The organism is Vibrio sp. (assembly GCF_984391705.1).
In genome coordinates, this window is record NZ_CFHWOM010000029.1 from 1 (window position 1) to 49,923 (window position 49,923).

The window sequence follows — 49,923 nt, forward strand, 5'->3', positions numbered from 1 at the left end:
GGGGTTAGAACAAGGCAACAAGCAAATTCATCCCCATGAGCATCTTCTCACTCCACCTTCAAAGCATTTGTTGTGAGAGCAAGGTGACAAGTAAACTCACTTTAAGCACGAAGATACTCAAAATAGTTGGAGCTGTAGCAAGGCAACGAATGAATCCGACCCCAGAAGCATATTCTCACTCCATCTTCAAAGCATTTGTTGTGAGAGCAAGGCGACAAATAAACTCAGCCTTGGGAGCGTAGTGCGCTACGTGACTAAGGTGAATTTACGCTGTCAACGCCGCTATCGCAGCAAAGGCACAGAAGATTAGTGTTCGCGAGTCGCGCGGAACTCCACCTCTGGAAAACGCTCTTTCGCTAGATTCAAGTTCACCATCGTTGGTGCAATGTACGATAGGTTATCGCCACCATCTAGTGCTAGGTTCGCTTGGTTCTTACGCTTAAACTCTTCTAGCTTCTTCGCATCACCACACTCTACCCAACGTGCTGTTGCAACGTTAACACCTTCGTAGATGGCTTCTACGTTGTATTCAGCTTTTAGACGCGCAACGACTACATCAAACTGAAGTACACCAACCGCACCTACGATTAGGTCGTTGTTTTGTAGAGGACGGAATACCTGTACCGCACCTTCTTCAGAAAGCTGAACCAGACCTTTTAGAAGCTGCTTCTGCTTCAATGGATCTTTTAGACGAATACGACGGAACAGTTCTGGTGCGAAGTTTGGAATACCAGAGAACTTCAATGCTTCACCTTGAGTGAAGGTATCACCAATCTGGATTGTGCCGTGGTTGTGCAGACCGATGATGTCCCCTGCGTATGCATTCTCAGCGCGAGAACGGTCGCCCGCCATAAAGGTAACGGCATCAGAGATGCTTACTTTCTTACCTGTGCGGACGTGGTTCATCTTCATGCCTTGCTTATAGGTACCTGATACGATACGCATGAAAGCAATACGGTCACGGTGTTTTGGATCCATGTTTGCTTGGATCTTGAATACGAAGCCAGAGAATTCTTCTTCTGTTGCTTCAACATCACGCTCAACCGCTTGACGGTTTTTAGGAGCTGGCGCCCACTCTGTTAGGCCATCTAACATATGGTCTACACCGAAGTTACCAAGTGCAGTACCGAAATAAACTGGCGTGAGTTCACCGGCTAGGAATAGCTCGTGATCAAATTCAGGACACGCGCCCATTACCAGTTCAAGCTCTTCACGAACACTTGAAGCTAAGTCTTCACCTACCTTCTCATCAAGCTCAGGATTATCTAGACCTTTGATGATGCGTACTTCTTGGATCTCGTGACCATGGCCTGATTCGTAAAGAATCGTTTCATCACGGTGGATGTGGTAAACACCTTTAAACTCTTTACCACAACCGATTGGCCAAGAGATTGGGGCACATGCCATGCCCAGTTCGCTTTCAACTTCATCTAGAACTTCCATTGGATCACGCACATCACGGTCCAATTTGTTCATAAAGGTTACGATTGGTGTATCACGAAGACGAGTAACTTCCATCAATTTACGCGTACGATCCTCGACACCTTTTGCAGCATCGATAACCATAAGACACGAGTCAACCGCTGTTAGTGTACGGTAGGTATCTTCCGAGAAGTCTTCGTGTCCTGGAGTATCGAGCAGGTTTACTAGGCAATCATTGTATGGGAACTGCATAACTGACGTTGTTACCGAGATACCACGCTCTTTTTCCATCTCCATCCAGTCAGATTTCGCATGCTGAGCGTTACCACGGCCTTTAACCGTACCTGCTTTTTGGATTGCGTTTCCGAATAACAGTACTTTTTCAGTAATGGTGGTTTTACCCGCATCCGGGTGCGAGATAATGGCGAAAGTTCTACGTTTAGACACTTCGCCAAGAAAAGCTGTATTTGACATCAAAAGATCTTCTTCTGTCTGGTTACCAGAGACTAAAAATCAGTTACCCTGACTCTTCTGGCTGTTCGATTCAATTTTGCGCGGTATTCTCTCTTATATTCTCTTGAGGGGCAACTTCAACAGCAAAAATGGCAAGATAACTCGACCATTTTGGGTACAAATTAAAATATCAATAAATATAGGCTATAACTAAAGGAGTAGAGGGAACTTGTTATAACTATGCCTAAAAGCCAAAAGATAAATTCATTAGCCTTCAGACAAGCGAAAACGGTCTTTTTAGTCTCTGTACTTCTAGGAGTCTGTTTCAGCTTTTATCATATTTTGGTGGATCTTCATCAGGAACAAAAACGCATTGAAGAACACTATCAGTTCAAGTTGCTGCAAAACTACTCCAACGCCAGTCAAGCCGCTTACCATTTAAATCAGCTACTTGCCGAACAGGTCGCTTCAAGTTTGATGATGGACAGTGCTATCTATAAGGTGGAGATTATCGATGACTTCGGTGATGTCTTAACTCTCAAGGAACACAGCATTTCGCTTCAAGGAGGCTTCACCGAAGCACTCTCTAACTTCCTGACTCCAAGAACACCGATTTACACCACGGAGCTCCATCAACCTAACTCCCATGTCGTTGTGGGTACTCTCGCGTTTTCAGTTAATGGTGCCAATATCGCCAAAGAGTTTATTGCCAAAACGAGCAAAATCTTACTCTTCGATTTATTCAGGAATATCTTACTCACCTCGATATTGCTTTTTTTCTTCTATCAAAAGCTGTCGAAGCCACTCGTCACGCTGATCGATTGGGTGCGTTCTCTACAAAACAACAAGAGTGACACGCCGCCACCCACACTCTATCGAGATGACGAGTTAGGCCATTTGGCGAATACCTTTCATACCCTTTGGAAAGATAGAGAAGCCGCTGAAGTAAAACTCAATCAACTCGCTTACTACGACTCTCTTACAGGCTTGGCCAATAGAAGTCTCTTGCTCCAATTACTTGGAAAGTCGATTGATCGCGCTAATGTGAAGAGCGAAACTGGTGCTCTGTTCTATTTAGACTTAGATCGCTTCAAAACGATAAATGATTCTCTGGGGCACACAATAGGGGATCATCTACTCAAAGCGATTTCTATGAGAATTGAAGCTTGGTTAAAAGATGACTTTACCGCAGCGCGGATCGGTGGTGATGAATTTGCCATCTTGCTACCCCGAACTTCTGCGGAAAAGGCACATGAGCTCGCGCAGCAATTGCTAGCTTTGATTTCGAATCCTTATTCTATAGATGATCATCAGCTTTACTGCTCTGTTAGTGTCGGTATAGCGGTATTCCCGTCGGTCGGAAATACGAATATTGACGTTTTACGTCAGGCAGATACCGCTCTCTATAGGGCTAAAGTCGGTGGACGAAATAAATACATGTTCTATGAGCCTGAAATGCAAGCTCAAGTCGAGTCTTTCCTAGAAATAGAGAAAGGTTTACACGAAGCTATCAACAAAGGACAGCTAGAGCTTTATTATCAACCACAGGTTAACCGCGAGCACCAGATTGTAGGGGTTGAAGCTCTGATCCGTTGGAACCACCCCGATAAAGGTGTCTTACCTCCAGGTGTGTTCATGCCGATCGCGGAAGAAACAGGACAAATACTGCAAATTGGTAACTGGATCATTGAAAAAGCGTGCTATCAGTATGCGACTTGGCAAAAAGCAGGTGTCCTACCAGATACTTTCCGTCGACTCGCAATCAACATAAGTCCGTTGCAGTTTTCTCAAGACTCATTCGTAGAGCACATTAACGATGCCCTGACTCAAGCGGGAATCAGTGGAGAACATATCGAGCTAGAGATTACGGAAAACTTGCTGCTAGAAAACGTGGAAAGTGCGATTCAGAAGATGGTGAAACTGAAAGAGTACAATCTAAAAACCTCAATTGACGACTTTGGCACTGGTTACTCTTCATTGAAGTACCTCAAACATCTCGCTGTTGACGTACTTAAAATTGATCGTTCGTTTGTCACTCAGCTTCACCTAGATGAAAGTGATCAAGCGATTGTTGACACCATTATTATGACAGCTAAACGCTTAAACCTTGAGGTCATTGCGGAAGGTGTAGAAGATTGTAATGAACTCAACACGTTAAAAGATATGGGATGTGATCAGTTCCAAGGCTATCTATTCGATAAGCCGCTACCTGCAAGCGAGCTAACTGAACGTTTTAATCGAAACCATTATGACGTCGATGACGAAGCGCCAATCAAAGCGGTTCAAAAGTAGCGCCTAAAACAGGATGTAGCTCATGATAATTGCGTCTTCTTTGCCATTATCTGTTGGGTAGTAATTAAGACGACGATCAACCTCGTTAAACCCTAGTGCTTCATACAATCCAAATGCACGTTGGTTGCTGGCGCGAACTTCAAGCCAAATACTCTCTGCGCTGCGCTCGTGAGCCAAATCGACTAGATGTTCTAGCAGCGCTTTACCATAACCTTTACCTTGTAAGCTTGGATCAACGGCAATATTTAGCAGCGTCAACTCACCTACAATGTTTTGCGCGTAGTAGTAACCGACCAGCTGTTCTCCATCGAACAAAACGTGGTGACAACCGCCACGACTATTGATGTCACGTATCAAGTTCTCAGACCAAGGGTGAGTATGTGCATGACGTTCGATGCGATAAACGTCAGAGAGGTGCTCAGGCTTCAGCGGGGTACAATGTAATGTCATGATGTTTATTTGTAGCTACAAATTTGCTGCCATAAGGCGCGACGCTGTTCATTATTACCGTCAATTTGACTCAGTAATGGACTAGATAAGACTTTACCACCAATCTTCTCTGGGTTCTCGCAACCAGAAAACCAAATCCAGTTCTGAAAAGGCTCAGCCAACTGAGAGACTTGTTCAGGGTAAATATGCAATGCTTGGTCGAGAGTTAAATCAATGCTTTTCAGTACACGCTCAAACAACAAAGCTGTCTCTTTTTTCGGACATTGCGGGGACACGAGTAACAATTGACAAGACTCTTGCAATACTAACTTTGGTGATTGATAGCCTTGCAATCTTTCCGGGTGAGCCAGCTCGTAGCACTGGATCCCCATTTCTTGTAAATATTCTGTCTCGTATTGTGGCATAAGGAGTCGTCACTGTTGATATCGGGGCAATCCTAACATAAAAGTCAGAGGCACTATGAAACATTTCATCACTATTTTAATGTCATCCTTAGTTCTATTTACGGCTCCATCCTGCTTCGCTAAACAGAGTGATGACTGGGTAATGATCAGTGATAAAATCGTTAACTACAAGTCTGAAACAGATACCGTCGAGCCACTAGCCTACATCAGCGAGCGCAACTTCAGCAAAATTAAGATTAAAGTTATTCAAGGTACTATCAACCTTAAAGATGTAACTGTGACAATGTCAGACGGCAGCACAAAAGAACTGAAATCAATGGGAACTCTCACAAAAGGAATGTCGACTCGTGCTTGGACATTACCAGGCAAACAAGACGCCAAATTCAAAAAATTAGAGATGACCTACGATAGCTGGGGAAGTAATACACTGAGTGCTGTGGGCTTAAGTAAAAAGGCAAAAATCGAAGTTTGGGGCAAAAAACGCACCAATAAAGAATCGCAATAATTAAAAAGCCGCCTGTACTTAGGCGGCTTTCTTCTATCCATTTCTAAGCTTAGAAGCTTTCTTTTACTGCATCTGCAATTTTCAAAGCTGAAGATTGCACAAGAGCTGCATCTTCACCCTCGACCATGACACGAATCAACGGCTCAGTGCCTGATTTGCGTAACAGTACGCGACCTTTATCACCTAGATCAGCTTCTACTTCTGCCGTCGCTTGTTTAACTGCGTCAGCTTCAAGTGGGTTTGAGTCACCTTCAAAGCGAACGTTTTCTAATACTTGCGGATATAACGTCATGCCTTGTGAAAGATCGTGTAGTGACATATCGCTACCAACCACCGAAGCGAGCACTTGAAGTGCTGCCACAATAGCATCACCCGTAGTAACTTTATCCAATAAGATCACATGCCCTGAGTTTTCAGCGCCAATCTTCCAGCCTTTAGCAAGAAGTTGCTCCATCACGTAGCGATCGCCTACCGCTGCACGAACAAAAGGAATACCTAGTTGCTTAAGACCGTTTTCCATACCAAGGTTAGTCATCAAGGTACCAACTACACCACCTTTTAGCTCACCACGGCGAAGCGCGTCGCGTGCAATGATGTAAGCGATTTGGTCGCCATCGACCTTATTACCTAAGTGATCGACCATAATAATACGGTCACCATCACCATCAAATGCTAATCCGAGTTCAGCACCCTCTTCTACGACACGCTGTTGCAATGCACGTACATCCGTCGCACCCACTTCATGGTTGATGTTAGTACCATTTGGCTCAACGCCCATCGCGATTACTTCAGCACCTAATTCGCTGAATACTGATGGAGCGATATGGTAAGTCGCACCATGCGCGCAATCTACAACGATCTTCTTACCCGCAAGGCTCAAGTCATGTGGGAAGGTGCTTTTACAAAATTCGATGTAACGACCAGCCGCATCATTCAATCGCGTTGCTTTACCCAGCATCGCTGACTCAACACACTCAATTTCTTTGTCCAGTTCTGCTTCAATAGCCAATTCGATATCGTCAGGTAGCTTTGTACCTTCAGATGAGAAGAATTTAATGCCATTGTCGTAATACGGGTTGTGGGAAGCTGAAATCACAATACCCGCTTCAGCACGGAACGTTTGTGTGAGGTAAGCAACACCCGGTGTTGGCATAGGCCCAGTGAAAGTTGCTTTTAGACCCGCAGCGGCAAGGCCGGCTTCCAATGCTGATTCAAGCATGTAGCCAGAGATACGTGTATCTTTACCGATGATCACTTTCTTTGTGCCTTGCTTAGCTAACACACGCCCAGCCGCCCAACCCAGTTTCAATACAAAGTCAGGGGTAATAGGGTATTGGCCTACTTTGCCACGTACACCATCAGTTCCAAAATAACGTCTTTGCTTAGACATGATGATTCCTTTTTCTTATTTCATGCTCAACGGTTAGCGTTAACCATTGAGACAATTTTTACAGCATCAAGCGTTTGTTCAAAATCATGAACACGAATAATTTGAGCCCCTTTCATGACAGCGATTGTAGCGCAACTCACGCTTGCAGCCACACACTCGGCAGGCGCTTTATCCAATAATTTGAAGAGCATGGATTTTCGAGACATTCCCGCAAGGATAGGTAGACCAAACTTATGAAATTGTTCAAGATTTGCAAGCATATGATAGTTATGCTCGATCGTTTTACCGAAACCAAAGCCAGGGTCAAGAATCAGCTTATCACGACTGATACCAGCCTTTTCACAGGCTGCCATTCTCTCTTCAAGAAATTCACCAACTTCTTTAAGAAGATCATTATAATGCGGATTCGCTTGCATAGTCCTAGGCTGACCTTGCATATGCATTAAACAGATTGGTAAACCGGTATCTGCCGCAACTTCTAAAGCTCCTGGTTCCTGCAATGCTCGCACATCATTAATGATATCAGCCCCCGCTTTTGCGGCTTGACGCATGACTTCAGCTTTACTTGTATCCACAGAGATCCAGACATCATACTGCTCGCGGATCGCCTTAATCACAGGAATAACACGATTCAGCTCTTCCTCTAGCGCTACATAAGGAGCTCCAGGGCGCGTGGACTCACCACCAATATCAATAATACTCACTCCGGCATCAATCATAAGTTGAGCTTGTTCGAGTGCATTATCTAGGGAGTTAAATTTTCCACCATCTGAGAAGGAATCAGGAGTGACGTTCAGTATACCCATGACTTGAGGTACGGATAAGTCTAGGGTTTTGTTGTTTGCAGTGATTATCATAATAAATACAAAAACCCCGAGTTTCCTCGGGGTTTATCTTATCTAACTCAGTTACTCAGAGTCTTTTTTCTCTGTCGCTTCTGCAGAAGTGCTTTCTTGAGAAGTTGTCTGCTCTTCCGCCTTCGGCTCAGCAACTTTCTCTTCTGGTTGGCTATCAGTCTTTTCTTCTACTTTCGCTTCCGGCTTATTGTTTTGGTTATCACCCCAACCCGCTGGTTCACGAATTTCAGACTTACGCTCCATTAGATCATCAATCTGACCAGCATCGATCGTTTCGTACTTCATCAACGCATCTTTCATTGCGTGCATAATATCCATGTTATCTTCAAGGATCTGTTTAGCACGAGCGTAGTTGCGGTCGATGATTTGACGAATCTCTGTATCGATTAGCTTCGCTGTGTCATCAGACATATGCTTAGTCTGAGTCACGCTACGACCTAGGAACACTTCACCTTCTTCTTCAGCGTAAAGAAGAGGACCAAGTTTTTCAGAGAAACCCCATTGAGTCACCATCTTACGCGCAATATCAGTCGCACGTTCGATATCGTTTGAAGCGCCCGTTGATACTTTGTCTGCACCGTAGATTAGCTCTTCAGCAAGACGACCACCGTAAAGGCTTGAAACCATAGACTCAAGGTGTTGACGAGACATGCTTACGCGATCTTGCTCTGGTAGATACATAGTCACACCTAGCGCTCGGCCACGTGGAATGATCGAAACCTTGTACACTGGATCGTGTTCTGGCACTAGACGACCAACAATTGCGTGACCTGCTTCGTGGTACGCCGTTGATTCTTTAGTCTCTTCAGACATCACCATAGAACGGCGCTCTGCACCCATCATGATCTTGTCTTTAGCCAGTTCGAACTCAACCATAGAAACGTTGCGCTTGTTACCGCGAGCCGCGAACAATGCCGCTTCGTTAACTAGGTTAGCTAGGTCTGCACCAGAGAAGCCTGGAGTACCACGTGCGATTAGAGATGGCTCTACGTCACCTGCTAGAGGCACTTTACGCATGTGTACTTTAAGAATCTGTTCACGACCACGTACATCTGGTAGACCAACCACAACTTGGCGGTCAAAACGGCCCGGACGCAGTAGCGCTGGGTCAAGTACGTCAGGACGGTTAGTCGCGGCGATAACGATAATACCTTCGTTACCTTCGAAACCATCCATTTCAACCAGCATTTGGTTTAGTGTTTGTTCACGTTCATCGTGACCACCACCAACACCAGCGCCACGCTGACGACCTACCGCATCGATCTCATCAATAAAGATGATACAAGGTGCTGCTTTCTTCGCTTGTTCGAACATGTCACGTACACGAGATGCACCAACACCAACAAACATTTCAACGAAGTCAGAACCAGAGATAGTAAAGAACGGCACTTTAGCTTCACCTGCAATCGCTTTTGCAAGTAGCGTTTTACCCGTACCCGGAGGACCAACCATCAGCACACCCGTTGGAATCTTACCACCCAGCTTCTGGAAGCGGCTTGGATCACGTAGGTAGTCCACTAGCTCTTTAACGTCTTCTTTTGCTTCATCACAACCTGCAACATCAGCAAAAGTCGTCTTAATTTGTTCTTCGCTCATCATACGAGCTTTGCTCTTACCGAAAGACATAGCGCCTTTGCCGCCACCGCCTTGCATTTGACGCATGAAGAAAATCCATACACCAATCAGTAAGATCATTGGGAACCAAGAAATGAAGATTGTACCTAACAGGCTTTGCTCTTCAGGAGGCGTGCCCTGTACTTTCACATTTTGGTTAATTAGGTCATCAAGTAGCTTCTGGTCGTAGACCGGCATGTAGGTAACATGACGCGCGCCGCCGCCACGACGAGTAAAGGTAATCTCACCGTCTTTAAAAGTTGCTTCCTGAATCTGGCCTTGGCCAACTTCCTGTACAAACGTGGTGTAGTCCACTGCTCTGCCATTACTTTCCCCAGGGCCAAAGCTCTGGAATACCGACATCAATACGACAGCGATAACAAGCCACAGAATTAAATTTTTTGCCATGTCACTCAAGGTGTCAGCCTCTCGATAACTAATTGTAATTAAAGGTAGGGTACTACAGTTTATAACCTGTAGCTATAGTGTTAACCATGCTCTAAACGAGCGAAATAGTTAACCTTTGTAACCAGTGGCTACAACAAAGACTTCTCGTGAGCGAGCTCTTGAAGAGTCAGGTTTTCTAATTTTTACGACTTTAAACATGTCTCGGACTTCTTTCACAAACTGATCGAAGCCTTCCCCCTGGAAAACCTTTACAACAAAGCTACCATTAGGGGCTAGAACTTGTCGACACATATCTAAAGCCAATTCAACTAAATACATAGCTCTAGGCTGGTCGACGGAGTTGTTTCCGGCGATGTTAGGTGCCATATCCGACATAACAACATCGACCATAGATGGCTGAATTCGATCCAATAATGCTTCCAACACTGCATCATCACGAAAGTCTCCCTGAAGGAAGCTAACTCCAGCAATCGGATCCATAGGTAACAAATCACAAGCAATGATTTGACCGCTATCACCTATAATCTTAGCAGCATATTGAGACCAACCACCTGGCGCCGCTCCCAAATCCACGACAGTCATACCTGGTTTTAGCAGCTTGTCTTTGGCTTGGATCTCTTCCATTTTGAAATAAGCACGTGAACGATAGCCTTTCTTACGAGCTTCATTTGCGTATTTATCATCAAAGTGTTCTTTTAACCAACGTCCAGAACTGGCCGAATGTTTTTGTTTACTCATTTTAATCCCAACAAGGCACAAATAGGAGCTATTGTTTTAATAGGCTAAGCCTATTGCTCAATAAATTATAGTCTTCAGCAATAGATGGCGTTAAAATAGCTTTTTTCAACCCTTATTTTAAAGAAAATTGGCCGCGAAATGAACTTAAGCACGAAACAAAAGCAGCATCTAAAAGGCCTAGCGCACAGTCTAAAACCTGTTGTGCTTATGGGCGCAAACGGACTAACTGAAGCTGTTCTAGCGGAAATTGAAATTGCTCTGAATCATCATGAGCTAATCAAAGTAAAAGTCGCATCGGAAGATCGCGAGACTAAGAACCTGATTATCGACGCTATTATTCGCGAAACTAAAGCGGAAAAAGTGCAAGTAATCGGTAAAACGCTAGTTCTATTCCGTCAAACGGAAGAGCGTAAAATCGAACTGCCACGTAAATAATCATATTACGTTCGCAATAAAAAAGGTCGCTTGTGCGACCTTTTTTAGTATCAGTAGAAATGCTAACGCTTAAACATACTCTACGCTATCAATTTCAAAGTCACGATCACCACCTGGAGTAGAAATCACAACTTCATCGCCTTCCATTTTACCGATAAGGCCACGAGCGATTGGAGAACTTACCGAGATACGACCAGATTTAATATCAGCCTCGTCATCACCTACGATTTGGTATGTCTTCTCTTCGTCAGTATCAACATCGATAAGTGTTACCGTTGAACCAAAAATAACTTTCCCTGAGTTATCCATTTTGGTTACATCGATAACTTGAGCCACTGACAACTTGTATTCGATATCTCGAATTTGAGCTTCACAAATGCCTTGCTCTTCACGTGCCGCATGATACTCAGCGTTCTCTTTAAGATCACCCAGTTCACGAGCTTCAGCAATTGCTTCAGAAATCTGTGGGCGAAGCTTTAATAGGCGGTCTAGTTCTTCACGCAGTTTTTGTTCACCGCGCACCGTCATTGGGACTTTTTCCATTGTTTACCTCATTCCAAAGCAGTCTTTGGACAAAACAAAACTACCCAACCCATAGGATTAGGTAGTGAGTTAACTAATCAATTTATTCTAGTGTAAACAAACTTCGCGACTAAATCACCATAAATCCCACACATCAAACGCCCGCTCACATTAGCGATGATTATTTTTTAAACTGCCAATAAAGAGTTGTATGAAAATGCCTATAATCGACTAAAAAAACGTAAAAAATCGCTCTGTCATAGCAATGTCAAAAGCAGATATAAACCCAATTAAATCATAACCTTGATATTTATTTAGTTAAAATAAAACACTGTTCAAAACTCAAATTTATATCATTTTACTAACTCATCAAGGAACTTCCACGTTAAAACATTGCTCACCGATTGCTCGCATTAGGTGAACAATTCTTTCATATTTCTAACATAAATCTTGAATATGAGTATTGATTCACAAGAGCAATAAATAGAGGATAACAGGTGAGAACTGTGTTATCGCTCGCATATAACTATTTATGGACAGTAAATTAGGACTTATAAGATGAACAAAACTCTGATTGCTCTTGCAGTTTCAGCTGCAGCAGTGGCTACTGGCGCAAACGCGGCAGAAATCTACAACCAAGATGGTACGTCTCTAGAAATGGGCGGCCGTGCTGAAGCACGTCTTTCTCTTAAAGATGGTAAAGCGCAAGACAACTCTCGCGTACGTCTAAACTTCCTAGGTACAACTCAAATCACTGACGGTCTATACGGCGTTGGTTTCTACGAAGGTGAATTCACTACAGCTGACAACGGTGACGGTTCTGATCTAGACAACCGTTACACATACGCTGGTTTAGGCGGCAAGTTTGGTGAAGTAACTTACGGTAAAAACGACGGTGCTCTAGGCGTTCTTACAGACTTCACTGATATCATGGCTTACCACGGTAACTCTGCAGCAGACAAGCTAGCTGTGGCTGACCGTGTAGACAACATGCTATCTTACAAAGGTCAATTCAACGACCTTAGCCTAAAAGCAAGCTACCGTTTCGCTGACCGTTCTGTTGAAAACGAAAATACTCAAGACGAGAAATACGTAGACAATGGTAAGTCTGGTTACTCTCTATCTGCTATCTATGCTGTAGCAGACACAGGCCTTAACCTAGGTGCAGGTTATGCTGACCAAGACAAAGCTAACGAGTACATGCTTGGTGCTAACTTCACAATTGAAAACCTATACGTTGCAGGTCTATACACTGATGGTGAGAAGCAACTAACTGGCTCAAGCGACACTGTTGATTACACTGGTTACGAATTCGCAGCAGCGTACACGCTAAACCAAACTGTATTCAGCACTACATACAACAACGCTGAAACAGATGGCGAAACATCTGCAGATAACGTTGCTATCGATGCGACTTACTACTTCAAGCCAAACTTCCGTGGCTACGTGTCGTACAACTTCAACCTACTAGATGCTAGCGTAAGCAAAGGTATCACTAAAGTTGACGCAGAAGACGAGCTAGCTGTTGGTCTACGCTACGACTTCTAATTTGTGACTTAGTGTCATGAATCTAAGACGCCCGCTCTATAGCGGGCGTTTTTTTTACTGGTTATACTGACATACGCCAAACCATTAGCCGATACCTTCACTATGAAAACCTTACGCTTTACTACTCTACTCGCTGGTCTTCTCTCATTCTCAAGCCTCGCCTATACGCCTTTAGACTCTTTACCTACCGGTAATCGAACCAGTTTATTAGTCGAGCGTCTAGATGACTCCCAAGTCTTATTAACAACAGATAACAACACCCAGTACTTTCCACCAGCCAGTACGTTAAAAGTAGTGACAGCATTAGCTGCAAAATTAGAGCTAGGGGATAACTTTCATTTCACAACCCAACTAGACTCTGCTGGTAACGATGTCATCATTCGGTTTTCAGGCGATCCGACACTCTCGACAAATAACTTAAAGCAGTTATTAAATTCTGCTCGCGTTAAGGGTCTTAAAAAAATTGAAGGTGACCTTTGGTTAGATAACACTGCATTTACTGGCTACGATCGTGCCGTCGGTTGGCCTTGGGATATTTTAGGTGTCTGCTACAGTGCACCAGCTAGCGCTATCACATTGGATGAGAACTGCGTTCAAGCTTCCATCTATACCGAGGCAAACCGTAAAACCCGTGTTTACGTTCCGGAGCATTTTCCTATTTATGCATCAACAAAAGTCACTAGCGTCTCTAAAGAAGAACAAGAAGCATCACAGTGCAATTTGGAACTGATTTCATCACCAGATAACCATTATCAGCTTCAAGGGTGTTTGGTAGAACGTAGTAAACCTTTACCCCTTAAATTTGCAGTGCAGAACCCAGAATTGTATACCCAACGAATGCTGCACAATTTACTCATTCAACTCGACATTGAGCTAAAGGGTAATATTCGAATTGGTAAACCATTCAGCAAAGTGGCGACTAAGAGGCTCGCATCTCATCAATCTGAATCTCTGATACCCATGCTAGAAGAGATGCTGAAAAAATCCGACAATTTAATTGCTGATAACCTTACTAAAGCCATTGGCAGTCAGTTCTTTATTCAGCCGGGCAGCTTTGCGAATGGCACCGAAGCAATTAAGCAAATCATTTTTGCCAACACCGGGGTAGATCTGTCCAGCACACCTCTGGCTGATGGCTCTGGTCTGTCACGAAACAACCGATTCAGCAGTAAAGATATGGCTAAAATACTGCGTTACATTTGGCAAAATGACGATCAACTCGGATTAATCGCATTACTACCAAAATCAGGGGAAAGCGGCACATTGAAATACCGCCTTAGTATGAGAAAAGAGCCAGTAAAAGGGTCGATCATCGGCAAAAGTGGCTCACTATATGGCAGCTACAATATGGCTGGTTTTGGTACCGACGCAAGTGGTAAACCAAGCTCCTTATTTGTCCAGTTTGTTACCGATTATCACCTTGCTAAAGCAAAGAGCGATGGAAAAACGACCATCGCTCCAATCACTCAATTCGAAACTTTGTTTTACCAGGATGTGATCAAATTTAGTCAGGCGATACCTAAAAAGTAATTCACAACGGTAAAGTAGATCCACATACCTGAAATATCGACGATTGACGCTAAAACTGGACTCACAAGTACTGCTGGATCCAGTTTGAATGCTCTAGCTAGAATCGGTAGTAAACCACCTAGCGTTGTTGACATCGTCACTTGAATAAACAGAGCGACAGCAATAGCTAGAGCAATCATATTGAGCTCAAAGCCTCCCGTTGAGGTGTCATCGCTAAACAACAAAATACGTGCGATGATCACCATTGAAATAGCAAAAGCTAAGCAGACCGCGACTCGGCTTTCTTTCCACAATACCTTTAACCATTCTCGCTTTTTCAAATCTCCAGTCGCGAGCGCCCGAATAACCAAAGTCGCGGCTTGTGTTCCCGTATTACCACCCGCTGCAGCAATTACCGGCATATAGATTGCCAATAATACGAGCTGACTAAGTGTGTCTTCATAGTGAGAGATGATCAGCCCAGATACAACCCCGAGTAACGCCAGCGCGATGATCCACCCGATACGTTGTTTGACATGAGCCAATACCGACGTACTTAAATAACCATTGGTACTATCCACCTCAGAGTGAAGAAACCCAAGTTGATGGGCGTAATGACGAGCTCGCTTATCATGCCCCTCTTTTTCTAGCATGGTAATTAATTGTTGGACATAGCCTACCGAACAGTGATGCAAGATCGCCACCGCCTCTTCTATAGGCATAACTGTTAATAAATGAATTTGTTGGGGTTGCTCATATTGCAGAAAGGCATTACGAGCAGCACCAATCTCCTCTTGAGAAAAGTGCGCGTTGTTTTCAATGTAAGTATTGCTCATTACCGTCATGGCGAATCTCCCGATTGGCAGTGGGTAACGACCATCAAATACAGGATAGTAAAAGATCTACGGCCTGTAACATCACATTACTAGTGCGACAAAGCCATTCAAAGGTCAAAGTTATTCTGTATTTAGTTTCTAGTTTTCGAGGAGAAAAACGTGAGGAATCAATAGAAAAGAGGATAACTCTACCAAACAGGTAGAGGCGGAAACGACAATACCAGTAAGGTTTATTTTTCTCCCTTGCTACTAGGAGGATGGTCGATATTGTTCATAAAAGTCTCCAGATAAACTGTCATTGTGACAGCGCAGGCATAGTAGCAAAACTTAGACAAGAAAACAGTCAATTTGAGGTAAAAATAGCGAACATTTGAAGTGGTTATAACTCTTCAGAAAAACATAAAAAAAGCGCCTAGAAGGCGCTTTAATTCAAAGTATTATCAATCAGCTGATGGTAATACGAGCAAACTTACGTTTACCTACCTGGAATACGTAAGTGCCTGCTTCTGGGGCAAACTTAGAGTCTGCTACCTTATCGCCATCAATCTTAGCCGCGCCTTGTTTCACCATGCGCATCGCTTCTGAAGTAGACGCACATAAACCAGCTTCTTTCAGAATGTTACTCACTGGAAGGCCTGCATCAAATGCGAACTCTGGCATCTCATCTGGGATCTGGTTCTTGGCAAAACGGTTTACGAACTCTTGCTCTGCTGCATCAGCATCAGCTTGACTGTGGAAACGTGCAATGATCTCTTTCGCAAGTGCTACTTTTATGTCACGTGGGTTTTGGCCCGCTTCAACGTCAGCTTTTAGCTGAGCAACTTCTTCAAGAGGACGGAAAGATAGCAAATCATAGTAGTTCCACATTAGGTCATCAGAGATCGACATGATCTTACCAAACATTTCGCTTGGCGCTTCACTGATACCAATGTAGTTGTTTGCTGACTTAGACATTTTCTTCTCGCCGTCTAGACCAACAAGAAGAGGCATCATTAGAACAGCTTGAGGTTTTTGACCATTTGCTTTTTGTAGTTCACGACCCATCAACAAGTTGAACTTCTGGTCTGTACCGCCAAGCTCAACGTCTGTTTCCATTGCTACTGAGTCATAACCTTGTAGGAGTGGATACATAAACTCATGAATAGCAATTGGTTGACCACCAGCATAACGCTTTTTAAAGTCATCGCGCTCAAGCATACGTGCAACAGTTTGGTTTGCCGCCAAACGGATCATACCTTCAGCACCCAGCTCAGATAGCCACTCAGAGTTAAACTGAATCTTAGTCTTAGCAGGATCTAGAATCTTAAATACTTGCTCTTTGTATGTTTCAGCGTTACGAAGAACATCTTCACGACTCAAAGGAGGACGAGTGTTGTTCTTACCTGTTGGGTCACCAACCATAGCGGTAAAATCACCAATCAGGAAAGTAACATCGTGGCCAAGCTCTTGGAACGCACGCAACTTGTTGAAAATAACAGTATGACCTAGGTGGATATCTGGTGCAGTTGGATCGGCACCCAGTTTAATGCGAAGAGGGCGTCCCTCTTTCAGCTTAGCAATCAGCTCTTCTTCTGGAATTAGCTCTTCAACACCGCGCTTAATCTCGGCTAGTGCAGCTTCAATGCTCGCCATTCTTGTTCACTCCCACAGATTTGGCAAAAATTTGTTAGTTTGCCATCTTACTTGAATAGCGATGCTTTTTGAAACCAGTTAGACTAAACAGCTAAGCTTTTTTACTTAAATTTTTAGAACGAACAATAAAATGTTGTCTATTTTAGCTCGGCTTCCATGGATGCACCGAGGTCTTATCGCCCTTTTTAGTGGCATTATCGTCGTTGCCTTGTTTCTACCCGAGCCTCAAGACTTACGCCAAGATGAGCGTCAGTATCAAGTTGGCAAAGCATACCCGCTGTCGATCAACCCAGCGGCACTCGAATTAGAGACGCGAACGTCTAATCTCGCAGTATTGCGCTGGGACAAACATACTGTAGGCTCAGGCGACAGTATGGCCTTGCTATTCCAGCGCGCAGGACTATCTTCACGCCTTCTTTATCAACTCACCTCAACAAGCAAAGAAATTGCTAACCAACTGACAAAGGTTCGTCCTGGAGACGCCTTTCAATTTGGCTTCGATGGTGATAACAACCTGGTTCAAATTAAGAGAAAGCTAAGTGCTTACGAAACCTTCTTGGTAACCAAATCTGATAACGGTTTTACAGCCAGTGTGGATAAAAAAGAAGTTCATTACCAATACAACTACGCCAGTAATATCATTACCTCTAACTTTTGGAATGCTGGTGTTGGTGCGGGCTTAACAGCCAACCAAATTATGGAATTAGCGGGAATTTTTGGTTGGGATATCGACTTTGCTTTAGACATTCGAAAAAATGATTCCTTTGAGATTCTTTATCAAGAAAAAGTGGTTGAAGGTGAAGTGGTTGGCCGAGGCAAGATCATGGCGGCCATTTTTACTAACCAAGGTGATACTTTTAAAGCGATACTAGATGATAAGACCGGTAACTATTACGATGAAAACGGTCGAGCGATGAAGAAAGCGTTCTTACGCTCCCCACTCGATTTCCGTCGTGTAACATCAAACTTTAACCCGACTCGTCGACACCCTGTTACAGGTAAAGTTCGTGCACACCGAGGCACAGACTACGCAGCTCCTGTTGGCACACCGATCTGGGCGGCGGGTGATGGTACCGTCTTAAAATCAAGCTACAACCAATTCAACGGTAACTATGTGTTTATCAAACACAGTAATACATATATTACGAAATACCTTCACTTAACCAAGCGCACAGTGAAAACAGGACAACGAGTAAAGCAAGGACAAACCATCGGGACGCTTGGTGGTACCGGCCGTGTCACAGGACCTCACCTTCACTATGAGTTTTTGGTGAATGGCGTTCATAAGAACCCGAGAACTGTGAAGCTTCCTCAGTCTAAATCGTTAACAGGTAAAGCGAAAACAACCTTTATCGCCAACGCAGAGCTGAGGCTACAAAAACTTGAACGTTACAGTAAGCTGCTCGCTACAAACTAACACAAAGCCCCGCTAATTTAGCGAGGCTTTTTCTCACCTAGAAACTACTTGGCCTCAATCACCTGATTCGCATTCTCTTCCACTTTATGCTCCCGCCCTAGCATCAATAGACATGGCGTTAACACCAAAGTTAGTACGGTCGCAAATGCCAAGCCCCCAGCGACCGCAGTCGCCAGTTGAGACCACCATTGTGTACTTGGTGCACCAAACTCAATCTTTTGATTAACCAAATCAATGTTCATCTCAAGCACCATAGGTAGCAAGCCAAGAATCGTGGTTACTGTCGTGAGCATAACAGGCCTTAAACGTTGCACACCAGTTCTGAGAATCGCATCTCGCTTATCCAACCCTCGGCGGCGCAATTGATTATAAGTATCAATCAAAACAATATTGTTGTTAACGACTATCCCAGCCAAAGCAATAACTCCGATCCCAGACATAATGATGCCAAATGGCTTCTGGAATACCAACAAGCCAACAAACACCCCAACCGTCGAGAACAAGACTGCAGACAGGATAAGAAACGCTTGGTAGAAACTATTAAACTGCGTAATCAGAATTAAAGCCATCACCACCAACGCGACCAAAAACGCATTCTGCAAAAATGCTGACGAGTTTTCCTGCTCTTCATTCTGACCTCGGATCTTAAATTCAACCCCGTTAGGAAGATCCAACTTAGCTAGCTCTTGCTCCACTTTCGGCAGTTCAAGCGCCAAGTTATACCCTTCTTTAATATCAGCAAAAATATTGATCACTCGATGACCATCAATACGACGAATCGTATCCTGCTTGTGATCAGGGACGATACTGGCAAAGTTTGTAATTGGCACCATACCCGCAGCGGTTTTGACTTTCAGTTGATCAAAGCGACCAATATCACGCTTATCCTCTGGGTAACGAACCAAAATATCAACTTCTTCTGTTGAATCATCAGGTAAGTAATCACCTAGCTTCAAACCGTTCGTTACAAACTGGACCGTGTTACCAACTAACGTCGCGTCTGCCGCAAAGCGAGCCGCATCATCACGGCGAATATCGATCTGCCAATCAATCCCGGCTTTACTCGAATTGTCGCTAATATTGGTAAACGCAGGATAGGAATCAGCCCAATGACGAACGATTTTGGCTGCTCTATCCAACTCGCCAGGCACTCGAGTCGACATTTCGATCACCAAATCATGCTCAACTGGAGGTCCCGCATCAGGAAACTTATACTCAATCTCCACACCAGCATATTGATCCGTCGTTTGCTTCAGCTCTTCAATAATAGTTTTCACTTTACGGCGGTATTGCCAATCCACTGGAGTGATCTGGATTTGACCAATTTGATCATCACCGCCAGTTCGAGTGTAAACGCTTTCAAATTCATCATGGTCAAGCATCACCGACTCAATATCACGCATGATGATATCTTTTTCATGAATCGATAGATCGCCATAGGAACGTACTTTGACCGTAAAAAATGGAGGATCAACCTCAGGAAAGAACTCTGCGCCTAACCCTGCTTTTGCATAGGTAAAACCAACGCCAATAGCAAGTAATATTGCACTAAGTAGGATCTTAAATGGGTGGCGAATCGCAATATCTAGCGTATGAAAATACAGCTTGGTAAGCCCTGTCGCTTTAGAGTAATCGCCGTCATGCAACGCCAGCATTTTCTCTCGCTGTAAACGGGTAACGTTTTGCGGTTTCCCGATCAAACTTCCCAATACTGGTACAAAAAGAAGTGCCATTGCTAGGGATGCAGCTAACGTCGCGATCAAGGTTAATGGTAAGTACTTCATGAACTCACCAGTAATATCTGGCCAGAAAAGCAACGGAGCAAAAGCAGCTAATGTCGTCGCGGTAGATGCCGTGATCGGCCATGCCATGCGTTTGGCGGCGTCACGATAAGCCTCCCGACGCGATGTCCCTTCCTGCATTCGTCGGTCTGCAAACTCTGTAACAACGATCGCCCCATCCACTAACATGCCAACTGCCATGATCAATGAAAAGAGAACAACGATGTTTACGGTTAAGCCAAATACCGAAAGGACTAACAATCCCGTTAAGAATGAGCCAGGTATTGAGATACCGACTAACAATGCGGTTCGGACACCTAAAATCGCAATGATGACAATAACAACCAAAATAATGGCTGATAAGATATTGTTTTGCAGATCGTTAAGCATCATCTTGACGTCATCAGACTGATCCCAAGTGTACTTAACCAATAGGTTGTTCGGCCATTCTTGTTGCGCCTGAGCACCTTCCAATACCGCTTTAATCAACTGAACCGTTTCAATGATATTCTCGCCTGCTCGTTTCTTGACGTCGAGTACAACTGCTGATTTTCCATCTAATCGGGCAAAGCTTTCAGGGTCACGAAACGCGCGTCTAACCGTAGCAACATCACCGAAAGTAATGACCTGTTTTCCATCCACTTTCACAGGTAGCTCAAGTACATCTTTCAACGAATCAAATACTGACGGGACTTTCACGGAAAAACGCCCGTAGCCGGTATCGACAAAACCAGCCGCTACAACACGATTGTTGAGCGCTATCAAATTATAAATATCGGCCTGATCCAACCCATAACTCTCCATAAGTAATGGGTCTACGATAATTTCAACGATGTCCTCTCTGTCGCCGGCAATGTCGACTTCGAGTACCTGACGGTAGCCTTCCAACTTGTCACGCAACTCACGAGCAATTTGAACGATCGTGCGCTCGGGTACCGTGCCATACAAAACGACCGTTAGTGCAGGCTCTTCCGATGCTAACGTGACTTCATTGACCGTCGGTTCATCACTGTCAGCGGGCAATTTTGGTTTCGCTAAATCTACAGCCTCGCGGACATCCGCCATGGCTTTATTTAAGTCTACGCCCACACTGAACTCAAGCATCACAGAAGCATGACCTTCCGATGCTGTCGAGGTCATCTCTTTTACCCCTTCAATTGACCTTAACTCTTGCTCAATAGGTCGGACCAAAAGACGTTCAGCATCAGTCGGCGAGATCCCCTGATGGCCAACTGAAACATAAATGATCGGTATGGTGATGTCAGGGCTCGATTCTTTGGGAATAGTGACATACGTTAAAACGCCTGCAACGAGGACAAATACGAGTAGCACTAGCATTGTTCTCGTGCGCGACAAGGCCGCATCAATCAATGCAAACATAACGACCTCCTTAAAGCGTATTCTGGACAGCTATAACGCTATCACCATCACGCACAAAGCCTTGTCCCGTGGTGATAATGTCAACCTTTTCACCTAACCCAGTTAGCCAAACTCCATCTTGCTCCGCTTTGACTAGCTGAATCGGGACAAAATGCACTGTTTCGCCGACCAAGGTTTTAACGCCGAGATTGCCAGCTTCATCGAGAGCTAACATGGCGGGAGTGAGTTTAATCGCCAATTTTTGTTTCAGGTTGAGTTCAACCTCAGCACTAATACCGGCAGGGACACGCTGTTCCGGATTGTCTAGTACAATCTCGATTGGAAAGGTATTCGTTGATGGAGATGATACCCGAGAGATATAGCGAACTTGACCCGTGAGTTTTTCACCTGCAATAAAATTAACCCTAGCACTTTGCCCTAGCGTTAAATCTTGTATATGACGCTCACTGACATCGGCTTCTATGATGATTTTACTCAGGTCAATGAGCGAGGCGACTGGATCACCTACGCCGACAAAGTCACCTTTTTCAATAAACAGATGATCAACAATGCCAGAAAATGGGGCTGAAACAGATGTGTTTCTAAGTGCTATTTTGGCGTTGCTCACCATAGCTTTAGCTTCAACTAGAGCAGCTTGAGCGTTGGTGTAAGCGACTTCACCTTGTAAACCTCTATCCTTTAAAGATTTGGCAGCGTTAAATTCTTTCTCTCGCACTTTCAAGACAGCTTTCGCTCGCTCCAATTGAATATCTAAATCACCTTTATCAATCAGTGCGATAACCTGCCCTTGCTGAACGCTTTGACCTTTTTTCACTTTCAACTGAGTAATTTTACCCGCGATCTCAGCACCTAACTTGGCTTCTTTGTTCGGTGCCGTTCGCCCGTAAAGATCTATCGACTTATAAGTATTTGCAGCGGTAAAAGTCTGAAATGCAACTTTCGCTAATGGGACTTCCTGATCCGTTTTTTCAGGCGTTGAATCTTCAGCCTTAAGTGAGCCTAATCCAAGCCATAATGACAACAATAGAACAATAATGAGGGATACGATATAGGGACGAGCAGCAATAAAGCGGGTCACTGAGAAACTAGCCATAACAATCCTTTGCTTTTCTTATCGCCTTAAGTAGGCGTCAAAGTCAGGATATAAAGTAACCAACAAAAAATAAAATACAGTTGGACAGTAATTTAGCTTAGGTCTCAGTTTCTAGAATAAATACGTAGATAAAACAAAGGCTGCAAATGCAGCCTTAATATAACCATGAAGATTAAACGCTGAATGATGCGCCACAACCACATGTTGTTGTCGCATTTGGGTTATTAACGAAGAAACGAGAACCTTCTAAACCTTCCGTGTAATCAACTTGACCACCGACCAAATATTGTAGACTCATAGGATCAACAACTAAGGTAACGCCACTGTTTACAATTGTGGTATCGCCTTCATTTACGCTTTCATCAAATGTAAAGCCGTATTGGAAACCACTGCAACCACCACCGGTGATGTAAACACGCAGTTTTAGGTTCGGGTTTTCTTCTTCAGCTATCAATGCCCCCACACGCTTAGCGGCAGCATCTGAAAATGTTAGTGGGATATTTACTTCGCTCACGATGACCTCTCTCAGTGGTGAACTTCCAGAGCGCATCTTCTGTCACTATCTGGAACATCATCTTTTATGTTTAATGTAGGGATTATCTAATACCTGAGTGAAGCGTTCAAGTATTCGCCACTTTTGAAGACACTTTTTATCTGTTTTACCCGCTATTTGATGTGAAAGTACTCAGAATGTGCAGCAAAGCGTTTTATTGAAAGGGAATCGGCAGGTACAATGCGAGCCAAATTGGTCCGAGCAATCAAAAGAGGATATCCCATGACCAAATCAGCAGACTTATTTGAGAAAGCGCAGCAAACAATTCCTGGCGGCGTAAACTCTCCAGTGCGTGCTTTTAACGGCGTAGGCGGCGCTCCAATCTTTGTAGAGCGAGCAGACGGCCCGTTAATTTTTGATGCTGATGGTAAGGCGTACATTGACTACGTTGGCTCTTGGGGCCCTATGATTCTTGGTCACAACCATGCAGTTATTCGTGAAGCGGTGATTGATGCTGCTCAGCGCGGCCTTAGCTTTGGTGCTCCGACTGAAATGGAAATTGCGATGGCTGAACTGGTGTCTGAGTTAGTACCATCAATGGAACAAATCCGCATGGTAAGTTCTGGTACAGAGGCCACCATGAGTGCTATCCGTCTTGCTCGTGGCTTTACTGGCCGTGACAAGATCATGAAGTTTGAAGGCTGTTACCACGGTCACGCAGACAGTTTGCTAGTAAAAGCAGGTTCTGGTGCACTAACGCTTGGTCAACCAAGCTCTCCTGGCGTTCCTGCTGACTTTGCTAAGCACACACTAACAGCGACATTCAACGATCTAGACTCTGTTCGTGAGTTGTTCGCTGCTAACAAAGGTGAGATCGCTTGTATCATCGTTGAACCTGTGGCTGGCAACATGAACTGTATTCCACCAGTAGAAGGCTTCCACGAAGGTCTACGCCAAATCTGTGATGAAGAAGGTGCGCTACTGATCTTTGATGAAGTAATGACTGGCTTCCGTGTTGCTCTTGGTGGTGCTCAAGGTTATTACGACATCAAACCCGACCTAACAACACTAGGTAAAGTGATTGGTGGCGGTATGCCAGTAGGTGCCTTTGGTGGTCGTAAAGAAGTGATGCAGTACATTGCCCCAACGGGCCCAGTTTACCAAGCAGGCACTTTATCAGGTAACCCTGTCGCTATGGCAGCTGGTTTTGCTTGTTTGAATCTTCTAAAAGAAGAAGGCAACGAGAAACGCCTAGCGTCGAAAACGAAACAGCTGGCAGATGGCTTTAAAACACTTGCCGACAACCACGGTATCCCACTGGTAGTTAACCAAGTTGGCGGCATGTTTGGCTTTTTCTTCACTGAGCAAGAAAACATTACTAGCTACGAAGATGTGACTAAGTGTGATATTGAACGCTTTAAGCGTTTCTTCCACCTAATGCTTGAGCACGGTGTTTACCTAGCTCCTTCAGCATTTGAAGCAAGCTTCACGTCTCTTGCTCACGGCAGCAAAGAGATCGAAGCAACTTTAGAAGCTGCGGATCGTTGTTTTGCTATCTTGGCGAAAGAAGCGTAAACGCTGTATTCGATAAAAAGGCTGCATCATGCGGCCTTTTTTATTGCCAGTTAAACACCACCAGCAACAATAACCCAACCATCACTATGCTAAACCAAGGAATAGAACGTTTGGTTTTGCGACTCTTTTGACAACCTTTGTCATTATTACAGCACCCCATAGTTTTGACTCACCTCTGATACTCGCTTGATTCTTCGTTGATAACTCACTGTTTTACAGCCATTATACTGATACAACGTCAAACCATTGGACAGAATCGTGTCAGATAAAGTTAAAATCACCTCAAGTCATTGGGTTTTAGTCACGGCCCTACTGGCTGCTGGATTTGCCTGCTTTTTGCTGGTCGAACCTTATATCAACTCAATAGTAATGGCTTTCATTATTTCGCTCCTAATGTTTCCTATCCATGAATGGATCGAAAAGAAACTTCCCAAGCACCCAAACATTTCGTCACTACTGTCTTGTGTGGTTTTAACCTTTATTATCGTTGTCCCGCTACTGTTCGTGTTTGCCGCAATCGTGCAACAAGGCTCGGCCTTTTCTCAGAACGTCTACCAGTGGGTAACGCATGGCGGCATTCAAACAATATTTGAACACCCTTGGGTAGTTAAAGGGCTATCACTAGTTAATACTTACCTCCCCTTCGACACGATAGAGCCGCAAGAGATCGCGCAAAAAGTAGCACAATTTGCAACCACCTTTGGCAGTAACTTAGTCGGTATTAGCGCCAAAATTCTTGGTGATGCGACTAATTTCCTGATGGACTTCTTCTTGATGCTGTTTGTCTTGTTTTTCTTGCTGCGCGATCACGACAAAATCATTGGTGCAATTCGTCATATTTTGCCGCTCTCACGTAGCCAAGAAGACAAATTGCTTGATGAAGTCGAACAAGTATCGAAATCTGCGGTGATGGGGTCATTTTTAACCGCCATTGCACAAGGAATTGCTGGCGGTATAGGAATGTGGCTTGCGGGCTTCCCAGGTCTATTTTGGGGTACTATGATGGGCTTTGCATCCTTCATTCCTGTTGTCGGAACCGCGCTTATATGGATTCCAGCGACTATTTACCTCTACCTAACTGGCGATAGTACTTGGGCAATCTTCCTTGCGATTTGGAGTATCGCTGTCGTAGGCTCAATTGACAACCTTCTACGTCCACTCTTGATGCAAGGCAGTGGCAGTGCAGGCATGAGCACACTAATGATCTTCTTCTCACTCTTAGGCGGATTACACCTATTTGGCTTAATCGGCCTAATCTACGGCCCTCTGATCTTCGCTATCACTATGGTGCTATTCAACATCTACGAAGAGGAATTCCAAGACTTCCTCGATCGACAAGATCAAAACTAACCACAACCAGTTGGTATCGACGGGGGATTATGCGAAAATCCCCCGTCTTTTATATCTGATAGAGCTAATCTATGTCTGCTTACATCGCCCCTAGTCAAATCGCAGAGCGACAACTTGCTTATTTTGCAGGAAAGCATGTTCTTGTTGCTGGTGAAGCTGAGGACCTTTTCCCTGTTGAACTAGTAAAGCATTGTGAATCAGTGACCGTGTTCACCACTAATTACGGCTACTATCGCCAAATAGAACCTTACGATCAGGTAGTCAGTGTTTTTGGCGCGGAATTCGAGCGAGATACTCAAGCAGATATGGTGCTGCTATATTGGCCAAAAGCCAAAGCGGAAGCAGAATATTTATTAGCCATGCTGATGGCCAAACTTGGCCCAGAAACAGAAATCGTTGTCGTAGGTGAAAACCGCTCTGGCGTAAAGAGCATTGAGAAAATGTTCAAGTCATATGGCCCTATTACTAAGTTCGACTCCGCGCGTCGTTGCTCTTTCTACTGGGGAAAATGTACACAAAAAGTAAAGCCATTTGTCATTGGCGACTGGTTCAAAACCTATCAAGTTACCTACAAGCAACACGATCTAACCATTAAAAGCTTACCTGGTGTATTTAGCCATGGTCAGTTTGATATCGGTAGTAAACTGCTGCTTGATACTTTGTCAGAGCTATCCGGTAAAGTTCTCGATTTCGGCTGTGGGGCTGGCGTTATTGGCTCCGTAATGGCGACGCTCAACCCGGATATTGAACTAGAGATGTGTGACATCAGCGCACTTGCAGTTGAATCGAGTAAAGCAACACTCGAAGCCAACCAACTATCGGGTAACGTCTTTGCCTCCGACGTTTATTCCGATACAAGCAAAGATTACCGCTTTATCATCAGTAACCCTCCCTTCCATGCTGGTCTAGATACTAGCTATAGTGCGACCGAAACCCTGCTTGCGAAGGCCCCTCAGTATCAAACAAAGCAAGGTGAGCTTCTCATCGTAGCTAACAGCTTCTTAAAGTACCCACCTATCATCGAGAAGGCATTTGGTAATTGCGAGACGCTAAATAAGACCAACAAATTTGCTATTTACCACGCAAAAAAATAATCTTTCAGCCCAGTAAAGCAACGATTACTGGGCTTTCTATAGACAACAACTAATAAATTTGCGCCTTTCTCCACGCTTTGCTTGCAACTTACTTGTCAAAGTAAAAAAACTCGTTAATTTTGTCAGATTAGGAAATAACGTTTTTTACTTTGCTCTGTAAGCAGCATGGTCCCCACACCAATAGACCCTTCCTTGCTTCAGAGCCGCATTGTCACGGAAAGTCTATTTTCATCATGTTTAAGTTGTATCGTAAACAAAGATTCAAGCGTCTTCAGAACACCTTGATGTTCGCATTTCTCGCGCTCAGCATTACACCGCTGACCATCACGGCAATCTTTTTCTTACAATCTCACACAACGGATCTGCAGGAGCAGAGTACCTCTCACTTGGTTTCTGTACGTGATAGCAAGCAGCAACAAGTGGTTGACTACCTTTACGCTAAGGAATCCGAGGTAATGGGCTTTGTCCGCTCAGAACTCGCCTACGCAAGTGGGGGGCGTTTTTATGGTTTGGTTAACGCATTTCAAAGCCTAGGACTGGATATTGAAAGCGCTCGAACCTATGCACAAAAACGTTATATTCAAGGATCTGGGGATCAGATCAAAACATCGATCCTTCCTCAATCAAGTATTTTTAACGGAACTGAACGCTACCGTCTCCTCCATAAGCGTTACCATTGGGCTTACCTAGAGCTACTTAAACGTTCCGACTTTGACGACATTTTATTGGTTGACCGAGATGGTAACGTCGCCTACTCCATTTTCAAATATGACAACTACGGAACTAACCTACTTACGGGTAAATATACAGATAGTAACCTAGGTCAATCGTTTAAAAAGTTACGCGATCTAGTGACGGAAAAGCGCAAGACCAATGAAGATTTCACTCCTGTATTGATTTCTGACTTCACAGAAGAACAAGGAAAATCTGTGGCTTGGTTAGGAGCTCCAATCATTCAACAAGGTTACCTTCATAGCTATGCCATGTTCCGCCTACCGAACAACGGCATTACTAAGCTAATCGCTGACACCAATAACATTGCTTCAATGAAAACCCTGCTTGTAGGCCCAGACCACCGCTCAAGAACACTCGCATACCAACAAGAAGACATCGACTTGAGTAAAGAAGTGGTGACCTTGGCTTTGGATGGCCTTACCAACGTAGGCACTTATACCAACACCGCAGGTGAAGACACTATCGCCGCTTACAGTCCTGTTTCAGTGAAAGGAATTGATTGGGCTCTGGTAGTTGAAGTTCCTGAAAGTGTTGCTTTTGCTCGTGTACAGCAGTTGGAGAAACTGTTTGTCGCCGCAATGCTCATCGCTATTGTTTTAGTTGTGATGGCCTCTCATTACCTGTCTAACTTCATTACCTCTCCTTTGCTCAAACTTACTTGGGCTGCTGAAAAAGTGTCTGCTGGCGATATGGATGCAGACATGATCAACACGGAGCGAAAAGATGAAATTGGTCGTCTCGCGGTCAGCTTTGAACGGATGCAGCGCTCTATTCGTGAGAAAATGCAGCTGATCAAACAGCAAAATGAAGAGTTGGAAAGCAACCTCCAGTTAATTCAAAAGCAAAACGACGAACTGCAATTAGCAAACAAACTCAAAGATGAGTTCTTAGCAACCACATCTCATGAACTTCGCACTCCACTACATGGCATGGTAGGCATTGCAGAAGCATTGATTTCGGGAGCAAACGGACCAATTACCGCAGACCACAAGTACCAGCTCGACATCATAATTAGTAGTGGTCAGCGCTTAGCAACTCTGGTTGATGATTTACTCGATTATCACAAGATGCGTTATGGCAACTTAGATATCGAAACCAGTGCAGTTGACTTGTCAGGTTCAACAAGGCTTGTTCTTGAACTTTCTTCACATCTATTGGGGAATAAACCATTACGTATCATCAACCAAGTTCCAGACGAGCCTGTGTGGGTGAGCGCAGACCCACAACGACTTGAGCAAGTTCTATACAACCTGATTGGCAATGCCATCAAATATACGAGTGAAGGAAAGATCGTTATATCAGCGACCGTTGTCGACAATAATATTCGTGTACAAGTTGTCGATACTGGCCAAGGTATTCCAGCCGATCAACTCGATCATATTTTTGAACCGCTAATTCAAGCAGGTAATGACGCAAGCCGCTATCGCCAAGGTGCAGGACTTGGGCTTTCAATTAGCCGACAGTTAATAGAACTGATGAAAGGTTCTTTGTACGTGAGCAGTCAACCGATGGTAGGAACAACGTTTAGTTTTACCTTACCGATTGCGACTGCTGAACAAATATCTTCTGCAAACCAGTACGACAGTCCTCATTTCCGAGCGCCAGACAACAATGAAATCGAGCTTGCAGACGTGACGAACTTACCTTCTAACCCAGAAGGTCCGCTACTTCTCGTTGTTGATGATGAACCCGTTAACTTACGTGTTCTAGATAGTTTCTTGAGATTAGAGGGATATCGTGTTCATACCGCTAAAGATGGACTCGAAGCATTTGAAAAGATAGAACTCGAGAAGCCCGAACTTGTCCTACTCGATATCATGATGCCAGGAATGAGTGGTTATCAGGTGTGTGAAAAACTTCGCCAGGAGTACGATCACGCCCAGCTCCCTGTCATTATGTTAACTGCGCTTAATCAAGCAGATGACAGAGTTCGTGGCTTTAATGCGGGTGCAAATGACTACTTATCTAAGCCATTTAACAAGCAAGAGTTAGCTGCGCGTATCATGGCGCATTTAACGGCAAGTAAAGCGGAACAGCGACGCGTCGAAAACCAACAACTTCAGTTGGAGCTAAAACAAAGAGCCCTCGTTGAAGCAAGTTTACTAGAAACTCAGGGCAGGCTGTTAGAACAGTTGGAAACAGCGCCAGAGGCCATCATCTGCGTTCGTGAAGATAATAAAATCCGCTTCGCCAATGAGGCTGCGTCTAAATTATTCAAGCGTTCAACTGAACAGCTGAAACGCTCATCGGCAGAAGAGCTAATTGCACCTAAGTTCCTTAATATCGCTCAAGAACATTATTGCGGCACTATCGACGTTTATGTAGAAGATGTACGCCAGCACCTTTCAACTGATATCCTAAAACTTCCTGAGGGCTCAGGGCTGCGCTCTATCTATATATTCAATGTAGGTGGCAGCATTAATGCAAGCCGTATCAACAACCTAGAGACAGCGATTGAAGCACTCTCTAGCTATGCCTTTGATGGCGATAGAGCCAAGTTACAAGAGCTGAAAGAATTAGGTGGTGAGTTTACAAGATTGGCAGACAAAGTATCGTCTGACAGTAAACCTAAACAAGAGGTCATGCGTGAAATCCTAGTTGATGCCATGACCAACGCTTTAGATTACTGGGAAAGTGTCACAGGAGAAACCAAGTTCGCCTTTGCTGAGAAGAGCGGATTATGGCGTGTCTACCTTGACAGAAGTACGTTGCAGACACGTACGCTAGATAAATACTTACGTATAGAAACCTTGCCTAAGACACCACGCTGGAGAACGGTACTAAGCTCTCTAGACTATATTCTTGAACACTGTAACGAGCAGAGTCCTCAACGGACTCATATTGAAGGTTTACGTAACAAACTACAGCATTTACTCACTAGCTAACTCAACACAGATCAAGTCTTTAAAAAGCCTGCTCTTGCAGGCTTTTTTCTTTTCACTTATTCAAGCAAATACTACCGACAACATGGCTTTTTACGCCTCGTAAAACAAGCTTCAATTCACCTAAATCGCTTCGTCGTAAACCCCTCAAAAAAGCCCAAATCTAAGCCTACAATAGCTAATTGACGTAAAAACAATCTATATTGCGAAGCCAGTCACAACAATACGGCAGATTTTATTTAGCCCAATTAATTAACACTACAAATCACAAGTGATTAAGATCTCACATAGTTATAATAAGAAAAACAACCATACACAAAAAAGCCCATCAAGTAAGTAACCACTAACCCAACTACTACAAGCGTCAGAAGCATGCGAGTCAGATCACTTAACAAAAATTGCACAAGATGCTCTAAGAATAAGCACTATTAACGTTATTAACGTGAATTGACGAGGTTTTTACGTTTTTAACGGGAATTCCAATTGCGAAAATTAACGTTAAAGTGTTTTCTTACTGTGCCTAAGGCCTACAGGCCACTCTGAAAGGCATCAATCTCCTCCGGATTGTGACCCAAAGTAGAGGTAGGCCTTAGAGAGTGTTTATCAATTGATGACATTCCATTCCATAAGTGAAATGAAAGCAAATAGTAAGGAACAGCTATGCTTGCCAACATTAAAAAAACAGCACTAGCAACAGCAATTATTGCTACAGCAACAACTGGATTCGCTTCAGTAGCGACAGCAGCTGAGCGCAGTGAACTAACTGTACACCCTAAAGAGTTTACGACTTTCGTTCGTAACTTTAACCCATTCTTGGGCGCAACTAACCTACACACTACAACTGACTTCATCTACGAGCCACTTGTTGTTTTCAATGAAATGCACGGTAACACTCCAGTGTTCCGTCTAGCTGAAAACTACAAGATGTCTGATGACCTAATGAGCGTTACTTTCGATATTCGTAAAGGCGTAAAATGGTCTGACGGTCAAACGTTTGATGCCAATGACGTAGTGTTCTCTTTCAACCTAGTTAAAGAGAAGCCAGAACTTGACCAAAGTGGCATCAACTCTTGGGTTGCTGGCGTTGAAAAAGTTAACGATTACCAAGTTAAATTCCGTCTGACTGAAGCGAACTCTAACGTTCCTTACGAAATTGCACGCGTACCTGTAGTACCTGAGCACGTATGGAAAGACATCAAAGATCCAGCTTCGTTCACTAACGAAAACCCTGTAGGTTCAGGTCCTTTCACAGAGATCGATACTTTCACAGCACAACTTTACGTTCAATGTGAAAACCCGAATTACTGGGATGCAGCTAACCTAGACGTTGACTGTCTACGTGTTCCACAAATTGCGAACAACGATCAATTCCTAGGCAAAGTTGTAAATGGTGAAATGGACTGGACTTCATCATTCATTCCTGACATCGACCGTACTTACGCGGCTGCTAGCCCGAACCACCAGTACTGGTACCCGCCATCAGGTACTCAAGCATTCGTTGTTAACTTCAAGCACCCAGATGCTGCGAAGAACGAAGCGCTAACTAACGTAGATTTCCGTCGCGCGTTCTCTATGGCTCTTGACCGTCAAACTATTATCGACATCGCATTCTACGGTGGTGGTACAGTGAATGACTTCGCATCTGGTCTAGGCTACGCGTTTGAAGCTTGGTCTGACGAGAAAACTCACGACAAGTACAAAGGTTACAACACGTACAACGTTGAAGGCGCTAAAGAGCTACTTAAGAAAGCTGGCTTTAAAGACGTAAACAAAGACGGCTTTGTTGACACTCCATCAGGCAAGTCTTTCGAACTTCTAATCCAATCTCCTAACGGTTGGACTGACTTCAACAACACAGTTCAACTTGCAGTTGAGCAGCTTGCAGAAGTAGGCATCAAAGCGAAGGCTCGTACTCCAGATTTCTCTGTGTACAACCAAGCGATGCTAGAAGCAACATATGACGTTGCTTACACAAACTACTTCCACGGTGCAGATCCACACACTTACTGGAACAGTGCTTACAACTCAGCACTTCAGTCTGGTGATGGTATGCCTCGTTTCGCAATGCACTTCTACAAGAATGACAAGCTAGATGGCCTACTAAACAGCTTCTACAAGACAGCTGACAAGCAAGAGCAGCTAGATATTGCTCACGGCATCCAGCAAATCATTGCTGCTGACCAAGTAACGGTTCCTGTTATGTCTGGTGCTTACATGTACCAATACAACACGACTCGCTTCACTGGTTGGTGGAACGAAGAAAATCCGAAAGGCCGTCCAAACATTTGGGCTGGTATCCCAGAGCGTCTACTACACGTACTGGACCTAAAACCAGTTAAATAAGTAGTTGTTCTAACTATGCGGCATACATTCCGTATGCCGCAAAAATCCCCCACTCTTTGATTAGTTTGTTAAATGGCGCCAGTCGTCAGGGGATTTTTCGCTCTAAATTTTGTTTTCGCTAGAGCGACCTGAAACCAGAAACAGGGAAAATCTGGGTGAGTAAGGTGTGAGTTATGGGTTATTTTTTAAGACGTTTGTCGTTCTATTTGGTCGCATTATTAGTTGCTGCGACATTAAACTTTATTATTCCGCGTGCAATGCCGGGTGACCCAGTCACCATGATGTTTGCTAACGCTTCGGTTCAAGTAACGCCGGAACGTATTGCGGCAATGAAAGAGCTTTTAGGTTTCGTTGATGGCGGCCTTTTCGTTCAATACATTGCCTACATGAAAAATGTACTTAGCTGGGAGCTCGGTACGTCGATTCAGTTCTACCCTCTATCTGTAAATAAACTGCTTGGTGGCGCCTTTGGTTGGTCACTGTTCCTAGCAGGTACAGCGGTAATTCTTTCATTCTCGCTAGGTTCTATTCTAGGCATCTTCGCTGCATGGAAACGTGGTAGCAAATACGATGCCTTTGTAACGCCAGGAATGTTGATTATTCAAGCGGTTCCACAAGTTGTTATTGCAATGCTAGCGCTATTTACTTTCGCAATTGGCTTGAAATGGTTCCCTACAGGTTACGCATATACAGCGGGCACTGTGCCAGATTGGACAAGCTGGGCATTCATTAAAGATGTCGCTTACCACGCTATTCTTCCTCTATTTTGTGCTTCTGTGGTTCAGATTGGTGGCTTCTTGATTAACATGCGTAACAACATGATCAACCTGCTTGCCGAAGACTACATCACGATGGCTAAGGGTAAGGGTTTAAGTGAAAACCGCGTTGTATTCCATTACGCAGCACGAAACGCGCTACTTCCAAGTGTAACTGCGCTTTCTATGTCTCTAGGTATGGCAATCGGTGGTCAGTTAATCGTAGAAATCATCTTCAACTACCCAGGTCTTGGTACGGTTCTTCTAAACGCTATTCACGCACGTGACTACCAAGTTCTTCAAGGTCAATTAATCATTATGACGCTATTTATGCTGTCATTTAACTTAATTGCTGATATGGCATATGTCGTTCTAGACCCTCGCCTGCGCAAGGGAGGTAAATAATTATGAAACAACTATTTACGCTAATTTTAGGCAATGCCTACGCTCGTGTCGGTCTTGCAATCGTTTCAATCTTTCTACTTGTCGCGATTTTTGCGCCTCTACTTGCAAAACACGCTCCTGACAAGAGAACTGGTAATCCACATGAGTATCCAGGGTTTGTAGTTACATCGGCTAAAGCGAATCCAGATGGCTGGATCGCACAAAACCTAGCTACTGACCGTCGTACCATGATCATGTCTAAGAAAGCGGACCACGTTCTAGGTACGAGCCGAATGGGTCGTGACATTTGGTCACAACTGGTTCACGGCGCACGTATTTCTCTAGGTGTCGGCTTTGGTGCTGGTATTACTGTATGTTTCCTAGCAACCGTTATTGGTATTTCAGCTGGTTACTTTGGCGGACGAGTAGATGATGTACTTACTGCCGCGATGAACATCATGCTGGTAATCCCTCAATACCCACTACTGTTCGTACTGGCTGCATTTATCGGTGAGGCAGGGCCATTAACTATTGCCATTATTATCGGCTGTACCTCCTGGGCATGGGGTGCAAGGGTAATACGTTCTCAGACTCTAGCCCTTCGTGAAAAAGAGTTTGTTAAAGCAGCTGAAGTACTAGGTGAATCTTCTTCACGTATTATTTTCGTTGAGATTCTTCCAAACCTTATTCCTATCGTAGGTGCGAGCTTCATCGGTTCGGTTATGTACGCGATTGGTATGGAATCTATCATCTCATTCTTAGGTCTGGGTGATCCGAATACCATTAGCTGGGGCATCATGCTTTACAACGTAAACCAATCTTCAGCAATGCTAATCGGCGCTTGGTGGGAAGTACTGGCTCCATGTCTAGCATTAACAGTATTAGTTACAGGTCTAGCCCTACTTAACTTCGCGGTTGATGAAATTGCTAACCCGCAACTTCGTTCACACAAAGGTATGAAGCGTTGGAAGAAACTTGCTGAACAAGACAAGAAAGAACGTACACCAGACATGCCACCTCAAAATGCACTTTGGAGCGGAGATAAATAATTATGACTGCACCACTTATTTCTATCCGCAATCTTTGCGTAGATTACATCACAGATGCTGGCGACGTTCGCGCTTGTAATAACGTAAGCTTCGACATCGCGCCTGGTGAAGTATTTGGCCTGGCTGGTGAGTCCGGCTGTGGTAAATCAACAGTAGCATTCTCGCTAATGCGTCTTCACAAGCCACCAGCATTTATTACCGGCGGTGAGGTTATCTTCAACGGCGAAGATATCCTGAAATACAGCGATGAACGCATGCAAGCGTTCCGCTGGAGCGAGATGTCGATGGTTTTCCAAAGTGCTATGAACGCACTGAACCCTGTACTAACAATGGCTGACCAGTTCTGTGACGTAATTATGCGTCACACAAACATGACGCGTGAGCAGGCACTTAAACGTGCAGAAGGGTTACTGGAAATCGTCGACATCCACCCTAGCCGCTTGAATGACTATCCTCACCAATTTTCTGGTGGTATGCGTCAGCGCTTGGTTATCGCGATTGCTCTCGCTCTTAACCCGAAAATGATCATCATGGATGAACCTACGACAGCTCTTGATGTAGTAGTCCAACGTGAAATCCTACAAAAGATCTATGCACTGAAAGAAGAGTTTGGTTTCTCTATTCTGTTCATTACTCACGATATTTCATTAATGGTCGAGTTCTCTGACCGCATTGGCATCATGTACTCGGGTGAACTAATAGAAGTCGCACCATCAAAACAGATCTTGGAAAGTCCATACCACCCTTACACCAAAGGTTTAGGTAGTTCATTCCCTCCATTAACTGGGCCAAAAACTAAGTTGACGGGCATCCCTGGTAACCCATTGAACTTACTAGAAGTTCCGCAAGGTTGTCGCTTCCAAGCTCGTTGTGACCGCGTTCATGAAGCTTGTACTCGAGTCCCAACTCAACTTAGACAAATTGAGCCAAATCGTTTCTCTAACTGTCACCTATATGGTGATCCAATTGCTCAGACCAAGCTCTAGCAACACACTGAGAAATAATAAAAGATTACTGGAGACAATTATGAGCAAAGATTTTGGCCAATTACTGATTGAAGGAAAAAACTTAGTAAAGGATTTTCCTATTAACAGTAACGCCCTAAACCAACCTATGATGCGTGCAATCAATGACGTGTCGTTCAAAATGTACAAAAGCCGCGGCTTATCGGTAGTTGGTGAGTCAGGTTCAGGTAAATCGACCACTGCGAAAATGATCGCAAAAATGTACGCACCGAATGGTGGAGTTATTGAGTACAAAGGTCGAGATATTCAAACCATCGACTCTCGCTCTGACTTGATGGCATATCGCGAAGGTGTGCAGATGGTATGGCAAGACCCGTTTGGTTCACTGAACCCGACACATAATATCTTCCACCATATTCTTCGTCCTTTGCTAATCCATAAAAAAGTGGATCCTCGCAATAAGAAAGAGCAAGAAGAACGTGTTTACGATCTACTTGAACAAGTAGGCCTTATCCCGCCAAAAGAGACTGCACAGAAGTTCCCTCATCAGTTATCTGGTGGTCAGCGTCAGCGTGTCAACTTAGCACGTAACATCGCGGTAGGAGCTGAGGTGGTACTCGCGGATGAGCCAACATCTATGCTAGACGTTTCGATTCGCGCAGGTGTTCTTAACCTAATGGAAGAGATGAAGTTTGAGAAAGAAATGTCTCTGCTTTACATCACGCACGACATCGCGACAGCGCGTTACATCGCCGAAGATCTGGCCGTTATGTATGTAGGCCATATGGTTGAGTGGGGTGATACTGAAGAAATCATCCACGACCCACAACACCCGTATACACAGCTTCTAGTCTCTGCGGTACCGGATCCAAGCAAGTCGATTCATGAAAAGCTGAAAGGCAATAAAGGTGAAATTCCACTATGGACACCAGAGTCTCTAGGCTGCCCGTTCGCAGGTCGATGCCAGCATGCAACAGATAAGTGTCGAGAGAAACTTCCTGAAGTGACTCAACTTTCTGACAACCACTTTGTTCGCTGTTACCTATACGAAAATTAACGACCACGAGCCAAGCCCGAAAGGTCTTGGCTCAATTACATCATAATAACGATTACACCATCCGGAGATTTTAATGCTGCTACTTACTAACCACATTGGTTATGAAGCCCTTGGTCCAAAGCAAGCTGTGCTGATGACAAGAAAGCCGCGCCTATCCACTACCACTGCGCTATTGGTGTGCGCTGACAGTCATCAAACTGTTGCTAATTTTAGCATTGAGAAAGGGACGCAGGTTGCACATTGGCACCAAGGGAATTTTTTTCGCATTGATTTCTCCGAATTTAATCAAGCAGGTAGTTACTATCTGCGCGTAGACAATCTACGCTCTGAAATATTTAAGGTTGAGACAGGTCTGCTGTTTGATACGACGTTGTCTGATGTTCTGCACTATTTCAAATCTCAGCGCAGCGGTGGTCGTTTTGATAAACAAGACCATTCAATCTCGCTTCTAGGCACCGAGACTCGAGTTGACGTTCACGGTGGTTGGTACGATGCATCGGGCGATGTAAGTAAGTACCTTAGCCATCTATCTTACGCAAACTACCTTAACCCTCAGCAAACACCTATCGTTGTATGGAACATGCTGAAAGGCCTTGAACTCATCAGTCAAGATGAACAAGTCGCCCTGTTTACTAAAGTTCGTATGGCAGAAGAAGCCCTCTATGGCGCTGATTTCCTAGTTCGAATGCAAAATGAGCAAGGCTTTTTCTACATGACTGTTTTTGATAAATGGTCAAAAGATATCAACCAACGTGAGATTTGTGCCTACGCGACACAAGATGGCCACAAATCTGAAGATTTCCAAGCTGGATTTAGACAAGGAGGCGGTGCGACAATTGCTGCGTTAGCGGCAGCAGCACGCCTGGATGAAAGCGGTGAGTTCACTAACCAAGATTACCTAGATGCTGCAGAAAAAGGCTACTGGCACCTGCGAGAGTTTAATCTTCAATATCTCAATGATGGTGAAGAGAACATTATCGATGAATACTGCGCTCTGTTAGCTTGCGTAGAGTTATACAAAACCACCCAAAAAAGCGAATATCTCACTGAAAGTCGTGACTGGGCGATCAAGCTTCAGCAACGCCAACAGTCAGATGACCACTTTGACCATTTCTGGTCAGCAAACCAAGATGGATCTCGTCCTTATTATCATGCCGCTGAAGCTGGTCTTCCTGTTATTGCCTTATGCGCATATCTAGAGATTGAAAGTGATGACAAACTCAAGCAAAAAGCTCAAACCGTTATCACACAAAGCGTTCAATTTGAACTCAACATTACTTGTTCTGCTTCCAACCCATTCGGTTACCCGCGCCAATATGTGAAAGGTGTTGATGAAGCAAAACGTGATGCGTTTTTCGTCGCTCACAACAATGAATCAGGTTATTGGTGGCAAGGTGAAAACGCCCGTTTAGGGTCACTATGTGCAATGGCCTTTGCGGCTCTGCCTCATATTGAACAAGAGCCCACCAAGCTCCAACTACTGAAGTTTTCTCAAGACACCCTCAATTGGGTTCTCGGTCTCAACCCTTACCATATGTGTATGCTCGATGGTCATGGCCACAATAACCCTGACTACCTACCCCACTTAGGTTTTTATAACGCTAAGGGTGGGGTGTGTAATGGCATTACTGGCGGCTTTGACGACGAAGAAGACATCGCTTTCAACCCACCAGGGCAAAAAGACGACATGCTACAGAACTGGCGCTGGGGTGAACAATGGATACCACATGGTGCTTGGTACTTACTAGCGATTATTGCTCAGTTCAACCACTACGGCCTACAGGAGAGCAAATAGATGACGTTTTACTATGTGGGTATTGATGGTGGCGGCACCTCTTGCCGCGCTCGCATCCGCAATTCTCAAGGAGAGCTGATTGGTGAGGCTAAAAGTGGCAGCGCTAACATCCTACTGGGTATTGATGTTGCAATGGCGTCGATCATTGATGCTATCAGTCAGGCAGCCGAACAAGGCAATTTAAATGAGGCGGACTTTGCGAACATGCATGTCGGCTTAGCATTAGCTGGGGCTGAACAAAAATCGGCTTGGCTAGAATTCATGTCTCTCAGTCACCCATTTGCTTCCATAGTGTTGAATACTGACGCCTATGGAGCCTGTGTAGGTGCACATAACGGTGATGAGGGCGCGATTATGATAGGTGGTACTGGATCATGTGGCATTTACCTCGCACAGGGCAAACAACATGTCGTTGGTGGCCGAGAGTTTCCTATTTCCGATCAAGGTGGTGGTGCCGTCATGGGGCTGCACCTGATTCAGCAAGTCCTGCTTGCAGAAGATGGCATCGTTGAGAAAACGCCATTGGCAGAGCATGTTCTAAGTCACTTTAACCAAGATGTCGACCAAATTGTCGAATGGTCAAAAGGGGCACTACCAAGAGATTATGGCCAGTTCTCCCCTGCTATTTTCCAATACGCTTCCCAAGGCGATAGCTTGGCTATCAATATGTTGAAACAAACCGCTGCGGATATAGAGATGTTCCTCGTTGCTCTTAACCGCAAAGGCGCAACAAGAATTTGTTTGATGGGAAGTATCGCTGAACGAATCAAAGCTTGGCTTTCACCTCCAGTTCAAAACTGGATTGTCGAACCTCAATTCGATGCAATTGAAGGTGCTCTCATGTTTGCGGGGAAACCCGAGCATAATCTTTACTAAGGATCCGACTATGAGCTTTCGTGTCGAATTAGCCGTTTTATCTGAGCAAAAGCAGTTCTGTCGCTTTGGCTTAACGGTGCATAATCTAACGGATCAAGATCTGAAAAACTGGCAGCTTCAGTTTATCATCGACCGCTACATTCAACCCGACAGTTTTACTCACGGTACCATTAAGCAAATTGGCAGCTTCTGCACGATCACTCCCGAAAGCCATGTTCTCGAAGCCAATGAGCACTTCTACTGTGAGTTCAGCATAGGTACTGCTCCGCTACGTTTTTATACTGATGGCCTTAAAGATGCCCTCATTATTACTGATGACGGAGCGACAACGTACCCAGCGACTCTAACGCCCATCGTACTCGCCTCTCCATATAGGGAGCGTAGCGAGCTACCTCAAACAGACGCCAGTCAGCTCGCACTTATACCTAAACCTAATCACCTAGAACACTATGAGGGCCAGTTTAAGTTATCTGCTTCAAGCCAAATAACATTACAGGCAGCTTTAGCAGAAAAGGCAGCAACTTGGTTGCAACAAGAGTTAGGCCAGCTGTTCGGTTTTCAGGCTCAAACTATTGGCCAAAGTGATATTTTATATCGTAATAACCCAACACTAGATGAAGGCGAATACCACCTTAACATTTCGGGTTCGGGAGTGCGTTTAGAAGCGGGATCCAGTGTTGGCTTTGTCCATGCGAGCGCAACATTACTTCAACTCATCCAAGTCAACAACGATCATTCGCTTTCAGTACCTTACGTCAGAATTGCTGATACACCGCGCTTTAAATATCGAGGTATGATGCTGGACTGCGCTCGCCATTACCATCCAATCGAACGTGTTAAACGACTGATTAATCACCTAGCCCACTACAAGTTCAATACTTTTCATTGGCACCTAACCGATGATGAGGGCTGGCGCCTTGAAATTAAAGCTTTTCCGCAACTAACTCAAGTTGGTGCTTATAGAGGTACTGGTACACCTATCGAACCACAGTACAGTAATTTAAGTAGCGTCTATGGTGGGTATTATTCCCAAGACCAAGTACGAGAAGTAATTGCTTACGCGAGTGAACGAGGCATTACGGTTATCCCTGAAATTGATATACCAGGCCACTGCCGAGCTGCCATCAAATCACTACCTCATTTACTGCAAGACCATGAAGATCAATCGCAGTTCCGTAGTATCCAACATTACACCGACAACGTACTCAATCCAGCACTGCCTGGTACCTACCAGTTCTTGGACAAAGTTCTTGAAGAAGTGTCTGAACTATTCCCATCGCCATGGATTCACATTGGGGCAGATGAAGTCCCAGATGGAGTTTGGCTTGAAAGCCCTGCATGCCAAAAGCTCATGGCTGACAACGAGTACCAAAGTGCGAAAGAGTTGCAAGGCCATTTACTCCGCTATGCAGAGAAAAAACTGCGCACTTTAGGTAAGCGCATGGTGGGTTGGGAAGAAGCTCAACACGGCAATAAAGTCAGCAAAGACACCGTGATTTACTCATGGCTGAGCGAAGAAGCGGCACTTAACTGCGCAAAACAAGGCTTCGATGTCATTTTGCAACCAGGTCAATCAACCTATCTAGATATGACCCAAGATTACGCACCAGAAGAGCCAGGCGTTGATTGGGCTGCAGTCATTCCACTAGAAAATGCTTACCGCTATGAACCTCTTGCAGAAATACCTGAGAGTGACCCGGTTCGAAAACGCATTCTTGGCATTCAGTGTGCCCTTTGGTGTGAAATTATAAACACACAAGAACGTATGGATTACATGGTTTTCCCACGCTTAACTGCGATGGCGGAAGCCTGTTGGACAGATAAGCCTCAGCGAGACTGGGACGACTATCTGTCGCGGTTGAAAGGACATTTATCACTGCTAGACAGACAAAATGTTCTCTATCGACAACCTTGGAAATAACAACTGAGCTAATGAGCCATCATTAGCAGTTTTCACTAGCTTTAAAGTTTTGGCTGCCAAAGTGGTAGCTTGGTAAAAAGGAAATTAACATGAAATACGGCTATTTCGATAACGACAATCGTGAATACGTCATTACAAGACCAGACGTACCTGCGCCATGGACAAACTATTTAGGCACAGAGAAGTTCTGTACTGTTATCTCTCATAACGCAGGGGGATATTCTTTCTACAATTCACCTGAATATAACCGTGTTACTAAATTCCGTCCTAATGCGACATTTGATCGTCCAGGACACTACGTGTACTTACGTGACGATGAAACCGGTGACTACTGGTCAATTTCATGGCAACCAGTAGCAAAAAGTCTTGATGAGGCTAACTATGAAGTTCGTCACGGTCTGTCTTACTCAAAATTCAAATGTGAATACAGCGGTATTACAGCAACCAAAACACTATTTGTACCAAAAGGTGAAGATGCAGAAGTATGGGATGTAGTTATCAAGAATACATCTGACAAACCTCGTACGATCAGCGCATTCTCTTTTGTAGAGTTCTCTTTCAGCCATATTCAATCAGATAATCAAAACCACCAGATGTCTCTGTACTCTGCAGGTACTGAGTATCGTGAAGGCGTGATCGAATACGATCTTTACTACAACACCAACGATTTCGAAGGTTTCTACTACCTAGCATCGACGTTTGACCCAGATTCATACGATGGCCAGCGCGATAGCTTCCTAGGTCTATACCGTGACGAAGCAAACCCAATTGCAGTAGAGCAAGGTAAGTGTTCAAACACAGCGCAAACTTGTTACAACCACTGTGGTTCTCTACACAAGCAATTTACTATCCAGCCGGGTGAAGAAGTACGTTTTGCTTACATTCTAGGTATCGGTAAAGGCAATGGTGAGCGTCTACGCGAGAAGTACCAAGATCTTGCTAATGTTGATGCTGCATTTGCTGGTATTAAGCAGCACTGGAACGAACGTTGTGACAAATTCCAAGTAAAATCTCCAAACGAAGGTCTAGACACAATGATCAACGCTTGGACTCTCTACCAAGCAGAAACCTGTGTGGTATGGTCTCGTTTCGCTTCATTTATTGAAGTAGGTGGACGTACCGGTCTTGGCTACCGCGATACTGCTCAAGATGCGATTTCGGTTCCACATGCCAACCCGGCAATGACGCGTAAGCGTATCGTTGACCTACTACGCGGTCAGGTGAAAGCGGGTTACGGTCTTCACCTATTTGATCCAGACTGGTTCGATCCAGAGAAGGCCGATGTTGCTCCTTCAAAATCTCCAACCGTTGTTCCTACACCATCGGATGACGATAAAATCCATGGCATTGAAGACACATGTTCTGACGACCACCTATGGCTAGTACCAACTATCTGTAAGTACGTTATGGAAACAGGTGAGCACAGCTTCTTTGATGAAGTGATTCCATACGCAGACGGCGGCGATGCGTCTGTCTATGAACATATGAAAGCAGCTCTAGATTTCTCTGCTGAGTACGTAGGCCAAACAGGTATCTGTAAAGGTCTTCGCGCAGACTGGAATGACTGTCTAAACCTAGGTGGTGGTGAATCATCAATGGTTTCGTTCCTGCATTTCTGGGCTCTACAAGAGTTTATCGACCTCGCTAAGTTCCTTGGTAAAGAGGAAGATGTAGAGAAATATACTGAAATGGCGGCGAACGTACGCGAAGCGTGTGAAACTCACCTTTGGGACGATGAAGGCGGCTGGTACATCCGTGGCCTAACTAAAGATGGTGACAAGATCGGTACAGCGCAACAAGCAGAAGGCCGTGTACACCTAGAGTCAAACACTCTAGCAGTACTGTCTGGTGCGGTTTCTCAAGAGCGTGGCGAGAAAGCGATGGACGCTGTAGACGAGAATCTATTCTCGGAATACGGTCTACACCTAAACTCACCTTCATTCGCAACACCAAACGATGACATTGGTTTCGTGACTCGCGTATACCAAGGTGTAAAAGAGAACGGCGCTATCTTCTCTCACCCTAACCCATGGGCATGGGTTGCTGAGGCAAAATTGGGGCGTGGTGACCGTGCGATGAAGTTCTACGACGCACTAAACCCATACAACCAAAACGACATCATCGAAAAACGTATTGCAGAACCTTACTCATACGTTCAGTTCATCATGGGTCGTGATCACCAAGATCACGGTCGTGCAAACCACCCTTGGTTAACGGGTACATCTGGTTGGGCATACTTTGCCGTAACCAACTTTATTCTAGGTGTACGCACTGGCTTCGATGGTCTAACGATTGATCCATGTATCCCAACAAACTGGCCTGGTTTTGAAGTAACTCGCCAGTGGTTGGGCGCGACATACAACATCAAAGTTGAAAACCCTAGCTCAGTAAGCAAAGGCATTAAATCAATCACAGTAAATGGTGAAGCTGTACAAGGTACTGCGGTTCCAGTTCAAGCTGAAGGCAGTGTAAACGACGTAGTCGTGGTACTAGGTTAGACGCTAGCAAGAGCCTCTACATAGAGGCTCTTTACTTAATTAAAGGATTATCCATATGATCAAATTTGGTACTGGTGGCTGGCGTGCCTTTATCGGTGAGGAATTCACCAAAGATAATGTTCGTTTGGTTGCTCAAGCGTTAGCAAACATCATCAACCATGAAGATGTTGCTGAGCGTGGCTTCGTGGTTGGTTACGACCGTCGATTCCTATCAGATAAAGCCGGACGTTGGTTTGCTGAAGTTCTTGCTGCAAACGGCGTCGTTGTTAGCTTTATTGATAAGTTCGTCCCAACACCGATTGTGATGTTCAAAGCTAAAGAGATGGACTGTGCTTATTCAGCATGTATCACTGCGTCACACAACCCAGCCGATTACAACGGCATCAAGGTGTTTATTGAAGGTGGACGCGACGCGGATGAGATCATCACTGAAAAGATCGAATCACAGATCGCAAACCTAAGCTTAGACCAGGTGAAATCCGTTGAGTTTGAGCAAGCCGTCGAAGATAAGTTGATTCAAGTGATCAACCCAATGAACGAGTTTGTCGATTCGATCATCGACTTTATCGACATTGAAGCGATCAAAAAAGCCAACTTGCGCGTGTTGATCGACCCTATGTTTGGTGTTGCCAAGAACGCACTGCAAACGGTATTGATCAATGGTCGCTGTGACGTAGATGTCATTAACGATGGTAAAAACCCTGACTTTGGTGGCCTGATGCCATCACCAAGTGCTGCTACTCTATACCGTCTAAAGCACCTTGTGGCGGCAGAAGGTTACGACATTGGTATCGGTACTGATGGCGATGCAGACCGTTTGGGGATCATCGACGAAAAAGGTGACTTCATTCACCCGAACGAAGTGCTTATTCTGCTTTACTATTACCTACTTGAATACAAAGGTTGGAAAGGCTCCGTCGTTCGAAATATCGCTACGACGCACATTCTAGACAAGATTGCAGCTGACCACGGAGAGAAATCATTCGAAGTTCCTGTCGGCTTTAAGCACATCAGCTCACAAATGGAAGCAGATGACTCACTGATTGGTGGTGAAAGCTCTGGCGGCTTGACCATTCGCGGCCACATTAAAGGCAAAGATGGCGTATTCGCCTCTAGTCTATTGGTCGAAATGATTTCAGTAACCGGTAAAAAGCTCTCTGAGTTGTTGGACGAAATCTACGGTAAGTATGGTTACGCCTACACAGCTGAGGGCGACTGTACTTTCAAACCAGCGCAGAAAGAAGCTTTGTACAACAAAATCTACGTTGAAAAGCAACTGCCTGATTTTGAATTTGAAATCGAAAAAGTTAGCTATGAAGATGGCGCTAAAGTCTACTTCAAAAATGGTGGTTGGGTTATCGCTCGCTTCTCAGGTACCGAGCCTCTACTTCGTATCTTCGCAGAAATGGAAGATAAAGAGACCGCAGAACGTGTTCTTCAGCAAGTGAAAGCCTTCTTGCAACTCTAAGGGAGCCAATCCCTTAACCCTATAGGTGAAGAACACTTGCCCAGCTTTACAGCTGGGCTTTTTTATCTCAGATATCTAAAATGCAAGCACACCTTGTGTTTCAACTTTTACTGACACCTGCTGGCCGATCGTGAGTGGCTCTGCCGAGCTTGCTAAAAGCTTGTGGCCACTTGCGTCAATGACATAACGGCAGTGATCACCCATAAATTGCTGCTCTAGAACAGTCACACTACTTTCTTCCGCCGCACTTATTTGTACGTGCTGAGGACGCAGTAATAATTCACAACTTTGACCTATTTGTATCTGCTGCTGTGCAATTGCTTCAACCAAACCAAGCTGCGTTTCGTACTCAGACTCTGATGCTCGAGTCGCAGATAGATAGCTTCCCCCACCCAAGAAATCAGCGACGAATTTGCTAGATGGTTGATAATAAAGCTCACTCGCAGTGCCATATTGCTCTATCACACCATGATTCATCACCGCCATCTTATCAGCAAAGGCAAAAGCTTCTTCACGGCTATGGGTCACAAAGATAGCTGTGACACCCTGCTTTTTAAAAATCTTACGAATTTCACCAATCAGCTCATGACGAACTTGGGTATCTATGTTTGAAAACGGTTCATCAAGTAATAGTAAATCTGGCTTATAGGCTAGCGAGCGAGCTATCGCCACTCTCTGCTGCTGACCACCAGAAAGCTGATGAGGATAACGTTCAGCATAACCATCAAGATGCACCAGCTCTAACATTTCGTTCACTTTTGACTGTTGCTCATCATGCGGTAAATCTCGCAGGCCGAAAGCAACGTTTTGCGATACCGTTAAATGAGGGAACAAAGCGTAATCTTGAAAGATCATCCCGATATTGCGCTGCTCGGGCGGAAGCCAGTTTTTACCATCATCAATCAGCATGCAATTTAAGCTCATGGTTCCAGAACTTAATGGCAACAAACCCGCTATCGCTTTTAATAGCGTTGTTTTTCCACAACCGCTAGCACCAAGCAAACAGACAATCTCTCCTTGCTCTACCTCTAAGGACAGCGATTCTAGTACTGTCGTTTGCTCATCATATTTGCAAGTGAGGTTTCGAATCGATAATGCACAGCTCATCAGTGTGAATGCTCCAGTGAACGGTTAACAATAACTAATGGGACTAAACCCACCAATACGAGCAGCACAGCTGGCAATGCAGCCAGCTCCAAATGCTCATCAGAGGCAAAGTTATATACATAAGTGGCGAGTGTTTCAAAGTTAAACGGGCGCAACAACAATGCCGCATTTAGTTCTTTCATAGACTCAATAAACACCAATAAACCTGCAATCAATGCCCCACGACGAACAAGTGGAAAGTGAACACGCCACAACATGGTATTAGAATTACACCCCATGGTTCTAGACGCCATATCGAGCGAAGGTGACACCTTGCTTAGGCTACTTTCAATACTGCCTATTGCCACAGCTGAGAAACGAACCACCATCGCGAAGATAATCGCAAACATTGAACCTGAGAATATAAGCCCAGGACGCCCCCAATCCATTATCTTGGCAACATCATTGACTAGGTGATCCATGAAGAGTACTGGCACCATCACGCCAATAGCTAAAACAGTCCCAGGTACAGCGTAGCCCATTGAAGACAAGCGCATGAAAGCCAAGCTTTTTCTTCCTGGGCTAACACGCTGACAGAAATTCACAATCAACGCGACGAGTACACCAAAGAAAGCCGCAGTCAAAGATACATATAAACTGTTTAGCGCATACTCACGAAACTCTGCTGTCCAACTTTGGGCAAAGTACTTATAGGCATAGATAATTAACTGACCGAGCGGGAAAATAAATGCGATGGACACCAAGCCCCAACACCACATCAATGCGAACCACTTTTTCCAACCGGTAAGCTGGTAACGGAAGTCCTCTCGACTACTAAATTGATTTTGAAATAGCTTTTGCTTACGGCGGCTGTAGCGCTCCGCACTAAGAAGTAAGATCACAACCACCAGCATAATGGCAGAAATTTTCGCTGCAGCCGTCAAACTAGAATAGCCAAGCCAAGTGTCATAGACCGCCGTCGTCAGAGTGTTTACAGCAAAGTAGCTTACAGTACCAAAGTCACCAATCGTTTCCATAGCGACCAAAGAAAGACCAACCGCAACTGATGGTCTAACGAGTGGGAGGGATATACGACGAAAACTCTCCCAAGGAGAACACTTCAAGAGTCGTGCAGATTGGAGTAATGAAACGTTTTGTTCCATAAACGCGGCTCGGCACAACAAATAAACGTAGGGGTAAAGAACTAACGATAGGACGATTATTGCGCCAGTAAGGGTCCGAATATCAGGAAACCAGTATTCCCCGGGGCCCCACCCTGTTAAGTCACGCAGTAGGATTTGGACTGGGCCAGCAAAATCAAACCAATCGGTAAAAATGTAACCAACGATATAGCCAGGCATCGCCAGTGGCAGTACCAATGCCCATTGGAGAACTCGTTCGCTCGGTAGGCGGCACATTGCCATAAACCAAGCTGAAGGAATGCCTAGTAATAAAGACAATGTCATCGTCCCTAACACTAATACAATCGTGTTAAAGGCATAAGTGGGCATAACCGTCGACATCAAGTGAGAAAACAGTTCGTTTGTCTCACCGACCGCGGTTGTGAATATTGCCAAGATCGGTAAAACCAGTAGCAAAGCAAGCACTCCACTACTGGTTTTCCATACGTAATTTTTTTCTTTCATCGCCTAATTACAACGAGGCCGTATGAAACATAAATGCAGTTGCAAATACATCTCATATCCCTTTAATAGTTTAGGGGTAGTTATACCCATAAAAACAAACAACCTCAAGTTACCCTGATAAAAGAGCGACTTGAGGCTGTATTCTAGCTAGGTTTATTAACCTGCTAAATGACTATTAAAGGTCGAATTTAACTTCGTCTAGCAGTTTGATTGCTGCTTCGTGATGATCAGCGATCTCGTCTAGAGAAATTGTATCCGCTTTGAAGTCACCCCAAGATGCTACTAGCTCAGAGCGCTTAACACCTTCTTTAACTGGGTACTCGTAGTTTACTTCTGCGTACATGCTTTGCGCTTTGTCGCCAGATAGGAATTCCATCAGCTTAACTGCATTCTCTTTATTTGGAGAGTACTTAGCCATTGCCATGCCAGAGATGTTTACGTGAGTACCTGTCGTCTTCTGGTTAGGGAAGTTGATGTAAACTGCATCTGCCCAAGCTTTTTGCTCAGCGTCGTTAACCATCTTACCTAGGTAGTAGCTGTTACCAAGAGAAACGTCACATAGACCTTCTTTGATAGCTTTAACTTGTGCACGGTCGTTACCTTGAGGCTTACGAGCTAGGTTAGCTTTAACGCCTTCTAGCCACTCTTTAGTTTCTGCTTCACCTTTATGAGCAATCATAGAAGATACTAGAGAAACGTTGTATGGGTGCTTACCGCTACGAGTACAGATTTTGCCTTTGAATTCAGGCTTAGCAAGGTCTGCGTAAGTGAAGTCTTCACCTAGACGACCAACACGGTCACGTGAAGAGTACACGCTACGAGTACGAGTTGTTAGAGCAAACCACTCGTTATCAGTGTCTTGGTATTGAGCTGGAATGTTTTTCTCTAGAACGTCGCTTTCTACCGCTTGAACTAGGTCTTTCTTAGTTAGCTCAGATAGACGGCTGATGTCTACAGTAAGAATAACGTCAGCTGGGCTGTACTCACCCTCTTGAGCCAATTTCTCTGCTAGACCTTTCTTAGCAAACTTAACGTTTACTTTAATACCAGTCTCTTTAGTAAACTCGTTGAACATTGGCTCAACTAGGAAAGGCTGGCGGTAAGAGTATACGTTTACTTCTTCTGCTGCCATTGCCGCTGAAGGAGCAATTGTTGCACATGCTAAGGCTGAAAGAGTTAGCAGTTTTTTCATTGGTTCAATCCTTTAGTATTCGTAATGATAACGTTTATCAGTTGCGTTATTATATTCATCATAGTTTAGAAAA

36 protein-coding genes are annotated in these 49,923 nt (G+C 44.5%); 20 read left to right on the forward strand and 16 right to left on the reverse strand.

The window, feature by feature from the left end; translation table 11 throughout:
* Positions 1 to 306: 306 nt before the first annotated feature.
* A complete protein-coding gene (gene prfC / locus AC4MRV_RS14240) occupies positions 307 to 1,896 on the reverse strand; it encodes a peptide chain release factor 3 (RefSeq protein ID WP_491187994.1) in 1,590 nt (529 codons plus the stop codon).
* A gap of 219 nt (positions 1,897 to 2,115) precedes the next feature.
* Here prfC and AC4MRV_RS14245 point away from each other — a divergent pair, with 219 nt between their 5' ends.
* Positions 2,116 to 4,167: a putative bifunctional diguanylate cyclase/phosphodiesterase gene (locus AC4MRV_RS14245; protein ID WP_491187995.1), complete on the forward strand. Its 2,052-nt coding sequence runs from the start codon at positions 2,116 to 2,118 to the stop codon at positions 4,165 to 4,167.
* A gap of 3 nt (positions 4,168 to 4,170) precedes the next feature.
* On the opposite strand, the gene rimI is transcribed toward AC4MRV_RS14245, so the two are convergent.
* On the reverse strand, positions 4,171 to 4,617 hold the full coding sequence (gene rimI / locus AC4MRV_RS14250; RefSeq protein ID WP_491187996.1) for a ribosomal protein S18-alanine N-acetyltransferase: 447 nt from the start codon (positions 4,615 to 4,617) through the stop codon (positions 4,171 to 4,173).
* 5 nt (positions 4,618 to 4,622) lie between these two features.
* Entirely contained in the window at positions 4,623 to 5,021 is a 399-nt protein-coding gene (locus AC4MRV_RS14255) for a DNA polymerase III subunit psi (protein ID WP_491187997.1), read from the reverse strand.
* Positions 5,022 to 5,076: 55 nt separating this feature from the next.
* Here AC4MRV_RS14255 and AC4MRV_RS14260 point away from each other — a divergent pair, with 55 nt between their 5' ends.
* Positions 5,077 to 5,526, forward strand: a complete 450-nt coding sequence (locus AC4MRV_RS14260; protein WP_491187998.1) for a DUF2541 family protein — start codon at positions 5,077 to 5,079, stop codon at positions 5,524 to 5,526.
* Positions 5,527 to 5,575: 49 nt separating this feature from the next.
* Here AC4MRV_RS14260 and glmM read toward each other — a convergent pair whose 3' ends face one another.
* The 4 genes from glmM to rlmE form a co-directional block, all read right to left on the reverse strand.
* Positions 5,576 to 6,916, reverse strand: coding sequence for a phosphoglucosamine mutase (gene glmM / locus AC4MRV_RS14265; protein WP_491187999.1), 1,341 nt, complete (start codon positions 6,914 to 6,916; stop codon positions 5,576 to 5,578).
* A gap of 26 nt (positions 6,917 to 6,942) precedes the next feature.
* Entirely contained in the window at positions 6,943 to 7,773 is an 831-nt protein-coding gene (gene folP, locus AC4MRV_RS14270; protein WP_491188000.1) for a dihydropteroate synthase, read from the reverse strand.
* Positions 7,774 to 7,824: 51 nt separating this feature from the next.
* The gene (gene ftsH / locus AC4MRV_RS14275) at positions 7,825 to 9,795 is read right to left on the reverse strand and encodes an ATP-dependent zinc metalloprotease FtsH (protein WP_491188001.1); all 1,971 of its coding nucleotides are present in this window, start codon (positions 9,793 to 9,795) and stop codon (positions 7,825 to 7,827) included.
* A gap of 108 nt (positions 9,796 to 9,903) precedes the next feature.
* A complete protein-coding gene (rlmE, locus tag AC4MRV_RS14280) occupies positions 9,904 to 10,533 on the reverse strand; it encodes a 23S rRNA (uridine(2552)-2'-O)-methyltransferase RlmE (protein ID WP_491188002.1) in 630 nt (209 codons plus the stop codon).
* A gap of 138 nt (positions 10,534 to 10,671) precedes the next feature.
* Here rlmE and yhbY point away from each other — a divergent pair, with 138 nt between their 5' ends.
* Positions 10,672 to 10,968 carry a ribosome assembly RNA-binding protein YhbY gene (gene yhbY / locus AC4MRV_RS14285; RefSeq protein WP_491188003.1) on the forward strand — a complete coding sequence of 99 codons (297 nt, stop codon included), beginning with the start codon at positions 10,672 to 10,674 and terminating at the stop codon, positions 10,966 to 10,968.
* Positions 10,969 to 11,037: 69 nt separating this feature from the next.
* On the opposite strand, the gene greA is transcribed toward yhbY, so the two are convergent.
* A complete protein-coding gene (gene greA / locus AC4MRV_RS14290) occupies positions 11,038 to 11,511 on the reverse strand; it encodes a transcription elongation factor GreA (protein ID WP_491188004.1) in 474 nt (157 codons plus the stop codon).
* Positions 11,512 to 12,048: 537 nt separating this feature from the next.
* Here greA and AC4MRV_RS14295 point away from each other — a divergent pair.
* Together AC4MRV_RS14295 and dacB are read left to right on the forward strand one after the other, a co-directional pair.
* Positions 12,049 to 13,038 carry a porin gene (locus tag AC4MRV_RS14295; protein WP_491188005.1) on the forward strand — a complete coding sequence of 330 codons (990 nt, stop codon included), beginning with the start codon at positions 12,049 to 12,051 and terminating at the stop codon, positions 13,036 to 13,038.
* A gap of 102 nt (positions 13,039 to 13,140) precedes the next feature.
* On the forward strand, positions 13,141 to 14,568 hold the full coding sequence (gene dacB, locus AC4MRV_RS14300) for a serine-type D-Ala-D-Ala carboxypeptidase (protein WP_491188006.1): 1,428 nt from the start codon (positions 13,141 to 13,143) through the stop codon (positions 14,566 to 14,568).
* Here dacB and AC4MRV_RS14305 read toward each other — a convergent pair.
* On the reverse strand, positions 14,547 to 15,392 hold the full coding sequence (locus AC4MRV_RS14305) for a magnesium transporter (protein WP_491188007.1): 846 nt from the start codon (positions 15,390 to 15,392) through the stop codon (positions 14,547 to 14,549). The genes dacB and AC4MRV_RS14305 overlap by 22 nt on opposite strands.
* A gap of 435 nt (positions 15,393 to 15,827) precedes the next feature.
* The gene (gene tyrS, locus AC4MRV_RS14310) at positions 15,828 to 17,015 is read right to left on the reverse strand and encodes a tyrosine--tRNA ligase (RefSeq protein WP_491188008.1); all 1,188 of its coding nucleotides are present in this window, start codon (positions 17,013 to 17,015) and stop codon (positions 15,828 to 15,830) included.
* Positions 17,016 to 17,145: 130 nt separating this feature from the next.
* On the opposite strand from tyrS, the gene shyC reads away from it, so the two are divergent.
* On the forward strand, positions 17,146 to 18,432 hold the full coding sequence (gene shyC, locus AC4MRV_RS14315) for a peptidoglycan DD-endopeptidase ShyC (protein WP_491188009.1): 1,287 nt from the start codon (positions 17,146 to 17,148) through the stop codon (positions 18,430 to 18,432).
* A 44-nt stretch (positions 18,433 to 18,476) separates the two neighbouring features.
* Here the strand turns inward: shyC and AC4MRV_RS14320 are convergent, their stop codons facing one another.
* The 3 genes from AC4MRV_RS14320 to erpA all read right to left on the reverse strand — a co-directional run bounded on the left by AC4MRV_RS14320 (position 18,477) and on the right by erpA (position 23,200).
* The gene (locus AC4MRV_RS14320) at positions 18,477 to 21,593 is read right to left on the reverse strand and encodes an efflux RND transporter permease subunit (RefSeq protein ID WP_491188010.1); all 3,117 of its coding nucleotides are present in this window, start codon (positions 21,591 to 21,593) and stop codon (positions 18,477 to 18,479) included.
* Positions 21,594 to 21,603: 10 nt separating this feature from the next.
* Complete coding sequence (locus AC4MRV_RS14325; protein WP_491188011.1) at positions 21,604 to 22,686, reverse strand: efflux RND transporter periplasmic adaptor subunit; 1,083 nt, start codon at positions 22,684 to 22,686, stop codon at positions 21,604 to 21,606.
* 172 nt (positions 22,687 to 22,858) lie between these two features.
* Positions 22,859 to 23,200 (reverse strand): iron-sulfur cluster insertion protein ErpA, encoded by a 342-nt coding sequence (erpA, locus tag AC4MRV_RS14330; RefSeq protein WP_038137912.1) that lies wholly within the window; start codon positions 23,198 to 23,200, stop codon positions 22,859 to 22,861.
* Positions 23,201 to 23,461: 261 nt separating this feature from the next.
* Here erpA and hemL point away from each other — a divergent pair, with 261 nt between their 5' ends.
* The 14 genes from hemL (at position 23,462) to AC4MRV_RS14400 (ending at position 45,926) form a co-directional block, all read left to right on the forward strand.
* Positions 23,462 to 24,754, forward strand: a complete 1,293-nt coding sequence (gene hemL / locus AC4MRV_RS14335) for a glutamate-1-semialdehyde 2,1-aminomutase (RefSeq protein WP_491188012.1) — start codon at positions 23,462 to 23,464, stop codon at positions 24,752 to 24,754.
* A 258-nt stretch (positions 24,755 to 25,012) separates the two neighbouring features.
* The gene (locus AC4MRV_RS14340; protein WP_491188013.1) at positions 25,013 to 26,104 is read left to right on the forward strand and encodes an AI-2E family transporter; all 1,092 of its coding nucleotides are present in this window, start codon (positions 25,013 to 25,015) and stop codon (positions 26,102 to 26,104) included.
* 71 nt (positions 26,105 to 26,175) lie between these two features.
* Complete coding sequence (rsmC, locus tag AC4MRV_RS14345) at positions 26,176 to 27,198, forward strand: 16S rRNA (guanine(1207)-N(2))-methyltransferase RsmC (protein WP_491188014.1); 1,023 nt, start codon at positions 26,176 to 26,178, stop codon at positions 27,196 to 27,198.
* A gap of 233 nt (positions 27,199 to 27,431) precedes the next feature.
* On the forward strand, positions 27,432 to 30,818 hold the full coding sequence (locus AC4MRV_RS14350) for a response regulator (RefSeq protein WP_491188015.1): 3,387 nt from the start codon (positions 27,432 to 27,434) through the stop codon (positions 30,816 to 30,818).
* 657 nt (positions 30,819 to 31,475) lie between these two features.
* Positions 31,476 to 33,158, forward strand: coding sequence for an ABC transporter substrate-binding protein (locus AC4MRV_RS14355; protein WP_491188016.1), 1,683 nt, complete (start codon positions 31,476 to 31,478; stop codon positions 33,156 to 33,158).
* Positions 33,159 to 33,331: 173 nt separating this feature from the next.
* A complete protein-coding gene (locus AC4MRV_RS14360) occupies positions 33,332 to 34,318 on the forward strand; it encodes an ABC transporter permease (RefSeq protein WP_491188017.1) in 987 nt (328 codons plus the stop codon).
* Positions 34,319 to 34,320: 2 nt separating this feature from the next.
* Positions 34,321 to 35,346, forward strand: coding sequence for an ABC transporter permease (locus AC4MRV_RS14365; RefSeq protein WP_491188018.1), 1,026 nt, complete (start codon positions 34,321 to 34,323; stop codon positions 35,344 to 35,346).
* Between the two features lie 2 nt (positions 35,347 to 35,348).
* Positions 35,349 to 36,332, forward strand: coding sequence for an ABC transporter ATP-binding protein (locus AC4MRV_RS14370; protein ID WP_491188019.1), 984 nt, complete (start codon positions 35,349 to 35,351; stop codon positions 36,330 to 36,332).
* 40 nt (positions 36,333 to 36,372) lie between these two features.
* Positions 36,373 to 37,368: an ABC transporter ATP-binding protein gene (locus AC4MRV_RS14375; protein ID WP_491188020.1), complete on the forward strand. Its 996-nt coding sequence runs from the start codon at positions 36,373 to 36,375 to the stop codon at positions 37,366 to 37,368.
* Positions 37,369 to 37,441: 73 nt separating this feature from the next.
* On the forward strand, positions 37,442 to 39,163 hold the full coding sequence (locus tag AC4MRV_RS14380) for a glycoside hydrolase family 9 protein (RefSeq protein ID WP_491188021.1): 1,722 nt from the start codon (positions 37,442 to 37,444) through the stop codon (positions 39,161 to 39,163).
* On the forward strand, positions 39,164 to 40,039 hold the full coding sequence (locus tag AC4MRV_RS14385) for a glucosamine kinase nucleotide-binding domain-containing protein (RefSeq protein ID WP_491188022.1): 876 nt from the start codon (positions 39,164 to 39,166) through the stop codon (positions 40,037 to 40,039).
* A 10-nt stretch (positions 40,040 to 40,049) separates the two neighbouring features.
* Positions 40,050 to 41,960, forward strand: a complete 1,911-nt coding sequence (locus tag AC4MRV_RS14390; protein ID WP_491188023.1) for a beta-N-acetylhexosaminidase — start codon at positions 40,050 to 40,052, stop codon at positions 41,958 to 41,960.
* A gap of 89 nt (positions 41,961 to 42,049) precedes the next feature.
* Positions 42,050 to 44,458 (forward strand): glycoside hydrolase family 94 protein, encoded by a 2,409-nt coding sequence (locus AC4MRV_RS14395; protein WP_491188024.1) that lies wholly within the window; start codon positions 42,050 to 42,052, stop codon positions 44,456 to 44,458.
* Positions 44,459 to 44,513: 55 nt separating this feature from the next.
* The gene (locus AC4MRV_RS14400) at positions 44,514 to 45,926 is read left to right on the forward strand and encodes a phosphoglucomutase/phosphomannomutase family protein (RefSeq protein WP_491188025.1); all 1,413 of its coding nucleotides are present in this window, start codon (positions 44,514 to 44,516) and stop codon (positions 45,924 to 45,926) included.
* A 75-nt stretch (positions 45,927 to 46,001) separates the two neighbouring features.
* Here AC4MRV_RS14400 and AC4MRV_RS14405 read toward each other — a convergent pair whose 3' ends face one another.
* From AC4MRV_RS14405 to AC4MRV_RS14415, 3 genes are all read right to left on the reverse strand, one after another.
* The gene (locus AC4MRV_RS14405) at positions 46,002 to 47,033 is read right to left on the reverse strand and encodes an ABC transporter ATP-binding protein (RefSeq protein ID WP_491188026.1); all 1,032 of its coding nucleotides are present in this window, start codon (positions 47,031 to 47,033) and stop codon (positions 46,002 to 46,004) included.
* Positions 47,033 to 48,658: an ABC transporter permease gene (locus AC4MRV_RS14410; protein ID WP_491188027.1), complete on the reverse strand. Its 1,626-nt coding sequence runs from the start codon at positions 48,656 to 48,658 to the stop codon at positions 47,033 to 47,035. Before AC4MRV_RS14410 ends, AC4MRV_RS14405 begins: the two co-directional genes overlap by 1 nt.
* Before the next feature lie 175 nt (positions 48,659 to 48,833).
* Positions 48,834 to 49,850 (reverse strand): Fe(3+) ABC transporter substrate-binding protein, encoded by a 1,017-nt coding sequence (locus AC4MRV_RS14415; RefSeq protein ID WP_491188028.1) that lies wholly within the window; start codon positions 49,848 to 49,850, stop codon positions 48,834 to 48,836.
* Between the last annotated feature and the right edge of the window lie 73 nt (positions 49,851 to 49,923).

Bases quoted from the DNA above. Each gene is read 5' to 3' on its own strand.
- prfC (WP_491187994.1), bottom strand. From the start codon at position 1,896: ATGTCAAATACAGCTTTTCTTGGCGAAGTGTCTAAACGTAGAACTTTC.
- AC4MRV_RS14245 (WP_491187995.1), top strand. From the start codon at position 2,116: ATGCCTAAAAGCCAAAAGATAAATTCATTAGCCTTCAGACAAGCGAAA.
- rimI (WP_491187996.1), bottom strand. From the start codon at position 4,617: ATGACATTACATTGTACCCCGCTGAAGCCTGAGCACCTCTCTGACGTT.
- AC4MRV_RS14255 (WP_491187997.1), bottom strand. From the start codon at position 5,021: ATGCCACAATACGAGACAGAATATTTACAAGAAATGGGGATCCAGTGC.
- AC4MRV_RS14260 (WP_491187998.1), top strand. From the start codon at position 5,077: ATGAAACATTTCATCACTATTTTAATGTCATCCTTAGTTCTATTTACG.
- glmM (WP_491187999.1), bottom strand. From the start codon at position 6,916: ATGTCTAAGCAAAGACGTTATTTTGGAACTGATGGTGTACGTGGCAAA.
- folP (WP_491188000.1), bottom strand. From the start codon at position 7,773: ATGATAATCACTGCAAACAACAAAACCCTAGACTTATCCGTACCTCAA.
- ftsH (WP_491188001.1), bottom strand. From the start codon at position 9,795: ATGGCAAAAAATTTAATTCTGTGGCTTGTTATCGCTGTCGTATTGATG.
- rlmE (WP_491188002.1), bottom strand. From the start codon at position 10,533: ATGAGTAAACAAAAACATTCGGCCAGTTCTGGACGTTGGTTAAAAGAA.
- yhbY (WP_491188003.1), top strand. From the start codon at position 10,672: ATGAACTTAAGCACGAAACAAAAGCAGCATCTAAAAGGCCTAGCGCAC.
- greA (WP_491188004.1), bottom strand. From the start codon at position 11,511: ATGGAAAAAGTCCCAATGACGGTGCGCGGTGAACAAAAACTGCGTGAA.
- AC4MRV_RS14295 (WP_491188005.1), top strand. From the start codon at position 12,049: ATGAACAAAACTCTGATTGCTCTTGCAGTTTCAGCTGCAGCAGTGGCT.
- dacB (WP_491188006.1), top strand. From the start codon at position 13,141: ATGAAAACCTTACGCTTTACTACTCTACTCGCTGGTCTTCTCTCATTC.
- AC4MRV_RS14305 (WP_491188007.1), bottom strand. From the start codon at position 15,392: ATGACGGTAATGAGCAATACTTACATTGAAAACAACGCGCACTTTTCT.
- tyrS (WP_491188008.1), bottom strand. From the start codon at position 17,015: ATGGCGAGCATTGAAGCTGCACTAGCCGAGATTAAGCGCGGTGTTGAA.
- shyC (WP_491188009.1), top strand. From the start codon at position 17,146: ATGTTGTCTATTTTAGCTCGGCTTCCATGGATGCACCGAGGTCTTATC.
- AC4MRV_RS14320 (WP_491188010.1), bottom strand. From the start codon at position 21,593: ATGTTTGCATTGATTGATGCGGCCTTGTCGCGCACGAGAACAATGCTA.
- AC4MRV_RS14325 (WP_491188011.1), bottom strand. From the start codon at position 22,686: ATGGCTAGTTTCTCAGTGACCCGCTTTATTGCTGCTCGTCCCTATATC.
- hemL (WP_491188012.1), top strand. From the start codon at position 23,462: ATGACCAAATCAGCAGACTTATTTGAGAAAGCGCAGCAAACAATTCCT.
- rsmC (WP_491188014.1), top strand. From the start codon at position 26,176: ATGTCTGCTTACATCGCCCCTAGTCAAATCGCAGAGCGACAACTTGCT.
- AC4MRV_RS14350 (WP_491188015.1), top strand. From the start codon at position 27,432: ATGTTTAAGTTGTATCGTAAACAAAGATTCAAGCGTCTTCAGAACACC.
- AC4MRV_RS14355 (WP_491188016.1), top strand. From the start codon at position 31,476: ATGCTTGCCAACATTAAAAAAACAGCACTAGCAACAGCAATTATTGCT.
- AC4MRV_RS14360 (WP_491188017.1), top strand. From the start codon at position 33,332: ATGGGTTATTTTTTAAGACGTTTGTCGTTCTATTTGGTCGCATTATTA.
- AC4MRV_RS14365 (WP_491188018.1), top strand. From the start codon at position 34,321: ATGAAACAACTATTTACGCTAATTTTAGGCAATGCCTACGCTCGTGTC.
- AC4MRV_RS14370 (WP_491188019.1), top strand. From the start codon at position 35,349: ATGACTGCACCACTTATTTCTATCCGCAATCTTTGCGTAGATTACATC.
- AC4MRV_RS14375 (WP_491188020.1), top strand. From the start codon at position 36,373: ATGAGCAAAGATTTTGGCCAATTACTGATTGAAGGAAAAAACTTAGTA.
- AC4MRV_RS14380 (WP_491188021.1), top strand. From the start codon at position 37,442: ATGCTGCTACTTACTAACCACATTGGTTATGAAGCCCTTGGTCCAAAG.
- AC4MRV_RS14385 (WP_491188022.1), top strand. From the start codon at position 39,164: ATGACGTTTTACTATGTGGGTATTGATGGTGGCGGCACCTCTTGCCGC.
- AC4MRV_RS14390 (WP_491188023.1), top strand. From the start codon at position 40,050: ATGAGCTTTCGTGTCGAATTAGCCGTTTTATCTGAGCAAAAGCAGTTC.
- AC4MRV_RS14395 (WP_491188024.1), top strand. From the start codon at position 42,050: ATGAAATACGGCTATTTCGATAACGACAATCGTGAATACGTCATTACA.
- AC4MRV_RS14400 (WP_491188025.1), top strand. From the start codon at position 44,514: ATGATCAAATTTGGTACTGGTGGCTGGCGTGCCTTTATCGGTGAGGAA.
- AC4MRV_RS14405 (WP_491188026.1), bottom strand. From the start codon at position 47,033: ATGAGCTGTGCATTATCGATTCGAAACCTCACTTGCAAATATGATGAG.
- AC4MRV_RS14410 (WP_491188027.1), bottom strand. From the start codon at position 48,658: ATGAAAGAAAAAAATTACGTATGGAAAACCAGTAGTGGAGTGCTTGCT.
- AC4MRV_RS14415 (WP_491188028.1), bottom strand. From the start codon at position 49,850: ATGAAAAAACTGCTAACTCTTTCAGCCTTAGCATGTGCAACAATTGCT.